Raw genomic sequence first — 57,671 nt, forward strand, 5'->3', positions numbered from 1 at the left:
ATGATTAAAAACAACGAGTTAATCCATCCTTTTGACGTAACCAGTAATGAATCAGGTAAGACTTATCAACTGACGCCTAACTCGTCCAAGTCGGTTCAGCCCGTGGCCCTGCTGAGATTGAGTGTATTTACCCCTGTCGGCACAAAAGAAAACCGCGACCGAAACTTTGAAGTTGATGCCTCTGATGAGCTTTCGTGTATGGAAATTGCAAGATCGGAGGGTTATGACGACATCAAGATAACTGGTGTCAAACTATCTATGTCTACCGACTTTAAGTGCTGGCTCGGGATCATCATGGCTTTCAGTAAATATGGTTTTACTTCCGAGAAGATTAGCCTGACTTTTAACGAGTTTGCGAAGATGTGTGGTATCAGTTCAACAAACATCAACAAACGAACTCGTGCGCGCTTTAAAGAGTCATTAATGAACCTTGCATCGGTAGTGCTTGCCTTCTCAGACTCTCGTAGTGGTCGGTTCACAGTAACGCATCTGGTGCAGAAGGCTATGATTGATCCAAAAAGCGATACTGTTGAGCTGGTTGGGGATCCTTCTATGTGGGAACTGTATCGTTACGACCATAAGACATTGTTAAGCCTTCAGGTTCTATACATTTTGGCTAAAAAAGAAGCTGCGCAATCTCTCTATATTTATTTTGAAGCAATGCCAGCTGGTACGTTGTTCGTTAATATGAAACGGTTGAGGGAAAGGTTGCTTCTTACAACCCCTATTCGTACGCAAAACCAGATAATTCGTAAAGCAATGCGGGAACTTGAATCTATCGGATATCTCGATTATCAAGAAGTTAAGAAAGGTCGCGACATACAATTTCAGATCTTCAAAAGAAGCCCTAAGCTGGCCCTTGCCAAACAAGGTTGAAAGCTATCTGGTATGCACTGGTTATAACCTGCTGAAAAATAAGTTATTTATCAGTGCTATGCTTAGTGCTTCTTTTACTACTGGTCTTACATCTCGGCTTAATGTGCAAAAAAGTAACTTTTCAAACGAACTCCTGACTATTCATCTGTATGCCTTTCTGACTCAAGCGTACATGCTAGCCCATTCATTAAATGCCGTTGAGCAAGATGGTTTCGTGCGCACTCTATTCACGTGAATGCCTTTTGTGGATTACGCCTCTTACATTCATACAAATGCTTTTGATGTCGGTATCCCAAAAATTCATTCATTGAAATGCTTTTGTTTGCCACTGTATCCCGAGCATAGCTATGCAGTGGTATAAAAAGGCATTTTGGTGAATGGCATTAGGTCGAATGACACACAGTTCAGCTTTGTTAAGAGCGAGAATGGTCCAAGACATCTATGACATTGGGCATCAGAAGGACTATGTGCTTGATATGAGATCAAAAAAATATCAGAAGCATCACAACTCCAATGGCATTCAAAGAAATGCCTTTGTTTTGTTAGTACACCAAACAACCCAAAATTCATGCAGTTATATCAAAGACTCATTCGCAAAAGGACTCAGCCAGAAAGCATTTGCTTAAATAGCATTGGCCAAAAGCATTCGAATGAATGATGTTCGTATGGACAAGACAAAGTCCCACTCACGCCCAGAGGTGTAAAAGGCATTTAGATGAATGACGCACCGGCCCGAGGATTGTATGTAGTTTCTCCAACTGATAGTTGCCGAACCAGGGAGCACAGTGATATGCGGCCTTCTCAGAATCAAGAGATAGATAATAAGGGAACAAAAAAGATTAGATATGAAGCTTAGTTACCTGCCCGATATCTAGTTAGAGCTTTTCAAACCATCAAAAGTGACTTTTATGCTTGAGGAGTCTCATCAGCTTCAGGATTGAGCTTAACGTAATCTTACCCCCTCCCCTCTTTCAAACTTTTACTAAGCGTTCACTGGTACCTTTCAAAGATTATGCTTTAGGCCCTTTGCTTAAAAATTCACCAATCGCTAAACGTTAAAAAAAGGGGGTTTATGCGAACGGAAGGATCGGAATAAAAAAGTATTATTCATTCGCGTTTACGTGAACTCAAATCTACACGGAGTAATTATGGAACTTTCTTTAAATATTGGCCTTAGTGAAAAGAAATCTAACACGGCTGCACTTTTTAAAACAAAAAGCGCAAAAGTGATTTTGTTTGTTCTGCTGACCGTGCTTTTTTGCGGTCTGGCATATGCGGGTTCAGATGATGGGGCACTGGGAGATATTTGGTCATACATGAGTGAAAGTATGACTGGAGCTCCGGGCAAAATTCTGGCAGCCGCGATGTTGATCTCAAGCGTATATTTCTCTGTCCTTAAGCCTAACCCGGGCCTGGCACTGGTTTCATTATTCATGATGCTGGTAATGGCCAACGGCGAGAAAATTATCAGCACCTTTATGGATGCTGGCGTACCGCTGTAATTTATTGTTAATCATGCATGAGGGGGTTCATCCCCCTCTCTGGATTTTTAATGAGTAAGCAGAACGACGTTCCTCAGCATACCTATAGATTCCCTTTCAGGATCAACATGCCTCTACTGATTTTGTTTTGGGATGCCAAAAAATTAGGGCTTGCATTCATTCTGGTTGCATTTGGGAATATCTTCGAATGCTTCGGGTTTTCTGTTGTAGCAGCGGTTGTGTATTGGATTGCGTATAACAAAGCAGCTGAGTCAGGAATAAGAGGATTGCTAAAACACAAACTCTGGTGGCTCGGTTTTTTGCCAGGTAAAGCAGTTTTTAGTAGCCGTTATTTCAACGATCCATTTATCAGAGATTTGTATTCTTGATGGAGCTATGAATGAAAATGCTAAGTGGCATTAACATCCCTTTTTTCAAAAAATCTAAAAAGGATGAAAACGGTGATCTTGAACAGTCATACGTAAAGAAAGATGAAAGTGCTAAGGGACGTTTTTTGGACATTAAAAAACGATTTAGCCCACAAGCTGAAGCGTCAGGTGCTGGAATTACATACAGCGCCCTGATTAATCGTGATACAAAACTTATCCGCATTAATACTGTTTCAATAGCCGTCATTGGGTTATTGGTTGCAAAGATTCTTTTTTTCACTGACCCAGTGACGATTGTTACCCCTCCAAACATGAATGAAGAGATCACGGTTGTTGGTAACAAAGCATCGGAATCTTATAAAACACAATGGGCTCTCTTTTTTAGTACCCTTTTAGGGAATATTAATCCAACTAATATTTCCTTTGTGACGGCCTATGTCCTCGATGCCCTTTCACCTGAACTACAGGCTAAAACGAGTGAGTCTTTACAGGAGCAGATAAATATCATGCAGGCTCGTGGTGTTGAGCAGACCTTTAAGCCTAATGATATTTACTTTGATCCAAAAAATGACATGGTCTATGTCTGGGGTACCAAAACGACTCGACTTGTAAATGTTCCGGACAAAACTGAATCATCGAAATGGACTTATGAATGGGTTCTCGGGATGAAAAATGGTCGCCCAAGAATTGCATATGTAAATCAATATTCCGGAACACCGAATATTAAAAAAATTACGATAAACGGCAAAGAGCAACTGGCAACGCTGGATAATCCGCCACCGTCTACAGGTAACAAGTGATGATTAAAAAAAAGGGCTTAGGCTTCAACGCAATTACAGCATTGATCATGCTCACGACTTCGAACTGCGTAATCGCTGAAGAATACCAATTGCCAGCAACAATTAATAACCCGGTTGTAATGCCAGTTGGTGCTGACGGATTTCAGAATGGAGCTGCAAAAGCCATTATTCCGGGTCAAGCTGGTTCTGAACAGTCAGGTGCACAAACAAACCTTAGTGAAGCCGGTAATGCGCAGGGACAAAAACCTACAACTGATCTCCCTACCGTGCAACTTTCCCCAGCCAGCAATGCTTCGCCTGCGGTAAGCGCTATTACTGGAGCATTATCAAATAATCCTAGTCTCCCCGGATTTGACGCACAGACCCGATCTGGTGCAATTGATAGCTATGGGAGACCAACAGGTACCTCTTCCCAGCAGAATGCAACCAATGCGACCGCCACGTCAAAAGCCGATGAACTTTATGTCGAAGCTCGTAACCGATATAAAGAAGTTCAGCGTGTAAATGTGCCGCCTGGTGGGAATGTGGTACTGCCAGTTTCACGAGGACTTCAAAACAGAATATCGACCAGCTTCAAGAATGCTTCTGTCAGTACTTCTACCCCTGCTGAAGAGGCAAGCATATTTGTTAATGGTGGCGATGTCTTTATTTCAACTAATACCGATAAACCAATCGGGATTATGTTGTCTGAAGATCAGGTACCTGAATCGACCTATAACCTGACCCTGGTACCGCTTGATGTTCCCGGTGCGATGATTTCAGTTACTACATCTTTAAGCCCATCTATGCAAGCCAAACGTGAAACCTCATTGGATAAGCAAAACTATGAGGAAATGTTGGCCCGCTCCCAGTCAGAAGAACTGGCTCCAACGGATCCAAAACAAGACGATCATAAACAAAGAATCATTGATTTATTGACTCCTGTGGCTCTTGGTGAGGTCCCTTCAGGATTCAGTTTACAACAGGACCGACTTTCTCGTATTCCTGCGCCAGAGCAGTCACCATGTAACTTTAATATGTATGCAAAGCTCGGTCAGAGACTGGTTGGCTCACGTGAACTTATTGATGTAATTCTTGTGAAAAACGATAAACCATACGGTCAAATCGTTGCTGATCAGCAGTGTATGGCAGAAGGCGTTATTGCAAGTGCTTTATTTGATAAAGCATACCTGCAACCGGGAGAAGAAACAGAGCTTTACATAGTCCGGGATAAATTGTTCAAGGAACGCGAGGCCCGGGTTACAACCAGACCAAGTCTAATCAGAAAATAATATGGGAAAAGTTACTTTGCCTGCTCTGCTTGGGGCCACCGTGATTGGTTTTGTCGTATTTGCTTTAACCAGCTTTTACTACAGGTCAGAATATATACCAAAAAGGAGTGTATTAATCGTTCCGGACGCACCCATTAGTATCGAAGATGGCAGTAACGCTTTTCCCGTTCAGACAGTAATAATGAACGATCCAACTCTTATTGATAAATTTGTAGGAGAGGGCAATATTAATGAGGAGAATGCTTTTGACTATCACAAAAGTAACGTTTTGGAACCTAATTACAAACATGAAATATCTAGAACGAGCCAGATAGATAAAGCTGAAATGAATCATCCATCTGTTCGTGAAAACTGGGCCAGAGCAGGTGAACCCTATATCGTTCCTCAGATGTCTGACAGCGAACGAAATCTAAAAATTAAACGATTCCAGAAACCTACAAGTGGAGCTAATCATGGACATTAAAAAGGCCTGGGAAAATAAGACCGTCAGACTTTCTGTTATTGGCGCTCTGCTGGTAGTGATTGTTTATATTATTAGCCAGTCTATTTTTTCCACACCAGTTAAGAAAGAAAAGAAAACACAGAAAAAAGACATGCAGACCAATTTGTTGTTAGATGATTCGCAAATGAACAAATTGAGTAATGAAGAAAGCCAGAAAGTATATAAAGAAATGGTTAAGCAAAACCGACTTGACCAAAATGCGGCGAAAGAGGACCGCGAAAAAGCAGAAAAAGCCCAACAGGAAACTAAAGCCCAAGTTGCAAGTTTAACTTCTCAACTTCAGCAGCTGTCTCAGCAAATTAATGATATGCAGACAAATCGAAACGGCAATCGTAACTTGGATGCTGGTAGTTCGCGTAAAACGATTAATGAGCAGGCACCGGCAGCTCCTTATCAGCTTAATGCTAATGCGCCGATTAATGGCGTAAACCCTAATTACGCTTCTATCACACCTACGCGTAATAGCCCAATGAGAACAATCACACAAAGTTCCATTAAGACTAATGGTACCGATGGTGTCATTCAGGTTATGCCCGTGTCTGAAAACAGAATCAAGGAAGGCAGAGAGGTCATTGCAGGAGATAAAGCGCCAACTCGGACTGTACGAGGTGATGGTACTGCGCCAGTTGATAGCAAAGCGCGGCATGCTGCCCGAAAAGATGAAATGTTTCTTCCGGCAACATCTATTATCACTGGTGTTCTGATTACCGGGCTTGAAGCGCCTACAAGCCTTTCTTCCAAATCAGAACCAATGCCAGTAACGATGCGTATTAAAAAAGATGTCATCATGCCCAATAATTTCACCATGGATTTGCGTGACTGTAACCTTCTGGGTTCAGCTGTTGGTGATCTGGCGTCACAGCGTGCTTACATACGTGCCACTTCTATCTCTTGTGTTAATTCAAAAGGGAAAGCTTTTGACGTAAAACTGGAAGCATATGCTGTAAGTGAAAATGACGGAAAAAATGGGATCCGAGGCACGCTTATCAGCCGAAATGGTAACGCAATTGCAGGAGCTGCATTTGCCGGTGGACTTTCTTCACTTGCCGGTAGCTTAAGTCCCAGTAAGGTATCTTCACTTAACATCGACCCTAATTCACAGGCTCAGTATCAGTCCCCTAATTTTGGTGCACTTGGGGCATTAGCCGGGGCTGGTGCAGCTCAAGGTGGTCTTAATCGACTCGTCGATTACTACACCGCAATTGCAGAACAACAGTGGCCAATCGTAGAAATTAGCCCTGGCCGAGCTATTACATTTGTCGTTCAGACCGGAACTACAATTCCAACGAATCTGACCAGTCGCTGAGGTTTAAATGGATAGTTTAGAAAAAAAAGAATCGCCTGAATCAGCTGGACCTGAAATCACTAAAAAAATGGTGCGAGAAAGGACAACAAAAAAAATTACCTTCGAAATTGATATTGAAAAAATATTGAAGTATTTATTTTTCTTCGCCTTTGCCGTATTGGTCATTATTTATGGTTATAAAGGCTTTATGAATGTTTACGATTACTTCAATAAACAATCCCAGCCTTCGTACAAGATTGCAGTGCTTGACATGCCTGAATTACGTAAGGAATTTTTCAAGCATCACGGAGGCCGTACTGCTGACAATGATAGATCTCAATTCGAAGAATATTTCAGAACATTAATGAAGATCTACCGTGACCGTGGCTATTTAATTATTGATGCAACGCTTGCCGTTACTGTACCGGATAGTGTTGAAATCGTCACTTATATGGAACTTGAAGATAGCTCTGAAGCGGTACAATCAAGTTCTTATAATGCAAAGAAGTAGAGGGCACCCAATAGTGAAAAAGTTACTTTTCCCTTTAATGGCGGCTTTCGCCATTATGGCGAATACGGTCACTTATGCTTCAGAGCAGGTCCTAACTAATAGTGATGCTGCTGCGTTAATGGCAAAGGCAAAGGAAGGTGGCGTTTCACCCAGTCAGATCTCGGGTGTGTTATCAAAAATGAAAGGATATAAACCTAAGGATGCCATATACATTCCTTCTGGTGGGCTATACCTCTTTCAGGACGAACGTTCGCAGCTAATGGCAGTAACGACCGATGGCCGATACTCCCTTACTGGGGGAAGCCTTGTTGATGTAATTAAACGTAAACCTGTTCTGACTGTAGAAGAAATCAGGAATTCCTATTTTATTAGTCTTGATGAGGCCCCCTTCCCTCTGGAAACTGTAGCGTCCATTCCTCTGGGAAATTCAAAGCTTAAAAGACAAGCAGCCATTTTCATAACACTTGATTGTGACGGTTGCATGGAACTTGTTAAGAAATTCTATGCAGATCGGGACAAGTATCGGATAGATATTGTTTTAGTTCCCTCACCCGGTGAGCCAAAAGAAGAGCTTAGAAGGCTCTGGTGTAGTAAAGAAAAAGGAAAAATAAACAACCTCGATATTCTTCGTTGGCTAATGGGAAGCAAATCCGACATTGAAAAAAGATTGCTCTCTCAAAAAGAAGCAGAAGAATGTCCGGCGGAACCTTTGGTAGCGTCATTGATGCTCGCAGGAATTTATAAATTGCAGGGTGTACCTTCAGTTGTCAGACAGGATGGTTTGGCTGGTAATGGCATTCCAAAAGATTTCGACTACTGGTTGAACCAAAGCGTTGAACCTCTCTTAAAAAATCCATTTGAGACAAATTAAGGCTAGTTTATGAACATCAAAAGATTGGTACTCAGTGCTCTGGTTGTAGGTACATCCTCATATCTTACGGGGTGCTCCATCGGTAGTTCCGAATCCGAATGTCCAGGCATTGAAAAGGGCGTTATCTGTAAAGGTCCTCGCGAAGTTATGGAGTTAACTAATAATCGAGATGATCTGTCTGCACTGGCGGGGGAAGAGTCGGAATCGGGAAAGGAGAAATCGGCTGTCAATGACAGCCGTTATCCAACTGAAATTAGCCCTCCAGGGGAAGTCAAATATCCACAGTCTACTACCCTTAAAAATCAGCCTGTGGCTTATTCAAAAACCGAAATTAAGCCAGTTGGTCAGTTACCTGTCATGTACGATAAAACTTTAAAAATGGGTGCCCCTACTTCATCCATTGGACCACGGCCTATTTCTGGTGTACCGGTTAATTCAAACGTAAGGATGACTAGCAGTTATAGCACTGCCTCTTCAACTGGTAACCCTTTCGTTCATCCGGCTGCGGAAGTCGTTAAACAAACAAGCTATCCGGTTTCTGCTGGAAATGCCCCACGCTACGTTGCACCTAATTCTGATATCAGCCCTGGTAAGGATATGTACTCTCTTTACAATGGCCAGCCCGTTAACCCGACTCTCAACCCTGGGCAGATCCAGCAATACCGTTCGCAAGGTTATAAACAAGCTGTAGTGGCTCCTGAACCACTTGCTGTTCTGCAACAGGGGAAAGTAATGAGAATTACTTTTGCACCTTATACCGATGATAACGATGCGCTTAATCTTCCCGGCTACGTTTATGTCAACGTAAAACCGCAAACATGGATTGCTGGCAAGAATTCGACCTCAAACCCAGCTCGCATAGTTCCTTTAGAAGTACAGGATGCGGCCCGGGAAAATATGCAGCAGCAACAAAAAGCAACTAAAGCTGTCTCTTCGAACGGCATTGTTAGACAACTGTAAGGTCAAATATGGAAGCTATCAATAATTACAATAGCGGTTTAAATCGCCATCAATTAGGTGGGTTTATCCCTGTTTACGATCAATTAGCAGGGACTCACTATTTTTTGATTGATGGCAACAGATTAGGGTTTATGTTTATCTGTAATCCATCCCCTGGAGTTTTTGATAATCAGCAAGATGTTCTTGCTGAAATGTTCAAAATGGATTTCCCTACAGATACTGTCTGTCAAATATCTCTGACTGCATTGCCAGACCTGACTTTACAGCTTAGTGCTTGGTCAGCTGTGCGAGGTGGGCGTATGACTGGGAACGATAAGCTTAAAGCAGATCTGCTTAATGGTTATCAGTTGGACTACTACGACAGAAGTATGCATAAGCCTTTAAAACCTGATCATGATAACCTTATGTTGAGGGATTTTCAGGTATGGATCTCGCTATCGATTCCTTTACAGTCTGCCCTTCCTACCGAGCTGGAACATTCGCGTATCGATTCACTTTACTCTGAACTTGTAAGTAAGTTAATTACGATTGGATTGCATCCGTTTAAGGTCGATGCAGAAAACTGGCTCTATTGTATAGATAAGGTCGTAAACCCCGGAAAGAACTCCCGGTGGGCTGAAGGTTTCATAGACGTTAACACTATGAAAAGGCTTAATGAACAAGTTAACGTTCCCGGCCGTAAGTATACAGTCACAGAAAATCATTTCTCATCAGTCACACAAAGTGACGACGAATCTGAGCATCGTTACTTCAAACAACTTTCCGTTGTAAAGTTTCCTGAATACGTCAATTTCGGTTGTATGTATGAGTTAGTAGTTAACTGGATGCATGGACGTAAGACAATTTTCAGCCCATTTATGATCACTCAGACTGTTCAGTTTGCCGATCCGCTCAAGTTGTCAAAAGAAAACGTCCGCTACAAAGCAATCACTAATAAACAGGCAAGTATACCTTCAGTTGTCACATTCTGCCCTCGCCTGCGGGATATGGATAATGACTACATGGCCGTAACTCGCGAGCTTGAGGATGGCGCAAAGCTTTTAAGAGGGTATCTTACTTTCACTGTTATGGGTAGTAATGCCAATTCTGTGCAGACAGCAGCTAACGATCTCAAATCCTTTTACCTCGAAAGCCGGGTCAAAGTAGCAGATGATTCCTTTATCGTTTTCCCGTCATTTATGTCATGTCTGCCAATGTGCAATGACCCAAAGACAATTTTCGACCTTGACCGTTCCGAAGTAGTGAGCAACACCGGAGCGGCTCATATGACACCGATCTTTGGGCCCTGGAAAGGTAATACAGATAGACCAGTACTGAGTTTAGTTTCTCGTGAAGGTCAACTCATGGGACTTGATATTTTCAAGACTTCTGCAAGCTATAACATGGTTATTGGTGCAACGTCAGGTGCAGGGAAGTCATTCTGGACAGCATATCTAATCAATAACTATCTTGGAGCTGGACCGCGATCTAATAACCTCGTTCATTATCGCTCAACATTTAAGCATTTTTTAGAAAACGAATACCCAGATGATGATCCTGACGGTGCTCAAGTATTTGTTGTGGACGTGGGCCGTTCTTACCAGGGGATTGCGGAACAATATACAAACAGTCAATTTATTGATTTCGGTAAAACCCCTGACTTCACCCTAAATCCCTTTGCCTTCCTAACTGACATCACTGTTAACGACGATGTATTTAACGAAGCACCTGAATTTACCGGTGAATCAACTTCAAACGATGCAGAAAAAGACAAAGTTGCTCAGACCATAATGGTTTTGAATCAGCTAAAAATTATGGCTTCAGAGAAAGGCCTTATCGATGATTATCAACAATCAGTGATGCTTCAGCTTATTGCAGAAGAGTACCAAGAATCCAGAAAATCAGGTCGGACCGGTTCAATAACCGGCTTTGCTCTGCGTTGCAAGAAGCATGAAGACAAACGTATAAAGGATATTGGGGAGCAACTCGGAGCATGGTGCGAAGGTGGAATTTATGGGCACCGGTTTACCGATACGTTGCCTCCAATCAACTTCGACAGCAGATTTATTGTTTTGGAACTGGAGGAGCTAAAAGGCACCCCCCACCTTCAGACAGTTGTATTAATGTCTATCATTCAGGCTGCTCAGCATGCAATGTTCATCAAAAAAGATGGGCGTCGTCGCTTGTTCATCCTTGATGAAGCATGGGAGTACATTCGTCCTGATAATTCATCAGGTGCCGGAAATCAATCAAACCAATTCTTCTCTTCCTTCCTCGAAGCGGCATGGCGTAGGTTCAGGAAAACAAACTGCGCTGGCATCTGTATCACACAGTCGTTTGAAGATTATTTTACTTCTTCTGTTGGCCGGGCCCTGACTGCTAACTCGCCTTGGAAGATAATCATGAAACAAGAAAAAGAAAGCATTGAAGCAATGAAGGCTAATAAATATTTTTCTACTTCAGATGCAGAATATGAACGTATGAAAAATATTCGTACAGTCAAAAAGGTGTTTTCAGAGATGTTAGTCAGGTTCGAAAACTTCCAAGAGATCTGTCGGTTATACGTAGACCGGAAAATGGAGCTTTGTTTTACTACGGATAGTGCTGACAGGAGTAAATTATGGGAAATTCAAAGCCGCGAGAATTGTAGCTATGGCGAGGCAATAGAAATTCTCTATGCTCAAGAAGTAGCAGCGGGTTTGGCCGCGTAGAGTAAATATCTTCAAGCAAAAATAATTAAACCAGATGTCTCATAAGAATCTGGTTTTTTATTGTATGCCTTAAGTAAACAAATGAGGTTGTGACTTAATGAGTTCATCACTGTGCTGCAAATTTTGGTTTTATAATTAATGTGGTGTAAAAACAGTGACATAAATACAAATCGCAGTTAGGTTGTGTACGCATTAAGTAAACAAAATTTATAACTTCAATACTGACATTATAAGATGAAAATCACGTAAATTACATTTTTGTTTACCAAAGGTAATCAAAGTAGCGCGGCATTATTAGTGAAAACAGATCACTGGTGTCATTTTGCATACAAAACTTAATATCCTTTAATCATTCTTCTAAAAGTTTATTATTAACGGTTTGGTTTCTGAAAATTTATCCAATTTGCTCACCGAAGACTTTTAACTTATTTAACCCCCTTTATCGCCAAACTGTGATTTTCTAATGTTAGTCTACAGTTCTAGGGCCCTTGCTCCCATGATGCGAATCCTGCCACCTAATAAAGATTAACGCCTCATTCCTGTATGCCGGTCTTACGACGCCAGTGCACGGACTATTTTTGGTCATCACAAGGACAGGCGGGAGATTTAATCAGGGCGTGGTGTTGCTGAGCAGCAGCTGCGGCACTGTAAGCCGAAGGCGGAATTAACTCCTTTATCACCATCTGGGGACGTCATTATGGGTAGCCCTTTTAACTTACTCAGGACCATTAAGCTAAAATTCCGGATAGCGATTGACGTAAGATTTAGGCTAAGCAGGTAAAGTGATCCCCGCTCCCGGGGTGACAACTTTATACAAAAGGCCGAGCGGAAGATTGTCCTTAGGGAATATTTCTTTAACACAGCACGGGCACTTACTCACGCTGCCGGATTTAACCCCCTTAATCGCCAAACTGGGGTTCTGTCCTCATGCTGGCCTTCAGTTCTGGGCGGGGTTGCTATCACTTGCTCCCTAATGCGAGATGTACCTGCTGATACAGATTAACGTCATATTCCTGCGTGCCGGTCTGCCGACACCAGTGCACGGGCTTTTTTCGGTCATCACATTACCGGGCAGGAGATTTTATCAGGACGTGGTGTGACTGAGCAGCAGCTGGGGCACTGTCATCCGCTTGCAGATTTAACCCCCTTAATCGCCAAACTGGCGTTCAGTCCTGATAGTGTCCTTCCGTCCTGGGCAGGGTTGCTAACACTGGCTCCCTTAATACGAAATGCGCCTGCTGATAAAGATTAAAGTCACATCACTGCATACCGGTTTGCCGACTCCGGTGCATGGCCTTTTCCGATAATCACAAGGACGGACGGGTGATTATATCTGTGCATAGTATGTCTGAGCAGCATCAGAAGGCACTGTCAGCCACTGGCAGATTTAACCCCCTTAATCGCCAAACTGGCGTTCAGTCCTGATAGTGTCCTTCCGTCCTGGGCAGGGTTGCTAACACTTGCTCCCTTAATACGAAATGCGCCTGCTGATAAAGATTAAAGTCACATCACTGCATACCGGTCTGCCGACTCCGGTGCATGGCCTTTTCCGATAATCACAAGGACGGACGGGTGATTATATCTGTGCATAGTATGTCTGAGCAGCATCAGAAGGCACTGTCAGCCGCTGGCAGATTTAACCCCCTTAATCGCCAAACTGGGATCAGTCCTGATAGTGTCCTTCCGTCCTGGAGAGGGTTGCTAACACTTGTTCCCATGATACGAAATGCGCCAGCTGATACAGATTAACGTCTCATTGCCCATGCCGGTCTGCCGACACCGGTGCATGGCCTTTTCCGATATTCGCAAGCACAGATGCTTGATTTTTTCAGGGTGTAATATACCTGAGCAGCATCTGAAGGCACTTTCAGTCGCTGTCAGATTTAACACCCTTAATCGCCAATCTGGGATTTTATGATGTTAACCTCCAGTTCAAGACCCTTGCTCCCATGATGCGAACCTTGCCACCTGATAAAGATTTACGCCTCATTCCTGTATGCAGGTCTTACGACTCTAGTGCACGGACAATTTTCGGTCATAACAAGACCTGGCGGAAGATTTAATCAGGCGTGGTGTGACTGAGCAGAAGCTGGGGCAATGTCAGCCGCTGGCAGAAAAAACCCTTATTCGCCATCTCAAACCGTCATTATGGGTAGTCCTTTTAACTTTCTCAGGACCATTAAGCTTAAACTCCGTTTAGAGAATGACGTAAGATTTAGGCTAAGCAGGTTAAGTGATCCCTCTCCCGGGTTGAACACTATATTCATCGTACGAGCGGAAGATTGTCCTTCGGGAAATATTTCTTAAACACCGCTCGGGATCTTATTGCCACTGGCGGATTTAACCCCCTTAATCGCCATACTGGGGTTCTGTCCTGATGCTGGCCTTCAGTTCTGGGCTTGGGTTGCTATCGCTTGCTCCCATAATGCGAAATGTGCCTCCTGATACAGATTAACGTCATATTCCTGCGTGCCGGTCTGCCGACACCAGTGCACGGGCTTTTTTCGGTCATCACATTTCCGGGCAGGAGATTCTATCAGGGCGTGGTGTGACTGAGCAGCAACTGGGGCACTGTCAGCAGCTTGCAGATTTAACACCCTTAATCGCCAAACTGGGATTCTGTTCTGATGTTGACCTTCCGTTCTGGGCGGGCTTTGGTTTACTAACACTTACTTCCATAATACGAAATGTGCTTGATGATGCAGATTAAATTCACATTACTGCATACCGGTCTGCCGACACCGGTGCATGGGCGATTTCCGACGATCTCAAGAACATATGGGAGATTATATCAGGGAGAGTAGTATGCCTGAGCAGCATCTGAAGGCACTGTCAGCCGCTGTGAGATTTAACCCCCTTAATCGCCAAACTGGGGTTCTGTCCTCATGCTGGCCTTCAGTTCCGGGCTGGGTTGCTATCACTTGCTCACATAATGCGAAATGTACCTGCTGATACAGATTAACGTCATATTCCTATATGCCAGTCTGCCGACATCAGTGCTTGGGCTATTTTCGGTCAAAACAAGACCTGGCGAGAGATTTAATCAAGCGTGGTGTGACTGAGCAGCAGCTGGGGGCACTGTCATCCGCTTGCAAATTTAACCCCCTTAATCGCCAAACTTGGGTTCAGTCCTGATGTTGGCATTCCGTTCTGGGCGGCGTTGCTATCACTTGCTCCCATTATGCGAAAAGTGCCTGCTGATACAGATTAACGTCATATTCATGCATGCCGGTCTGCCGACACCAGTGCACGGGTTTTTTTCGGTCATTACAATACCGGGCAGGGGATTAAATCAGGGCGTGGTGTGACTGAGCAGCAGCTGGGACACTGTCAGCCGCTGGCAGATTTAACCCCCTTAATCTCCACACTGGGGTTGCCTCCTTAAGTTGGGTTTCATTTCGGGGTGAGGTTGCTAACTCTGCTCCCATAATTCGTAGTGTGCCTCCTCAAGAGATTAACACCTCATATCTTTAGACTGGACTGACGACAACGGTTCACAGTTAGGAAACGTATATCAGCACACCGGTGAGATAGATTTTAGGGTCTAAGCAAGAAATAGGGTAGGCGTGAAGATTCATTAATGGAGCTCTTAACTTCAAAGCGTAGAGAAGGAGACAAGAATCGTGGTTTAAACAGGTTGTGCATTAGGTATGGACTAGAGAGTCTGAGCTCACATCTGCAAGTTAAGCTCACAAAAAATCATAAAAAAGTAAACAAACATTAGCTTAAGATTGAAACTAAGGATAGAATTGTACGCATAACAAGGAAATGGACGCATTATACGTAAAGTTTACATATATGCGTAAAAGTCGGTTTTCAGTGCAAAAAGGTCATAACCATGAATTTACTTGAAAAGATCGCCCTCGTTGGTCAGCGCATGAAAAGCGAGCAGATTTCTCTAAAGGAATCTCTGATGGCTTCATCAAGAGTATCTGTTTCTGATGATAGTGTTGATGGTGTTGATAGACTGATCTATAACCACTGTTTGAATAAAAAAAATCTCTCTGATTTTTTTGGGAAGTCACGAGTAACGTTCAATAAAATACTTTCGGACTTAGAAGAAAAAGAACTTGTTGGTGCACCTATTTATCAAAACAAAAATCATCTTTACACCCGCTGGGATGTTCAAAAAATAATGGATGCCCTGGGTTATCCCAAGTACCGCGATCATTACTTTAGCAGAGCTATTGTTACTCAGAATCATAAAGGCGGTACAGGGAAAAGCACTACATCTGTAGCTTTAGCAGTAGCAGCTGCTTTAGATCTACAACTCAATGCACGTGTATTAATGATCGAATGGGACCCACAAGGTTCGATTGGAAGCAGCATGATTCAAAGTGTCTCAGAAGATGATGTCTTCCTTACAGCAATTGATGCAATCCTTGGAATTTATGAAGAAAATTCTGAGTATAAAAAATATTTAGATTCAGGATTCTCTGAAGAAGAAATCATCACTAATATGCCTTTTTCAACGCATCTGCCAAACTTGGACGTAATAACGGCTTTTCCGACAGATGCTCGTTTTAAAGATAAATACTGGCAATGTTCTAGAGAAGAACGTACGTCTTTGTTACTACGTTTCAAGGAAGTTATCTTACCGGTACTGAAGCAGAACTATGATTTGATTATTATAGACACTCCACCTGAAGATTCACCTTTGATCTGGGCTGCTGACGAAGCGGCCGATGGGATTCTTGTCGCAGTGTCACCACGTGAATATGATTACGCCTCTACTACAGACTTCATGCTTACAATAAGTGAAAGGTTTAAACAATCACCAAGTAAGGGCGACAATTTAAAATGGTTCAAAGTTCTTGCTGTCAATGTAGATGACAAAAGTCCATATGAAAGAATAGTTTTGGATAAATTAATCAGAACTGTTCAGGACCTTTTGATGTCCGCTAACATAAAAAATTCTGAAGCATTTAAGGCAGCTGCTTCCAAAGGGCGTACAGTGCTTGATATCAAAAAATCAGAGGAACTTTGTTCCGCAAAGCAGCTTGATGTCGCAGAAGAATCTGTATTACAGGTATATCAGCAATTTATAAATGAAATAAAAAGTTTTTCAGCTAAGCAAGGAGTTAACGCATGAGCGATGAGCAACATATCGGGAATGATAAATCTCGATATTTAAACGCACCAAAGCGGACAGAAGTCGGTCACCGTTCAGGTCTTGCGGGTTTGAAAACAGCACCTCGCATAAAAAAGTTATTCACTCTTCATAAGGGCCGGAGACTTGAAGCGGAACATGTGATTGTTCCAGCCCAGAGAGTGGAGAAGGAGACCTTAGTCCATCCAGCGAACCCACGAAATCAAGAAGCCCTTACAGATTATTCTGTTAGAGATATTCTTAAGCAGATTGAAGAAAGAGGGGTCGATACCGAAGGGATCGCTGTAAAAAGAGATGGGGTTTATTTATTAATAGAAGGAAGTCGCAGACGTTTCTGCTGTATAAAGGCAGAAAAGGATCTCCCCCTGTGGGTTCTTCCGGATGAACTAACCGAAGATGATATAAATTCAATTATATCCGCAGCACAAACATCTCGAAAATTTTCATATAGAGAAGTTGGGTTTCAATTTATCAAAAAAATGGAAGAAAAAGGATTTTCTACTAATGAAGAACTCGCAGCATATCTTGGGATTAGTCATGTATCGGTAGCCAAAAGAATCCAGGCGGCCCGTATTGACGAAACATTGATCTCTTTATTCCCGGATTATGAAGGAATCCCGAACTCCTATTATAGTCGCTTGTCTCGTTTACAGAAATATGTGCAAAAAAATCTATTTCCTTTAGATGAAGTAATAGATAATGTTAAAGAGGAAACAAAAGATTTAGACATTGGAGATCTCCAGGTTGCTCAAAAAGTTGTAATGGAAAAAATCACACAATCTGTGGAAAGTGTTTGTGAAAAAACTTATTCCACAAAATGGGAAACAAGTGATCTTATTACTTTTGATAACAAAGATAAGTATGCAAGAATCAGTAAAAACAATACTGGTAGAAAAATTCGCTTTGAATTCAATAGGATAAATGCGGGTTTTATTAAGGAACTAGAGGAGTTCATAAAAGAAAAATTAAAAGTATCAGAATAAATATTGAACTGCATCTTTATGATGCAGTTCATATGATTTATATTTTTAATTTCTTGTTATATTAATATGGGGTGTGCGCAGGTTCAGACATATAAGGTCTTAGTTCTATATGAACAGAAGCGCCATTCCCATCATTTACTACGTTTAAAGGTGCTTTTCCCGGCAATGACATAGTTGCAACGTCAGGTCCAGAAACAGCAAAATTATTTTCTGCTGAAGGCATTACTGTAAAAATCTTTATAGCAACATTTTCATGTCTAAATAATGAAATCCCAAAAGTAGAACCAGCTTCGGTATTGCTCACGTCCACAACCACAGGGGTTTTTCCTAGATATTCATTAGTTAGTATGTTTTTTACTAATGCCCCTTCCGGGACAGTATAGATACGGTATGGATATGCTAAAGCCGTGTGACAAAAACATATTAAAATAACAATTAATGTTTGTTTCATAGATTATCCTCATTCAAAAATAAAAGATATAACTCTTGAAAATCGTGGTTAGTAATTAGGTCCGCTTTTCCGGGAAAATCGTAACTAACAGAAAATAAAAGCGAAAGCGAATCTTTTCCTTTTGCTTTGGGAGAGATTCTGCTAAAAGCACGGTTAATAAACATAAGTTGATCTTCATTGTTGAAGCAAAGTCCAAGCATTCCAACCGTAGGAACTACGAATGTGCTTACGCTGCCTGGGGGCAAAAGTTGCTTACTACGGGCATTGTAAGCACAACGACTACCACCTAGCGTTAGGCCTGAAAGCTCAATAAAACTTCTGGTTCCATTCTTGGCGACAAGCCAAACATCAGTTCCTGAACTTTCGACACGTAAAGTAACTTTTCCGTCAGTAAAGGCCTCACTTTTATTGTATAGAATAGGGTCAAAACCAACTGTCGGGAGTTCTTCGATTTTACTTTCTACTGACTGACAACCAGTCAGTAATGCAAACAATAAAAGTGTGATAACTTTAATCATCCCGCTTCCTTAGATTGTTTTTGGCGCTCGTTATAAAAGATAATGATTCACCGGGGTAGAGAATTGTTTCTTTCGTCCAATAACCATAACCACCGAGGATATTTTTTCTTTTCTCAATATAAACGGGTTCAGAAAATACTAAATGTTGATATTTAGGAAGAGATAAGATTTCATATTTTCCTTGTCCAACTAAGAGGTAATTCTTCTCTTTAGGATTGATGGTTACTGGATTACCAACACTTTGAGGTATGTTAAGTTTTTTTATATTTAGGTCAGAATAGTCAGGAACGGACACTTGATCATTAGACGTATTTCCGGGAAGAGTAAACCCTTTACCCTGATCCGGTCCAAAGATGGCAATTATATCTTTGTTGTTTCTTGTGATCGAAACGATAGCCTGAAGGGGCGTATTAGCAAGGTCATTTATAAACGATATAGTTAGACTTGATTTTGGCTCGACCCAAACAATGCTTTTTCCGGATGTGCCTTCGCTTAATGCAATTTTTTCATTTAGTAAGATTTTATTTTTGGCAATGATATTATACTCAAGTTTTGGTATCACAATAAAAAGTGATTCTTTATTTGAAACATTCATGATTTCTAAGAAATTGGTTTTGGTCATGCTGGTCTTTAGAACAGGCCTATATTTACCATTTATAAACCACCTTCCGTTTATAAGCTCCGCTTTAGCAGATATAAGTGAATCACTTTTCTGTGCGGCAGAAGAAAAAGCATCTTTTCTATGCTCTTTCTCTTGATGTGGTGCAGCTGCTGCGTGAAGATGCAAAAGTAATGTTGAAATTGAGATAATCTTCCAATTTATCTTCATCTTGTTACCTCAATGTTGTTTTCAATCGAATCGAGTTCTAAAGGATAGGTTTTAAGTGAATAAAACTTGTTTGTTGTTTGTATTAGCTGATGACACAATAAAACTGGATTGTTCTTCATGATTATTTCTACTAATGTAAGTGCTGGTGAGTCAGTTTGCGGTATACCCGGAGCAACTATTACCTGGTCTTCTAATTTTGACATATAGAGTGATCCAGTATTTATATGCAAACAATTACCGATCAGTACTGGAAGATTGTTTTGAGTACGACCATGGGCTTTTCGAATGCTGTTTACAGGATTCCTACCTAGGACCATAAGGTTGACGTCATTTATCATCATTGGTATTACGGCATGGTCCATACCGAATAGAAACTGGCTCTGAAAAATATTCACATTGGCATAGTTGAATGCTTGAAGCGCATTATAAGTATCAGTGAATGATGTGCGGATAGGGGCGTAATCAGAAGGGCAAACCCCAATTTTTATATCGCCTTTTAGTAAAATCTGCATCATCGTACCAAGCTGGGTATTAAGAAGTTTTTTTACCTCTTCCTCTAAATAGTAACGATTCACAGCTTTATGCCACTTTCCGCCCATTACACACCATCTCTCATTGAGGTATGTGCTGGGGTAAAATGTTCTCCGGTCTTTGTTTAATGGTAACAATTTTTTTAACATTTCTTCTCCGGCTCCGGCAGCTGAGAAATGCCTCACAAAACGTCCATCGAAAAAGCCACTGTTTATCGCCTTCATCAATTCTATGGGTTCCGGCCCATAGTCAAACAAATTTCCAGTAGAGAAAATTACTATCTCTTCTTCTGGCTTTGTAACTGATTGGATCAAGTTGCACAGCGCAGAGTAATGTCCATGAGGATCTGCCAGAAAGAAAATCCTTCCGGAGAAGTTTGTAAGGTCTATAGTTTGGACGTGCTCAGCTGCCATAAATTCCTCTACGTATGTTTACATCGATGATACGGTATTTCGAACTATGATTTTTTTACAAAAAGGCGTCATTTTGGATTCTAAGCCTAAGGACCTTTGTTACTTACAGGTAAAGGCCCCAGTCCTGGCTCTCAAACAGTTCATACTTAGGATGCAAAGTAACTTTCTGATTATAATTGGCTCCTTTATAAACATGGTTAATACATGAATACAGGAAATTTAACGGTAAGGTATTTAAAATGGAAGGATGCTGAAATAACATAGACTTACGTATTTTTTTAATAGTGTTAATGTTGATAATAGGTCACCATTAATGTATAAAGTTAATATCTAATATGGTCCTATTAATAAAAGAGAGTTTTTATGGCTGAACTATTAAAATCTGAAAGTCCTGTTTCACCATCAGTGCAGGATATCACTGAAGCTTTAAAAATCGTTGTCGATGATGGAAGTAAAGCTGCAAAACTGGTTTGTCTTAATGAAAGAAACGAATTAGTTCCCTTGCTTACACAAAATAGTTTTGTTCCAGATTTCCGTGTTCGCCATGAGGGTCTCAATCCTTTTAACTATCTTATTGATGGGCTGGAAAGGTTTTCGCATCACAGCGAATCTAGTAACTCACTGGAATCGACTGATGTATCTCACCAATACGATGAAATTAGCCGGTTAAATGTTCACCATGCACTTCATGCTTCTGGTTTAGTTCCTCAGGATGTTCACCTCTTTGTTACTTTACCACTTAGCCAGTTCTATACTGCTTTAGGGGAAACGGGTAATGACTCCAACTTATTGATAGTGTTTTATGTTCAGATAATGCCCGATGACTTTGTCATGCAGCTCCACCGATTTTGAGAACGACAGCGACTTCCGTCCCAGCCGTGCCAGGTGCTGCCTCAGATTCAGGTTATGCCGCTCAATTCGCTGCGTATATCGCTTGCTGATTACGTGCAGCTTTCCCTTCAGGCGGGATTCATACAGCGGCCAGCCATCCGTCATCCATATCACCACGTCAAAGGGTGACAGCAGGCTCATAAGACGCCCCAGCGTCGCCATCGTGCGTTCACCGAATACGTGCGCAACAACCGTCTTCCGGAGCCTGTCATACGCGTAAAACAGCCAGCGCTGGCGCGATTTAGCCCCGACGTATCCCCACTGTTCGTCCATTTCCGCGCAGACGATGACGTCACTGCCCGGCTGTATGCGCGAGGTTACCGACTGCGGCCTGAGTTTTTTAAATGGCGGAAAATCGTGTTGAGGCCAACGCCCATAATGCGGGCGGTTGCCCGGCATCCAACGCCATTCATGGCCATATCAATGATTTTCTGGTGCGTACCGGGTTGAGAAGCGGTGTAAGTGAACTGCAGTTGCCATGTTTTACGGCAGTGAGAGCAGAGATAGCGCTGATGTCCGGCAGTGCTTTTGCCGTTACGCACCACCCCGTCAGTAGCTGAACAGGAGGGACAGCTGATAGAAACAGAAGCCACTGGAGCACCTCAAAAACACCATCATACACTAAATCAGTAAGTTGGCAGCATCACCGGGGAAACGAATATTGAAAATATTCAGAGAAAAAAAGATAATCTGATGAAACCAGTAGAGCGTTATCTTGACGGTAAACGCTATTCTTTTAACGTTTTGTCTGTGACTGTTTTCCCTGAATCTTTACCAGCTGTGACCCGGGCAGATGAAATTGAGGATATTGCTTCATTTGAATCAAGTTTGGTAATTGATCTTGGTGGTACTACTCTTGATGTTGCAAGTATTACTGGGCAATTAGAACAGATTTCGAAAGTAAAAGGTTTTGACCGTATTGGTTGTTCTATTGTTTACGATGAGATCAGCAGGTATCTTGAATCTGAGAAACTGAATACGAGTAATGCTTACATTCATCATCTTGTTGATAATCGTCATGATAAATCAGCTTTGAAGGTTGCAGAGGACAAGCGTGACGGTGTTTTTGATGCGGTAAACTCTGCGGTACAGAAGTTGCAAAGTAAAGTAATCAGAGCGGTTACACAAGTCGAAGAGAGGCCTCATAATGTTTTCCTTGTTGGGGGAGGTTCATATCTCATCGAAACAGCTATTCGTAAACATTTTGAAACGGCTAAAGTTATCATGGTAGACAATCCGCAGTTCGCATTATCTTTGGCAATTGCTGATACTATTTATTCAGAATAATGAGCTAGAACATGGCTAAATACCCTATCTCAAATAAGGCAGATAACGACCGGATTCAGATCCGGTCTTTCTGGATATCCGAAAGAAAAGCACCCTATGTTTATAGTTTCTTGAAAAAAACAGAACTTTGTCATAGGGGTGACCAACTGGATTTAATTAGGTCGGCTATTAGTACCGGGTTGGTATTAAATAATTTATTTCCTGACTTGGCAAATTTTATAAATGGTTTAAACGAAAGATTAACACTTGCAGATCTTAATAGGTTTCTGAATGATGGAAATACTATAGATACTGAACCTAAGCCTCCTATTAATGTATTGCTAGAGAATGTCTTAGATCAAAAGTTTAAGGAGTATTTAACACCTCTACAATTAGATAATTCAAAGCAGGATTCTGTTTCTGTAAAAGAAACCTTCCTTGTACAAAAGGAACATGCCTGCTTTGGTGTGAAGATTGAAAATGAGGGAAGCGATACCTCTATACCATCTGAAAGCCCACTTTCTTCAGGTGCATCCAAAATTTCAAAAGAAAAGTCCATTTCCTCTGTGGTGCCAGTGCTAGAAAAAGTATCGGATGAAAATCAAACCGCCTCCATAAGCATAAAATCTAAAGCTAAGGCAAACAAGCGACTAGCGACTTTGGCAAGATAGGGCTTTGTTGAATAAATCAGATTTCGGGTAAGTCTCCCCCGTAGCGGGTTGTGTTTTCAGGCAATACGCACGCTTTCAGGCATACCTGCTTTCGTCATTTTGTTCAGCGCTCGTACCAGGGCCATAGCCTCCGCAACCTGACCATCGTAGTCACGCAGCGTCAGTGAACCCCCGAACAGCTGTTTTACCCGGTACATCGCCGTTTCCGCTATCGAGCGACGATTGTAATCTGTTGTCCATTTCCACCGCGCATTACTCCCGGTCATTCGCTGATTAGCCACTGCACGGTTACGGTCTGCATATTCACCGGGCCAGTAACCCGCACCTTTTCGGGGAGGGATAAGCGCGCTGATTTTCTTACGCCGCAGTTCATCGTGACATAGCCGGGTATCGTAAGCGCCATCGGCGGCGGCTGACCTGATTTTCCGGTGGGTTTGCCGGATTAACCCGGGGAAGGCCTCTGAGTCCGTAACGTTGTTCAGCGACAGGTCTGCACAGATGATTTCATGTGTGTTGCTGTCAACTGCCAGATGCAACTTTCGCCATATACGACGGCGTTCCTGGCCATGCTTTTTGACTTTCCACTCGCCTTCACCGAAGACCTTCAGCCCGGTGGAATCAATTACCAGGTGTGCGATTTCACCCCGGGTGGGCGTTTTGAAACTGACATTAACCGACTTTGCCCGCCTGCTGACACAGCTGTAATCCGGGCAGCGTAGCGGAACGTTCATCAGAGAAAAAATGGAATCAATAAAGCCCTGCGCAGCGCGCAGGGTCAGCCTGAATACGCGTTTAATGACCAGCACAGTCGTGATGGCAAGGTCAGAATAGCGCTGAGGTCTGCCTCGTGAAGAAGGTGTTGCTGACTCATACCAGGCCTGAATAGCTTCATCATCCAGCCAGAAAGTTATGGAGCCACGGTTGATGAGGGCTTTATTGTAGGTGGGCCAGTTGGTGATTTTGAACTTTTGCTTTGCCACGGAACGGTCTGCGTTGTCGGGAAGATGCGTGATCTGATCCTTCAACTCAGCAAAAGTTCGATTTATTCAACAAAGCCGCAAGATAGGTGAGAGACAGTACAATCGACTTCTGAGTTCAACTTGTCTTACCAGGAAAGCCAGCATACTTGCTGGCCTTTTTTTTGTTATAATAAACTCAGGCTTCAGCTGAATCTGTAAAATTACTGTTAATGAAACGGTATTTTAGGTTAATTTGGATGCTGTTACAGGAAGTGCGGATTTTTCCTAAATTTGTAAAAAACCTAAGAATTATCTTAATAAATCTGGTACTTAATTATTATTTTACGTAAAAAGTCTTTGTGGTTTAATGGTTATGTAAGGATTTTTTGATACCCTTATACCCGATGGACCTAAGGTCACTGACAACGATGTTCATGTAGAATCTTCGTTTCTGTAATCCCTTTTGTCCTTGTCCCAAATGATTGATTATTATAATAAAGGCTGATCGAATGCTATCTCGCAACTCACTAATACATGGTTTACGCCGAGACCAGTTAATCGGAGTTCTGACTATTTCAGAGTTTCCGGTAGTTATGGTAGAAAGCCACTTCATTCAGTCTGAGGTTATGGGAATAAAACCCGTAATTTTTAATATTGATGAGCTTCTTGTTTCTATATCCCCAATTTCCTCTCTTAAGTTCGATTGGGAGTGGGCCCCAGTTGATACAATACTCATTGAAGTTATCATTCCACCTGTAGAGTCAGACCTTGTAAGTGCAGAAAATGACTTCCTCCGTGATTCTGGTATTGGCCATATCCAGTGCGAGCCTGGCGGAGCATCAATACGACGTACAGTTACCTTCGTTGGTGGAATAACCGCTGATAACTTACTGTATCAGTTGAGGCTTATGTGCGTAAGCGCGTTAAAACTTTTAGGAGAGGAACTGGGGGATGAAGTCTAAGATTAGATATGTTTTATCTGGTTTTGTTGTGTTATGTGCATTTGCTGGAGTTTATAAAATCCTAAACAATGTTCCGGTTAAACCTGACCTTTTGGACTTCACTGGAAACACATTTAAAAAGACATCACTCTTCCTGCCATGTGATAAAAGCTCGCCTTCTTTAAACATTAAAATTGCTGATAACGAGAAAATCGTGATCAACGGCATCGCTTCAAAAGTAACTTTTGTTGAAAAGGCTGACCCCGTCAAAAGCCCTGGTTTTTGTGATGATCTTGATCTAAACAATTCTCGCCTTGTACATACGGCATCTTACAGCCTGGTGATTTCTGAAACCAAAACAGGATTTACACTATCAAATTTCAAGCATCTTGCCGATGATGAATCATTAGGCGGTATGTGGTTTTATCAAAAGTGACTTTTTATATGGCAACTTCAGACTTCGCTCTTAAAAACCATAATGTTAAAGCATTTGGTCAGGATGCAGCCCTTGTCATTGAGATGAACAATGAAGATGTTAGCTCATCAAAACCTTCACCTTTTTCAAATGAGATTGATAATTATTATCTTACATTGCACGTCGCTCCAAGGAACGCAAAAAAAGATTATGACTGGGGCTCAAACCGTTCTGTACTTCTAAAATTGTCGACGAATGAAGTTATGCAGATGGCATCTGTATTTCTTAGAATCATGCATACTTTAAAGATTGATAAGAGGAAAACCTCACATCATGGCCACGTCGTATACAAAAATATAAGCGTTACCCCAAACGAGAGGGGCGGTTTGTTGTTATCCGCAGGGATAGTTCCAGTCGATAAAGATGGCTTAAAACCCTTCATGCACATGGTCCCCGTCTCACAAATGGATTGCGTTAAAATTGGCCTCTACATACTTGGATATCTTGCTCAAAAAACGCCCTGGGTAAGCTCCGAGTCTATAATTACCGCGCTTCGCTTATCTGAAGCCAAGAATTCAAAATAGCGCATTAACATACGGAATATACGGAAAAATACAGGTTTTTTTAAATGTTATACGAACGGATATTTCTGTTTTTCATCGTAAAGTGAGTTTAATTTTGCTCAGAAAAACAGGTATTCGTCATGAGAAAATCAGGTTTAGGTTTAGCCCTGTTGTTTTCTTTAATTGCTCCGATTAAAGCGGTCTATGCTGAAGCGATTATGATTTCAGGAAAGCTACAGGCTGATTTGCCAGCCGTATCCTTTGACCCGGGGCCGGGCGACTTTGTTGCATACGTTAATTCTAACACTATCACTGCCTCAGGTGCAGGCACAGCCTGTAATGTAACGGTTGATGATCGAGCGACTTCCTCTGTTGATAACCTCGTTTGTTTTTTCGAGTGGTTACCCAATACCTTGGGATTAACTTCTAACGGCTTCACTCTTTCAGGCGTTCCCAACACCACCGGTGATTTAAAACTACCTTACAAGATTTCTTACTTCTCTGGTTCTGAACGGAAAAAAGTTGAAATAGTAAAAGGTGAATATTCAATCAAAAGTGTGGCACCGGTAAAACCAACTATCACCGGTCTTAAATCATCCCTGAACGGATTAGTCTATGACGGCTTTTCTTTCAAATCGTATTTAAAGGATGAAGCGATCAAAGATATCGCTGTTTCTGTTGAACCCCGCAATTATATTCAATACATCTCAATAGGTTCAGGCTCCGCCTGTGAAGTACCTATTGGCGGAACTTCCTGTACCATTGAAGTTGGAAGCATTAAGGCCAGTGATACAGATGAACTTTTGGGTTCACGTGATATCACAATTACAGCAAACTCTAAGAATAATTATTTCGCACCTCCTGAATCCAAAAAGCTTGTTGTTAACTGGGATTATCGGCCTCCTGTAGTAGACCATACACTTTGGAATTTTACCGATGAGGCTAAAACAATCAAAGTAGGTGGCCAGGACATCTATACCGGAGCCAAAACCGTTGCTGTGGCCGTTAAGGTACCCCAGCAAGAAACAGAAGGTGAATGGTGGCTCCCAACAGCTATGTCGCTCACTATGACTCCGGATGGCGTGTTTAAGCCGACGACTAAAGTGACTTTAGATGATGGCACTGAGATTGATTTCAAACAGTCCTGGGCAACCCCTTTACGTAGAACTTTACAGCCGGTAAGTGGACCTCAAAAAGTCGGTGATGAGTACCTCTATATCTTTGACTTAACGGATCTTATAAACGGGTCCTACGCAGCGACTTTTACAGTAGAAAATACGAGCAAAAACTCTTCTACGTACACTGAGCCTGAAAGCAAACTGATGCTGTCTGATAACCCAACGCTTATGGTTCTCAAAGATGGGCAGGTATTAACTAAACGAGCACCCGTATACTTCCTGAACGAGATTATCGTTGCAGCTTTCCAGGGGCAGGCTGGGGTTGCTGACATAAAATCAGTAACAATAGACAACAAAGTAGTTTCGTTAACACCTACAAATTATAAAGGTATTTACTACCTGCCGGTTGGAGACGATTTAGCAGTTAATTCGGATCACGAGATTACTGTGGTGGCTGAAAACCTTTATGGAAAAAACGTAAATTTCAGTACCGTGTTCACTTATCAACCTACTGGATTCACTCTTAAGAATCTGGAAAAAAACGTAACTCTTTACTCGCGCGTACGTCAGTATACGGACCTGCTTAGTCAAACAGCTGGTGATAAATGCACTCTGTTTACCACAGAGGAAAATGCGAATGCTTACCTCGCCTGGTATGGGGAAAAATCAGATGTTACAGCATGCTACCCTCAGTGGAACAATGTCCCTGATGGGTTGGAGTTCTATTTTAAAGGACGTACCCCGGGTCTAACTGGATTCTTTAATAAAACAGGTGAGAATCTGCTCGACTATCAAGTCTATATGATTAACGGGAAGGGCTCTAAAGCGGTTTCCGCAAGGAATCGCCGTACTCTGACCACACAATTACCATACAACCCGATCATCTCTTACAAAAAGAATAAAGTCATAGCAGGCATCAATCCGAACACTGCTCTGGCTTATACGACCGGGGGGGAGGCCGCTCGAATATTAGCGAAGGTGGTACCAGCTGACGTTACGATGATCGTCTCTCAAAACGGCTCTGAGGCTGTCAAAACGTCATTTAAAAATCGTTCCTCAAACAACGATGCAACGACCTTTGTACAAAGGGTCAAGGTTGCTGCTGCACCATTGTGGACAAAGAACGTCTTTGACATAGCTGTAGAATACTCAAAGGATCCAGAATTAAGAACTACAGACACCCTCAACGTATATACGGTGCCTGATTTCAATATTCGAGCATCGATGGAAGTGGATGACAAAAAAACAGCCACATCTCTTGAAGTGCCCTTAAAGGTAACAGTGGGGCGTTATAACAACTCCACACGTAAAAGTGCATTTGACCGTAAAACAATGGGAGAATGGGACGTCACGATATACTCTCAAAAAAGTGTATACGGCAAAGATCCAGAAACAGGCCGTTATAAAACTACATACGAAAGAACTGCGCTGACTGAAGCATTGCCGGTCAATGATGCGGGCATTGTCGAAACCAAGATTAAAATTGAAAATATGGATCTGGGTAATATGCGTCTGGTTGGTGTGGCTAAGGTCAGATCGCCATTCTCTGATTTTGAAATGAAACGTGAGACCAGTGCTGTAGGCATTCGAATCTATAAAGGTGAGGAACTGGAGGGTAACCTGTCGAAAAGCCTTATTATCGGAAGGATCCCACTTAGTACTCTGGTAAGCTTCAAATCTGCCAGTACGGCTAACTCTGATGCACTCGCCCCCACCGAATGGCAGCAGTCCTCTGATAATGGTCAAACCTGGACCATGCTTTCCGACATGACCGGAAAGAGAAGTGTAAGTATCAAAAAGACAGAAGTAGGAAAGTGGCTTTATAGGGCAAAAATGACTAATAAATTCACATCCAAGATTTCCTACACAGATGCCTTAACGGTAGTTACCTACAAGCAGCCTAAGCTCAGTATAGATGTTACAGACATTCTTCAGGGCTCAGATATACCTGTAACCCTGCTTGATAACGATGAACCTATACCAGCAGGCACCGCTGAGGTTCTCTGGTCAGAGGATAAAGTCAACTGGGTGCAGGGAGATACAACTTACACTGTGGCTTCAGCTGATACCCTACCGTCTACGATTTATGCCCGGATGCGTTACCTTGATTCCGATGAACTGGCAGAGGAGTCTTCATGGAAGGAAACGTCTGCTCGGTTGGCAGCCGCAAAACCCAAGCGCCTTTCTGTCTCGGTAACGGGGGTTTCAAAGGTAGAGGTTGGTCAAAAAGTTACTTTGGAAGGTAAGTTCACGAACCCTAACAGTAAGTACCAGAATGGTAATAACGTAGTTGAAGAATGGAAAACACCGGATGGCCAGACATTTAAGGGCTCTTCACTGTCTGTTACCCTTACTGAGCAAATGTTGGATAAACAGGGATATGCTGCTTTTGAATACAGTGCATGGTTAGCGGACAATAAGGAGAATACGGTTTCTACCCGTAGAGTTTCTGTCAAATCGTGGGTTTATAAATTTCCCGAGATGAAAATAAGCTCCAAACTTAAATACGACATGGCACCGACCACCCTACGCGTTGCGTTGAGCGGTATTAAGGATGGAGACTATCCTGGTGTTACTTATTCCCGTGAATGGATCTACGACAAAGAGAATCTGGTAATCACTAAAGATGAAGGTGACACCAAAGAATTTACAATTGAAAATCCTGGCAAATATACATTGATGGTTGTTTTCAAAGATAACCGAAACAATGAACAGCGTATCGAAAATACCTTTGTTGTCGATGAACAAACGCCAATGAACGTTGAGATGACACCCAAGTTCTCTAACAAATATATGAGAGCTCCACTCGATGTAACCTTAAGGTCAAACATCAAGCTATCTCATTCGGCGGACTCGATAGATACGGTCACATACAAGGTGAACGGTGAAGTAATACCCAGCGGCAAAAATTATTGGGCTCAACTGATCTCGGGTTTAAAAGAAAAGAAATACGAGATTACAATTGATGTTGTTAGTAAACTTGGACAGAGAGGTTCAGCATCTGTTGAGTTTGATGTCGTTAAAAACGCAGTGCCTAATTGTACATTGAGCTACACGGAAACCAACCTAAGCTGGAGCTTTACCAATAAATGTGATGATACTGATGGAAAAATGGTTAGATATGAATGGTTCATCAACGGCGAATTAAGGAACGTTTTCGGTAGTACGGCTACACTTTCTAAAAACCTTAACCGTGGTAAGCAGGACATAAAAGTAATTGCTTATGATGATAGTGGAGACTTTGCAACACAGCACGTGACAGTTTTCGGACCGGCTGAAGAGGCAAGTAAGTCTGAAAACACTGTATCAATACCAAGCAGTGAGTAGTTAATTTTTAAATATAAAGCCGGGACATTATGTCCCGGCTTTTTTATACCCAATAATTGGACCTTTGAAAAATTAATGTCGGAAAGTAACTTTGCTCCAAAGGCATCTTTCATGGCCGCTAACAAAGCTGCGTATACATGCTGAGGAATTAACATTCTTATAGGTGAATATTAGGTTGGTTTGCAGACTTCCGAGCGTTGAAAAACATGGATAATAATTACTTGGATAGAGGTGCATCTGCCTAGTAAAAATATTCTTCAGTGCCAGTGAGAAAAATATGAGCGACTACATACCTAAAAAGAGAGGGCTGCTTATACTGGATTGGTATGTCCCCCTTAATATTTTATTGCTGATTCTCGTTATGTGTGTCTTTTTCACCCGTTATACATTTGGATACGGTTTATTGAATGGGTGCCTGCCTGCTGATTTTTATATGATTGATCATTCGGATAAAAGTATTAAAACTGGTGAACTCATAGCATTTAACATGCCGAAATCGGTACGTTTTATCCCAGAAAATGAACGAGTCATAAAAATTGTTGCCGGTGTGGGCGGTGACAAACTTAAAGTAACAATGGATGGGGTTTATAACGGGGACAAATTTTTTGAAGCTAATGCACGTCGTATTTCGAAGAAATACAATATTCCGTCCATTTTGATTGAAAAAGAATTGATAATTCCTGAAGGCGAAGTTTTCCTAATTGGGCAAACCGATCACTCATGGGATTCCCGTTTTTGGGGAACAGTAAAGCTGAATTCAGTAATTGGGAAAACATATGCGATCTTTTAATGTAAATAAAAAATATTTACCAATACTTCCTGGACTTGCGTTATGTGCAGTTTTAAGTAATACAAATGCAAGCACTGAGTATCAACATGATGCTGACCTAATCGCTCAGCAAGCAAAAGGGCTTGGGGCACAGGCTAAAGGTGCACAGCAGCCAGATGGGGCTCTTAGCCTTGATGCTACGCTAAAATCACCAGATGTGCAGAAGTACATAGCGCAAGCTGAAGCACTCCAAAAAAACCAGGACCTGAGCAAGCAAATAAACCGTGGTTACGTCCCCGGTATGAATGCGGATAGTGTTCAAGCAGTTATAGACCATACCCAGGCTATCAGGGCCCAAAGTAATAACTCTGAAGCTGTCAACGATATAATTAGAAGACGTGATGAAATTCAAGAAAACGCCAGCCTTAATGAAGCGGCTCTGAAAGCTGTGGAAAATAAGCCGGAAGTCATGCGAGGACAATCTAAAAATATCGAAAAATTGTTTGGTTCCTCGGGCATCACAGCTGCTGACTTCGAAAGAAAAATGGATAGCACACGTGAAGAAGCACTATCAACTGAAAATGGAATAACGATCTTTGCTTCATTTAGCTTGCCGGATTATGTACTGGAAGACCTTCTACGTACGGCCTCAGAGCATAAAGCTCGTGTAGTTTTCAATGGTCTAAAGAAAGGAACTACTCGGCTACCAGAGACACAGGCAGCAATAAACCAAATGATTGTCAAAGGAAAATTTGAATCTCCTTTGATTACAATTGATCCTGATAGCTTCAGTCAGTATCAAGTAACTCAAGTACCGACAATTATTTCTAGGGAGCAAGCTCGTTTTGCAAAAATGGTAGGCTCCTTCAACGTTGAGTTTTTTCAGCGAGAACTTGCTAAAAAACCCGATCAGGATATTTTCCCGGTTGCTGGTACCACTTATCCCGTTGAAGAAAAGAGCATCATTAAAGAACTGGAAGAACGTGCACAAAAATATGACTGGGAAGGTGCAAAAAAAAGGGCCGTTTCTGACACATGGAAAAATCAATGGATGGTCGACCTCCCTCCTGCCCAGGAACACAAAGAATTTTTAATTGACCCTACAGTGAGGGTCACTCAGGACGTAAAAGATAAGCAGGGCCGTGTAATAGCTTCCGCCGGTGAGTTGATTAATCCACTTTCGAGATTTCCTCAAAACCTGACGATGATAATTTTCGATCCACTCAATCCGGGCCAGCTGGTATGGGCTGAGCAGCAGTATCGACAACGTCTGGGTAGTGGAAAAGTAATGCCAATGTTTACCCGTATCCAAAAAGATAATGGATGGGATCACCTAAATGATTTACGTGAAAAATTTAACGGTAAGGTGTTTAAAGTTAACGAACAGATCATCTCACGCTTTCAGATTAAAAACACACCTGCGCTTATAACTACTGACCAAGATAAATTCCGGATCACCCTGTTTAGCGAGGCAGAAGTCCGTGGTATCGGAGCCCCAAATCTTTCAGAGGAAAAATAAGATGAAACTCGGATTTATTATAGGCGCTCTCTTTGCAACATGGCTGACGCTAAATTATCCGGACCAGATGAGAAGTTATTTTACCAAAGCCGTCGACTATATCGAAAGTGTTGCAACATTTATTACATCCAAGTGAGCATGATGGTGAAAAAATTCAAAAAGTTACTTTTAGAGTTCATTGTAGCAGTTATGCTTTCGCTTTCTATACCGGGTATGGCTATGGCAGCAGATGCTGGAGTCCCTGGGGCTATGTGTCAGTCAGCTGGAGTGTGGCAGGGCTTGATTAAGAATATCTGTTGGAGCTGCATTTTTCCCATGAGGATAATGGGCATAGGGGCAGCTCCAGAAGGCGCTGCTCCTTCACGTCCGGGTTGCTACTGCACAGATCAGAACGGCGTACCGGAAATAGGTTGGCAATTGAGCTTCTTTCAGCCGGTGAAGATTGTAGAAGTTGTAAAGAGCCCCTGGTGCAGCCCCTTTCTTGAAGGCACGATGCTTCAAAAATCGCAGTTTGATATTGGTAAAAGCAACACAAATCAGCCAATGACAGCAACTGAAGCCGGATTTTACGATGTTCATCTTTGGGAGTTCCCAATCATGACAATGCTCAAATTACTGATTATTGGCGAGTGCACTGCTGAACCCTATATAGATGCCAGCCTGACCTATATAAGCGAAGTGGACCCTATGTGGGAAAGTGATCTGCTTACACTCGTCCTGAATCCAGAGGCAGTAGTTTTTGCAAACCCAATTGCCTCAATGGTGTGCGCTGCTGACTGTGTAGCAGTAACAGCAGGAAAGGATAATCTCGCTGCATACTTTTGTGCCGGATGCGATGGCAACCTTTATCCATTAACCGGCCACATTTACGCAAATGATGACGCTGTAAGGACGAGTTCACTGATAACCCAGCGTCTTCTGACTAAACTACATCGCCAGGGAATGCTGATGCGAACGATGGGAGCAGACGCAATGTGTGAGAAAACGTGGGAATACTTTACACCTCGTTCCCAGTATCGGCTTTCAATGCTTTTCCCAACTCCTGAGGCGAAAGGGCCGGATTGCTGTCATCGTCTTGGTGATTCGGTACATGACTGGTCAACCCTTAAAGGTGGGCGCAAAAAAATAGGCAATGATAATTATGTCTATATGTTGTGGCGTTACAATGACTGTTGCGTCAGATATATACCAGGCGCTTGATTTCTAAGGGTAAAAATAATGAAACTTAGAAAAACGATAGCTTCAACTATTATTGCATCAATGATTGCCAATACTATGAGTTGGGCTTTTTATATCTCTCTCATAAATATGGTAATGACTCCTCGTATTTATGCGGCAGACGCTATATTTGACCAGCTCGAAAGTAACTTTAATCTTGCTAATCCTAACGCAAATCGCAATGCGACAACCAGTGCTCAGGACATTGTTGAGAAGTACAAGAATGCGGATTCAGGCGAGAATGTCAGTGGGAAGATCACCGAGAAATACGTGGGTAAAGCCGAATCCGCTAATCTTAATCTCGGAAAGTATGGGGCAGGGAACTCAAATGAAAGTGTCATGAAAAATGCCGCATCCGATGGAAAGTCCATTGGTAGCGCCGTACAACTGCCGAGTATGTCTGGAGGGACAATCAATTCAAACTATACCAAGGAAGGGGCAAAGCTGCTCTCTCGGGATGCTAATGGCAACATTGGTATAAGCAGTAATCCCAATACTACTCCTGGAACCAAAACAAATACCGGAGAGATTTTCAGCTCAGAGCAAAAGCACAGCGATATTAAGTTCAATGCCGCAGATCGTTATGGGGATGAGGATGGCTTTGTAAACGATATAAAGAATCGGAAAAGCCAGTTATTTGATGCTCAAAGTTATGATGGCGTTGCCTACCGCACCCTCGTAAATGCTAACAAGGACAACCCGGCATCATCTATAAAGCCTAACGATCCCATGTTTACTGCGGGGAGAAATGAGATAACAAATGCTGTTGCTGGTACTGGAAACTGGCTTCAGAACTGTAATGTTGAGACCTCTAAAAAAACAGTAACCACACACTATCCTGATTACAAAGAGTTCTACTGTAACTCGCCTAAGCAAGATAACTTCAGCAGCTGCACGATAACCCGTGATTTTTCAGTCCCTGTTTACATTTCAGGCGGAAACGGAGACATGTCGATGTGCGGCGATAATTGTGTGCGTATATGGTTTGGTCGCCGTGATGACAACTACTGGAGTGACGGGGTATATGATAACGAACTGACATTAAAATTCCATCCGGATGCAAAATTGGCCTCAGCAAAGATTGTTAACGCGGAGTGGGATGACCACATGCGGGTAACACTTGATGGCACGCAGATTTTTGCTCACATAGATGGTGCATATCGAGAAAGTGACTATCCGGCTCCTAAGGGATCTTGGGAGTTAAAAAAATCGTGGAAACTCGACAAGGTTTACGATGTGACTGATAAGGTCAGAAAATCGGTGTATGAGGAGCCTGATCGAGAAGTGACAATGGCATCCAGAGTATGGGTTGGTGGGAAGGGTGAAGGGTATTTTGAGGTTGAGCTGACTTTTGAAAATATGAAGCTCGAAGATAAGCACGTCCAGGAACCAGCTGGTTGTTACGATGCTGTACAAGCTCCGAATACATTCTGCCGTTTCGATCGGTTTAAAGATATGGATGTTGGCACAAAACGGCTTCCGGAAAGCGTGCTTTCATTGGCAAAGCCTCTGTATGAAGGTGATAAAGGATTTCTTACCTGGAAGACAAACCTTGAAGGCTACTTTTGTGATCCATTGGCCAAAGACAAAATTTGCTCTTATGACGCTAGTGGAAAAATTATGAAAGACGCTAATGGAAAGGACCTCTGTTACAACTATGAAGAAATAAAGAGTATGCCTGATGCATGTAGTGCTTATAAAAATGATGCAGCATGTGTACTCGATAAACAAACATGTGCAGAGGGTTGGTTCGATGAGGGCACTAACAGTTGCTACATGTATGAACAGAAATACACCTGTGACAGAGGGAAGGATGTAGTTCGGGAGGTTGAATCTTCTACAAATGCCTGTGTTGGCATGATCCCATGTTCAGGTGGAACATGCGAAACTGGGCCAAAGGAAGAGAACAACGATTTTGGAAAAGTTGCGGCTTATTCAAACATGGTTCAGTACATGCAGGGCGAAGCCAAATGCGAAGACCCTAACGATGCCAATTCATGTTCCGTCTTTGAAGGAAAACCTGAATGGTGTGGTCGTTCAGTAGGCTTTGTAAATGGCCTGGCAAAGACGGACTGCTGCGAAGCACCACAGGGAACCGCAGGAGCACTTGAAGGTATCATGCTTGCCGGATCTATGATCAGAAACACAAACTGGACCAGAGTTAATGCTCAGCTAATAAAATGGACCGGCGGTGATACAGGTACATGGGCTTCTATGTCTAATGCGGTCGGAGAGTGGACTGCATCAGCTGGTAAAACAGTAGGGCAAATGTGGAACAACGTCACGAGCTCCTTAACGAGCGTATATGAAAACGTCGCTGGTAATCTAAGCAGGGCAGTTGGGTCTTCCGCAACTTCTGGAGGGGCAGGAGGTGCTGGCCAGTTGGCACAGGAAACAATGTCCAGCTTCGGTATAGGTCAGCTTAAGCAGATGGCAATGAAGAAAGCCTACGAATTGCTACCAGATACAGTTCGTGACTTTGTCTTTAAGAACGTTGCTACTACCGGAGGAGAGGTTGTCTTCTCGGCTGCGGTTCAAAACTTTATGCTTGCATTAAACGTGATCGGTTGGATTTATACAGCCTATCAGGTCACTAAAATGCTTTTAGAAATGTTGGTAGCATGCGACCAGAAAGAGATGGAAGCTTCTATTCATAAGAATCAAAAATCCTGTTTTACATTAGATACGGAACGATGCGTCAAATATCTGAATGTTGGTTTCACAAAGAAATGCGTTAAAAAAGCAACAGACATGTGCTGTTATAATTCCATGTTGTCACGCGTTATTATGCAACAAGCTTATCCGCAATTAGGAATAGACCCTGTCGCCTCTAATTGCGTGGGGCTATCAATAAAGCAAATACAGCAACTGGATTTCGATAAAATTGATCTGACGGAGTGGATTAATGATGCAGTTCAGGTAGGAGAAGTTCCTGATCAATATTCAAAATTCTCCGAAGAATCAATTGTGGAAAACTTACCATTCCAGAATGAGAACTATCAACTTCCATCAGAACGTACCAAGGAAGCAATGGGCGGTGAAGAAAATATGATAAAGGCCAGACAAGAAAATGCTCAGGCTATAAAAGAGGAAAATGTAGATTGTAGCTATTTACCTCGACCGGCCATATGTGAGGTAGGTTCAACTACGCTGGATCCGGTTACGGGCAAGCAGTTGCCGAAATATTGAAGAAGGGGCCGTTAGGCCCCTTTTTTAATTACTTGGCTTTCAATGTTTTTTCTGGGAAGCCTTTTTTACCGTATTCACCGGTAAAGAGGTAATAATCTTTTCCGTTGATGGAGGCTGCAACACCCCCTGGAGTTGTTGTATTTGGGCTATCAGAACGGAAAATGATACCCGAAAAATCAGCGCTTGTTTCGTTTCCTTTAAATGGGATGAACACATAACGAATTACAGCGTAATCACCAGCGGGAAGGTTTAGCTCAGGAATTTCGGTTCCTGTTGCGGGGCGAATCGCCTGAAAGCTGTACATTGAATCTGTAGGGAAAACATCAGCATCAGGCTTAGAGGGCAGATCACAGGTACTCCATTTATTGACGACTGCCATATCAATTTTACATGTGGCCAGAGCTGCTTTCTGTTTTTCAGGGTTGTATCCAAATGAGGCCTGAGTTGCTTTTGTATGCTCAAAAACATACTTAGCTCCCTCACGTACCAAACTTTCATCATTGTAAGGCAATTTTTTTGGATTGGGGACGAACACTAGGTATTGATTGACCTGGATGTATTCGGCGTCAGAAGAACTGTACAAAGAGCTGAGGCTCATGATCCCAAAACCTTTTAGACCGCCTGTTACGTAGCCCATCGAACTATTGATGAGATACTTAGAAAGAAAGTTGTCGGCATCCCCTCCAGGAGTAACCTCTTGCTCCTTAAAATTAACGTCGAAACCAGCAAACGAATAGGCATTCTTGGCGACAGAATCATTTGCATTAGCATGCCAGTACTGGCCGTGACTGTACGCATTCAGAGCGGTGCCTGGCGTAGTGCCGGTGTCACCGGCACAACCCGATAGGGAAAAACCAATGACGACAGAAGAGACCAGAGATACTAAACGTAAAAGTTTCATTTAAAGCCCTTTTTGTAATGTCTTTTGGAGATGGAACCATTATTCCATAGTCACGCGTTTCACAAACAACCTGATTGCATAAAAAAGGAAAAAAAGTGATTTCCAGTAGAACCAGCAGTACACAAGAAAAGCGCTTTTATAAAAATGTATAATTATTAAAACGAAGTAATGAGGTTGAAATGGGTAAGCCAACAGAAGAGCAAAGACCTGTTATCGAGAATGCTAGCGCAAACAATATGGTGATAGCAGCGCCTGGATCAGGCAAATCGTTCACCATGATAGAAGCGGTTATATCGATTCTCAAAAAGTATCCATATGCAAGAATCGGGATGGTGACCTTTACTCGCGCTGCAACAAACGCACTTGCAGCAAAGTTACAAAAGCGATTGAGCAAGAAGGATCTTGACCGGGTGCTGGTGGATACTTTTCACGGACTCGTTAAGAAGCAACTGGACATGATTCGCTGGCCGGGAAAGATGTTGATAGGGCCAGCACAGAGATCTGTCATTCACCGGGCTTTGAAAGAATCCGGTGTAACGATGAAGTTTGCTGAAGCTGAATTCGTTATTGATGCTATCGGCAGAGAAATGGATACGGATGTGATTTCAGTTCGGCATAACAGACAACAGATCCATTTGTTTAATACCTATCAGGCGTTATGCCAGAAAGACCATGTGGCGGACCTCAATGCTCTTTCAAAATTTGTTGTCGGTCAAATGCATTCGGGAAAAATGCGCACGTTAGATTTGACACATTTGATAGTAGACGAAGTTCAGGATACTGACTCTATACAATTCTCATGGATAGCATTGCATACAAGAGCTGGAGTCTATACGAGTATAGTTGGAGACGATGATCAGGCCATCTACTCCTTCAGATCCTCAGGAGGAGTCAAAATATTTCAACAGTTTGAAAAACACTTCAGACCTAACATATTTTACTTAAACACATGCTTTAGGTGTGAACCTGAAATTTTAGAGGTGGCCGGAGCACTGATAGGAAAGAATGTTTACCGTTATGCCAAAGAGTTACGCTCGGCAAAAAAGGGAGGGGGAAAGGTCACTTTTCGTTCATATGTAGATATGGAGGAACAGATACAGGGTATTTTAAGCCTTATAAATCAGGATCCACATGGATGGGCAATTCTAAGCCGCAATAATGCTCACTTGGATGAGCTAGAAAGTTTGATCGAACAGCCAGTAATTCGTTACGGAGGTAAATCATTCTGGGATGAAAAAGAAACAAGCGATGTGTTAAGCCTTATGGCCTTTTTCCGACAATCAAATGATCCTCGCTTAATGAAGAGAGTATTGGCATTGTTTGGAGAACAGGAATCAGTTTTGGATGAAGTGGCATTGAGTATGAGAGGAAGAAAAGTTACTTTTGGCGACCTTGCCATCCCGGAGGACAGTTCTCTCGAAACAAAAACATTACATTCAAACTTCGTGCGCTTTACCCAGGAAAGTTCTGATAAAGTTGAGATAGCAAAACGTTTCGCCAACCTTACGAAATGGATGGAATCGTCGTCAATCAAGATGAGGAGTAATAAAGGTACAGCAACCTTAACAAAAATTGCTTTAGACACTTGTAAACAGTGGGCAGAAAAGACTGGTTGGATGAATATGATAAATCGTGCTGCTGCAATGTCATTAGGCCCTAGGAAGAAGGACGAGGAATACAGCCCAGAGAAAGTAGTCCTATCAACCTTGCATGGTTCAAAGGGTCTTGAGTGGAATAAAGTAATAATAATGAGTTGTAATGCGGATCAGATACCAAGTAAAAGATCAGTTGGGGAGGAGGCAATAGAAGAAGAAAGACGTTTGCTTTATGTTGGATTTACGCGTGCAGAAAAGCAACTTTTTGTAATGTGGTATGGTGATCCTTCTTTCTTTTTAAGAGAATGCAGTGAAGAAAAGATAAAAGAAGCAGCTAATATTCGAATTTCTCCACTTTATACAGAATAATTCGATATGGGCATTTACTTATGCTTAAAGCTATAGTATAAAAACAATGAGCTTAAATATCAGCTCCCAAATTTGAGTAACTTTGCTTAAAGTTACTTTCGCGTTAAGCGTTGATTTAGCCGTGAAAAGCGGCCAGCTTAAACAAGCTGTAAGACACCACCGGCAAAATGTCACCTTTGTCGCTGGTGCACTTCCCATGCCTGCAAAAGGCAATCTGAATTTACCAAACCGTAACTAATTTAGCTCCTCCTGGGGCTATTTTTGTTGCGTACTTCTAATGCCAGATAGTATAAATCAGGCGGTTCATAGCTTACGGGAGATGAATGACAGGCTTTGCCTTCGTGTTGAAACAAAAATTTGTTTCTTCCTTCTTACTATATATAGGTGACCCCAAATGTCTAAAAATAAAGCTCGCAGTAAAGCCCTTCATCAAACCTTTAGTGAAATTATTCCAGAGATGGATAAGGCGCTAAACAAACAGCTCTTAGAAGTTCTGATGAAATATACAGAACGTGATAATGAACTGATTGTTATTTTGAATGAGGACGGCCCAAATATCATTGAACTTAAGTCTCTTAAGCCTGTGTCTTTGTTGGCCGAAAAGCTTTCTGCTTATTCAAGCTATTATCATGTGGATGTTGTGGAGCTCGTGGTCAAGAAAATTGATTTCGAAGGAGCTTATAAGCTTCTTAAAGCTTCCCCAGATGTACCACTTTTTAAAAGCTTAACTGAACTGGATAAATATCTTGTTGAGGAGTTTGAAAAATACGGATTAAATTCATTTCTTGACGTGGATAATCTGGATTACTCACTTGAAAAAGCCAGTGAACTCAAAAATGAGCAGTTAATAAATTGGGTTTCGGACATCATTTGCAAACGTGAAAAATTAACTTTACGTAAGCGTTTTGATGTCGCAGTAAAGGCCCACTACGAAAATGTAGAAAAAATGTATGATACCATTCGTCCGTTAATGAAAAAACTGGGTTTCCCAGAAGATCTCATGACGCACACCTTTAGTGAGTTAAGCGTTTTTGAAACTAAAGGATGGGACCATGCAATAAAATCGAAAATTGAGACTCTCGCTAAGCGTGAAACTCAATATTTAGATGATGCGGCTAAAGCAGAGAATCGACGTCTTGTAACAGAGAAGTTGGAGAACTCTTTAGCGATTGCACCAACTAAACCAACAAGAAATTGGTTACATATTGCCGGAATTGCCTGTTTGGTAGTCTGCACGTTCATGTATGTAACTAATAAATTTATTTAATCCTGTTAAGGGGGAACCCTAACGGGGCTTCTCTTTGAGCAAATCGAGGAGCGGAAAATGTCATATCTTGAATATATCAATGAAGTAAAAGTGTCCGGGATAGTTATCAGTGCTGTGGAGAAAAAAATGACTGACCAGAGTATAGGTTTGTTAATAAAGCTCAAAAATAGGATGAAGACAGAAGTTGATGGTGAAATCACTGAGAGAGAATTTTCAGTTCAAATCAAGGTGTCGCCTGAAATGTATTCAACCTGTTTCACTGGTATAAATCAGGGTGATGAGTTGATGGTCTCCGGTTATATTGTTGTCGATACTATTATGATTGAAGGGAGAGAACATCCTCTTGACTACATGAGAGTGGTAGCAACAAGTAAGTTGGCTCACATACCTAAACCTCTAAAAGGTTTTGGACAAAGTAGCTTTAATCAGATCTGACATTAAACCCACCCTAAAGGGGAGAAATCCCTTCATGGGATTTCTCCTTTTGGAGTCCCCATGAAACAAAAATTTAGGGCTACTGCAATAAGTAGTAATCAACTTAGTTTTTTTTCTATATTCGATATAGATGAAGATGAAATAACGCAAATAGTTGATTCACCCAAAGAGCATTTAAATGATGCATACACGTCCGGATTAAACTTTAAATCAGATGAAAGTAACATTTCTGAGATAAATTATGATTCTGAAAGGCGTGAAAATCACCTTTATGAAAAATCCAAATTACTTAAAAATCAGATTTTGCATACAATTAATTTTGCAGCAGAAACAGATTATCTATATTCGGTTGAAGAATATAACCCAGATTTGGGTGGTCTGGTAATAGAATGGACCCCTGAGGATGTGTATGTTGTTTTTCTATCCGCTATGGAAGAGTCTTTGGAAATCATTAAAGAACTAGTGTTGAGGAGAAAGTTATTCTTCAAAGATGACAATGGTAATATCACAGTGAATCCACTTTTAGAAGCTGAAACACGGTGGTATATGTCAAAATCATTTGAATACACTTGTTTATCTCATGGACTTGATGCATGTGAATTTAGAGCGGAATTAAAATCATGGCTCTATTATCATTCGCATCGTTCGATTAGTGAAAACACGAAATTAGCTGAATGCAGGAATGATGATGAAATCATTTTGCATGATTGCAATGACGATATGGGCTGGGACATCTTCTTTGATCAGGATTATTTAATGTCAGAAAAAAAACTGGCTGTTAAATGGACTGACAGGGAAATTATGGATGTTTACATAAAAGCTTTTAAATCCACATTAGAGTTGTTTGACGAGCTTGTTTCATGTGATCTGTTAACTAAACGAAACGCTTTTGGCAAGTTAGAAATAAATCCAATATTCGAAAATCATTTTGAATGGATCATGTCTGAAGCTTTTGAAATAGTGGGAAATCATCTTGGTTATAATGTGCCTCAAATCAGGAAACTGATGGCAACTATTTGCCAAATGAATCTCAAATAAAATGCCACTGGCAAACATCTGCCAGAGGGCGGTGTTTGCATTTTACCGGAGTTAAAAATGTCTAATGCCGCTATGAAGTTAAATGAAACATCTTCTGATGCTTATGAAAAATTAGAAGCTCTTCTTTCCCCGGATGTTATAAAGTTAAAACATTATGTGGATAAAGGTGAGTATCTTTTAGTTCTAGCAAAGGACCTTTTTGGTATTCCAGAAATGGATCCAAAGATGGCTGTGCCTGTTTTCAAAACTAAAACCTCGTATCGAGCTCCGCTGAACAAAGACTACATACCAAATCCCCGAATACTTGAACAAGTGGTTAAACTGCTTATCAGTCCGGATATAGATTTAAGTGTGTGTCTTAAAGGTGAGTCCGGTTCTGGCAAGACTGAAATGGTAATGTACATTAGCCACATGATGAATTGGCCGCTGACAATTAAGCAGATCAACAGCAATATTCGAGTTGATGAGCTTGAAGGTGAGCGCAGTCTTAATGGTGGTAATACAGGTTTTGTACACAGCGATTTGGTAACGGGATTTCGTAATGGTCACCTCATTCTTCTGGATGAAGTGGACAAAATCGATCCTGATACGGCAGCAAAACTTCACATGCCCATTGAACGTAAGCCCTGGTCACTCAGTGCTAATGGTGGTGAGGTTATAACTGCTAATGGCTACACGCGATTTATTGGTACTGCAAACACAAACATGAGTGGAGGCGCTCGCCGGTTCGTTTCTTCTCAACGTCAAGATGCAGCTTTTATAAAGCGGTTCTTGATAGTTGAAATGGAGAAGCCCGACAAAGTTGCTTTAACCAATGTGCTTACTAAACGATATAGCTCTTTGCCTTTTCAGGTCATTGAGAAGTTCGTAAGAGTAGCGATTGCAGTAAATGACTCTGGTACAGAAGACAGTGTGATGGATATTCGTCAATTAGTAGCTTGGGTTGGCACGTCGATGACGTTAAAAACCTTTAGTCTTCTTGACACTTTCAAAATAGCTTTTGCTTCTGCTTTACCTTTACATGTGGTCGATCTTGTTCTTCAAGCTATAGATCTTTCTCTTGGCGAAGACAAGGATAAATCGCTGGAGTATTTCACAGCAAAAAAGTCGAGTTAGATGGGATTTGTTATGAAACCTCTGATATTTGTATCTCAGAGTTATCCCATCTTGAATTTAGTGCGTTTTTAAGTACGGATGGTGCTGCTACCATTGCTATAGCAAAAAACGGAACTAATTTTACTGGACTTATGCAACTGAATAACGACTATTCTTTATTGTTTTATCATGATGGTAAAATAAATATGGAAGGTCTAATTAAAGAAATGGAATTAAAAGGTTATATGTGTCAGGGAGCAATGGGCAATGATGATGTTGCCGCTGAGTTTCCCGGTATTCTTTTAATTGCACCAGAGAAGCTTTAATATCAACCCTATCGGGAAATCTTTCCCGTTGGGGAGGGTTTCCCCTTTTTTTTGGAGAAACCCATGACTTTAAATACTTCAATGCTTAACAAAGTATCTGCAAAACAAATCTCTGAGAATTTTGCAAAATCATATCCAGATTTACTGGAAGGTGCAGTTATAACAAAAATTGAAATAAGTGGCTGTCAAGGATCGCGTCGAACCGATAAAATCGATTTGTCTTATGATGGAGATGATATTACGGATCAAAAAAGCGTATCTAAAAGCGAAGTACGTTGGATTGACATAAAAGCCCTTAGCTTCAAAAGTACGATTACCAGCAGAATATCAACCCTTTGCTCACGCTTGTGCATCCGCTATAGCAATATGTGGATTTTACCAGTTTCCAGTATGGAAGAGTTTCTGGAAGGGGCCCAAGAGATTGAACGAGAGTTTCAGGCAGGTATTCAAAACGTTGTAGACAATTATGAGATGCATATTGAGGCTGAAAAAAATAGAAGCCCAAGAATGTCTTCTTTGATTGATCAGTTGAAATTAACTAAAGATGATTTCATAAAATCCTTTAGATTTAATATTGCTCACTTTATTCCTTTTACGCCTATTAGCGTCGAAGGTGATGAAACCCAGGACTACTATCAGGAACAATTGATAACAGATCTGGCAGAAGAAGCAATGAGGGTTTATGAAAAAATTAGTAAAAATAATAATTTGCGCTCAAGTACTATTGACCGACTGAAGCAAATGCAAAATAAGATCATTAGCTTCATGTTTATACATAAAGAGGCGGCAGTACTTGCAGAAGCTATAAAACACATAATGAATAATTTACCTAAAGGTGCCATTTCTGAACCTCGCGACGTTGCGGTGTTACAGCAGTGGTTTTATTTCATGAGTGATGCTTCAATGTTAAAGCGTATTATTTCAGGAGAGCAAAAGGTTACTGACTGGTTGGAATCTATTACCAGATCATTTAATCAAAGCTCACAAACAGAACCGAACGCGCTACAGAACACAGGTATTGAAGCTATTTTAGATTCAACAAATGTGTTTCAGGTTGAACCTGTCGTAGAGAACGATATAAAAAACAGCACGTTTTCAAACACTGATTCTGTAGCTGAACCTGAGAAATCAGTTTCGCAACAGGAAGACAATGCTGAAAATGGTTTTGATATCGAGCTCAAAGGCTGGTAACTGTTTGCTTTATTAAAAACCCCAGATGGGTACTTCACCATCTGGGTGAGTACCCCTTTTTATAAAGAGGTATTCTATGAAATTAGATCTTAAATCATCGCCGCGCCATATTAAGCGTTTACAGAATATAGCAAAAGTCATTAGCGGCTTAGGCGATGTAAGAGTTGTAATAGACGACAATACCAAAGGACCGTATTTTGATCCTGTCAATAAAGTTTGTGTTTTACCAAACGGCGATTATAGCGATGATGACTTTGTCAGTCTGATTGAAGGTTTTACCTGTCATGAAGCTGGTCATGGTCGCTATACCGTCAGTGAGGTTTACAGTGACGCCTTTAATAGTGTTCTCATGTCATCTGAAGGGTTTACACGCTTCGATGACGGAATGAATGCAGAGTTTGAGAGCCTCGCTGAGAAACGTAAAGCTTATAGCAGGGCAAAACGTCTTACCGGGCTTATAAATCTGTTCGATGATGTACAGATGGAAGAGAAGGTTGGTAACGATTATCCGGATGCAAAGCGGCGGCTTGCAGCCACTTACGCACTGATGGTTAAAGCCGGAAGGATGACTCCTGATATATCTTCTCGTCCGGAAAATCCTGTCCTATTTATTGAGTGGTATCTGCTTAACTCATTGCGAGTAAAAGTCCTTCAGCAGGTAGGTCACAAAGAAACCCTCGATCCGTTTTTTGACTATGCCCAAAAGATACTTTCTCCAGTAATTTCTGATGTTGAGGAAATTTTTCATGATGCTCTTGGTTGTGAAAATACTCAGGGCTGTGAATCCCTTGCTCGTAAGACCCTGGCTCTTTTAGAGAGACTGCGGGATGAGGCAAAGGAACAACAGCAGCAGACAGAGCAGGAGGAGCAGGAGGCATATGATGAATCCGAGACCGATACCGATACCGAATCAGAAGATAAATCGCTTACGTCGACTGATAGTCGTGAGGATGATTCTGAGGACGATAGTGAAGGTCAGGCAGATACTTCCGATAACGCTGATCTTGCTCAAGAGGGATGTTCTGAGCCTTCAGAACTTGCTGAAGATAACGAGGGAAATAATGAACCCACCGGTGGCAATCCCACGGGTGATAACATTATTGAAGACGATACTGATGCGATTAACCCTTCCGAGAGTGAATCAGATGAAGCCAGTTCGACTAACGTTGAAGATGAAAGTAACTTTTCATCGGCTCAATGGGAGATACTGGCAGATTTGTTGGATGCCTTTCTTAGCAGTGATGAGGATAGCGAAGATTATCACGATGCTTTGGCTAAAGAGATTGAAGGTATTGCATCAAAAGTATCCGATGACGTGAAAGCCGAATTCGGTGCTTCTGAATGGGATATCCCTGATCTCCTTATCGATTTGAATGTTTACAATGAGGCTTTGTCTCTGAGTCATTCAATCGGTAGCGACTTGTCTGTTTTACAGCAGGTTAAAATGCGTGGCCGAAACAAAACTCATGAGCGTGGAATTACCTTCGATGGAAATCGATTAATTCTGTCACAAATGGGAGTTCGTGATGTCTTCAGAGCTCAAAGCGAATCTAAAAATAGAGGGCATGTTGGCCTCGTATTAGTTCGTGATATTTCAGCGTCAATGGCTAATGATGAAAGATATATTCATGCCATTAAGTCAGATCTTGCTTTATCGATGGCCGCTGAAAGTTTGTCAAAAATGCATGTCTCCAATATAGTTTTTCCCTTCAAGGAAAGTGAATTTGAGATTATCAAAACGTTTGATCAAAGCGTTGAGGAATCTCTATCGAAATTCACTCTTGGATGTAAGGGTTATTATACCCCTACGGGATCTGCTTTAATGGCAGCTGTTGATCTGTTACTTGACAGCCAATTCGATAGGAAAATAATTTTTCTTATAACTGATGGTTATCCGAATAAATCGGAATTTACTATCGTCGAAGTTATGGAAAAGGCTAAATGTAATGGAATAGAAATCGTTGGTGTTGGTATTAAGACTGATGAAATAATTGGTTTTGAAACGGACACTTTCGTAACAGTTGATGATACTTCTTTATTGTCTATTGAAGTCAGTAAGCTAGTTCATCAAATACTTTCTTAATAAACTCTACCCAATCGGGGCAAAAAGGCCCCGGTGGGTCTTTTTGCTCCATGAAGGAATAAGGAGCAAAATATGACTCAGATAAAAACTTACCGTGTAGAACATGAAAAAGTCGGTGCGATGCATAAAGTCCGTATTTTCGGACGTGTTGGTGAAGTTATAAGCAATGATAGCCCTCAGGAAAGAATCTTCCGCGAAGTCACTATAGCGGAGGGTAATAGCCAGCAGGCTGCGTTACTTGTAGATAACTACATACAGCGTCTTGAGAATAATGGCTTCACGACTGAAGCATAAATGTTGAGGGCCCCCGGGCCCTCTTTCTTAAATTCTGCGTTGTGGGTTTCTCCCTGTCTTCTGCACCGCAGAAGGCATTGAGAAACTCACAATGCCAGATAAGAGAGATCATCATGACTTATGCATCCCCGGCTCTTCGTCGTAAACCACAGGAAGTATCTGAACACTTTATTAAACTCGTTCATGCTCGAATTGCTGAAGTGTCTGGCTGGAAGTATATATTCGAAAGAATACCTGCTTTCAAAGACGCTTGTGCAAAAGCCCCGAGCCAGGTTCCTTGCCCGTTTACTGGCGCAGGGAAATCGAAGTTTCGTTTCCGACAAAAAGACCTTTATACCGGATGTGCGATCCATAATGACTTTCCGGTAAATGAGTTTTGCGACGGAATTGATGTTCTGGCGAAATATTATGAATTAAGTAAAACGCAGACTTGCAAAAAGATTCTCTCAGATTTTTTCGGGATGGATCTGCATGCTCCGTTAACTGACGCCGACATTGAAAATGAACGACGCTATAAATCAGCAGTTCGTGCCACAGAAACTCTTGACCGAGAGGAAGTGGCAAAGCGAATGCGAAAACTTGATGTGATGTATCACTATACCGGTGAAATAAAGCCTAATACTCCTGTTGCTTTGTACCTCCGTAATCGTGGGATCTCCCGCTTACTGAGTCACTTACCAAAGGATTTAGGCTTTAATAACCGGATCTACTATTGGGATAAAGATAAGCAGAAATCGATTATCTATCCGGGAATGATTGCAATCTATCGTGACACCCGAGGTCGGCCTCTGACTATCCATAGAACATACGTAGACAAAAACGGTGATAAGGCACCTGTAGAAAATCCAAAGCTGATGATGAAGCCTCCTGCCGATATGACAGGTGGCTCAATTCAGTTGTTTGACCCTCACTATGATTCAGGTAGTTCGACCTGGACACTGGGAGTGGCTGAAGGGATCGAGAATGCGCTTTCTGTTGTAGAAGCGACTTCAACACCATGCTGGGCAGCCAGCTCCGCATGGTGCCTTGAAAACGTTACTGTTCCTGATTTTTTACTGCCTCCGCCGGATGTAAAATATATAAACTTTTATATCTGGGCGGATAAGGATATTGCTAACTCACAAGGCACTCGTGCCGGTATCGAAGCTGCTCAGCGACTTCAAAGCCGCATGGTTGAGTTTTTGGCTAAACGATATCCCGCATCAAAGCTGACAATTGAAGTCTTCGAACCAGCACAAGATATTCCTGATGGGAAAAAGGGTATCGACTGGAACGATGTTCTCCAGTTAACAGGGCAGGATGGATTCCCGATTCACTGGGCTCCTGAATGTCTTAATCAGCTGTAACAACGATAACTCCCCCGCATTTTGCGGGGGGGGTTATCTTATCAATATTATTTTTTAAATTGTATTGATAAGATAACCGCTTTCCTTCGTGATAATTACCTGCCTTTAAGGTCTTTTCACGGCTGAGATGCTTGCTCAGTTAAATAAATGTGCGGTACTACTGGCTATGGTCGGTTGTATGACATGGTTATTCCATAAACTATTAAAACCCATAACGGGAGTATTACCGTTATGGTGATGCTCGTCGTTTTACATCGGAGAGCATTTTAATGAATTTTCAAACTAACGAAGTTTTTAATAAATTTGCTGCTGTTATAAAATCGCGCATCGTCAATGAACCATCGTCATGCTATTTGCTGCATGATAATGAGATAGATATAACGATTTTGAAACATGGCATATTAGAAAATGACAGAAACCTGTTGTACGTAGTTCGTCCTTCAGGAACGTGTTTGTTGCGTTGTGACAAATATTTCTATCCGAAATATTATCTTCGTTGCCGTGGAGATTATAAGTCATTCATATATGTCCATCTTGATCTACATAGTGGTGAAGCTAAAGAAATCACATGGGAGCAAGCAGACGATATGCTGTCTAGTCCAGGAAAACCCCCATTAAAAGGAAATCTTGGACGATTTGAGTATATAAAAGTTGTGGTTGAGGACCTTCGTATTCGAGGTTACGCTGATTATCTTCCTGCGTATAATCTTGATGACCTTCGCCGTTTTGCCTTACAGGACGACCGCCCATCCCTTGTCAGATACATTGACAATGTAATGGCAACGGTCTGATTGGTTGCTAATTGATTTACATATTTTCCCTGATGGCCAACCTGCATCAGGGAGGCCTCAATAACGACTGGAGGCTGTATGAAGTTAGCTACGGACCTGGTAAAAGCTATTTTGATTAGAAATGGTGTTGAACCAGTAAATATAAGCGAATCATCTAAATTATCTTTGAAACAACCACTGACAGAACTTAAATTCAGTTTATATTTGCGAACTGAGCATTTATCTCACTTCCTACCCGGTTATGTTTATTCTATAAAAGAATGTCCACTGTCATATGACATCGGGATCGAAATTCAGAAAATCTTCGAAAGTTTACATTTGTTAAACGAAGAATTTGAATCCCTCGGTTTTGTTTCTGTATGGATAGAAATGCATCAAAGCATTTTTGAACAAAGTCGGTTTAAGAAAAGTAACTTTACTTTTCGGGAGGAAGAGGTCGAGCTTGCTAAAGGGCTTGTTTGTTCTCACAATTCACAAATAAGTAATGCGGCTTATTTCTGGCTTCAGCACTTTGAGGAGTTTATGATTTATGTTCGTAATAAGCTTATCGACCTCTTTCGAGAGGCCTATGACCTGATCCTTGGAATGCAGCAAGTATTTTTCATTCGGGAAAAGGAAGAGCTGTTGAAAACTATAAGTTATGGGGATGACCTGTATGAGGTGAAATTAATGGCGGCTGAGCTTTACTCTATCGAACAGAACTTAAAGTGTTCTGAATCGATAAGTACAAAATCTCAAGCTTCGGCATATATTAACCGCATCCGTGAGTTTGTGCGTTCGGGGTGGAGGCAGGGCTATATAGTCTGCCATCATAAGCGAAGTAATCAAATCTCATCATTGTCATTACCGATGTACTTGAAAGATACGTCAGGCCGAAGTGCTCGAAAGCGAGTAAAACGTCTTATATCTTCTACAGTTTGTGGTAGAAATAAAGATTTAGGTCTTACAGATTTTTAATTAAATTATACCCATGTGGGGATCACACCCCATATGGGAGTGATCCCTTTTTTATTGAGAGAGGATCACATGAAAATTATCGAAAAAATCATTAATGCCTTTTTGGTTGTTCAACATAAAAAAATACAGGTTAAAAACATTACATTTTTAGACAATGGGCAGGGCATGTTCTCTGGTATGTCTTTTGATGCTGATGTTTCACTGGAGTTTATGTATGAATCAGCAAAAGCATATAGTTCTTGTTTCTGTGATATTCCCTTTCCAGGTTTTGAAGATGCAAATCTGGAGGAAATTACGAAATTTCAATTAGATGCTTTGAAGCAAAGAAAGAATCATTCTTTCATTGTTAACCATTTGAGGTTTCCTATAGTTTTAAGGGAAGGGTGCAAAATCGAAAGAGGAGAAGTCTATTCAATTTCGAATTGCACTTATAATAAAGAAAGATTGCAGTATCTTTTTTCTCAGGATATTTACGGTAAGTTGTATAATTCCTTAGAGAAAGAATTAAGCTCGTTTTTCTCATTTATCAATGTTGAGGTGCACGAGTTGTTAAAAGATGCTGTATGCTTTGCATTAAAAATCCTGAATAAGATATCTTTGGATACACCTGAAAGACTTATTAAAGCTTTTAATTATCGTGACTGGTATTGTAGTTACGATGTTGAGCTTTTTAGGAAAGGCTTACCTGGTCATATTCTGGAAGAGCTCATTGCTCCAGATATCTTACTTTCAGACCTTAACGGTTGTAGAAAAATACTTAGAAATGCAAAACGATTTCTAAATGGACATACAAAAACCAATTGTGTTTATATTAAATATGAATGGTGGTTGGGGCCTGTGGATACCTCACACTCAGCTAAGTTGATGTCTGACAAAGAAATTAACAACCGAAGTGACTTGAAGAATTTTTCAAAGGTCTTTTTCAAAGAGTGTTTAAGTTCTGGTAAGTCGGAATATGAAAACCATCTTAGTGAAAAAGAACATGCGCTTCGCTACAATTATTAATTAAAATTATTTTCTCCCATAGGGATTTCTCCCTTTGGGAGAAATCCCTCTATTAAGAGGGTATTTAAATGAATGCGATACAAAAGTTAGTTGAATCTATTCTTGTTAAAATGGGTTTTGTTGGCGCTGTAGTGGAAAATATATATTTGGATTCAAAACCATTTCGGCATATTCGATTTGTGGCTGATATTCCAGTAATATCTTTTCTACCTCATTTGGTGAAATATCTTAAGGGCGCAGACCATCTTTACTGTGGTAACGATGATTTGCATCCTCTTTTCATTTATTTTTCCGAAGCGGCTACATTAAAAGCAGGCCCTGTAAATCTCGCGAACTTTCGTTTTGAAGTTTCTATAGCTTCAACTCATTTACGACTGGTCTCAGAGCAGCCTGATTTGCTTATCAAAGGATTTAACCGGGATAATCTAGAATACGTTTATTACCGCTCAGATTTGGCCTCTAAGGATCTTATACTAGGCCTTGTTGAACACGGTTCTCCTTTCATAAAACATCTACATGGACTTATACAAAAGCGAATTTTAAACGAGTTCTCTCTGATTTTTTCTGTTCTTGAAAAGATTTTAGAAAGCGCGAAGCCACAAATTCTTGCTTGCTTCCATAGTGTTGATTATGAAATGAACGTAAAAATAATAGCCGAAGCTATACCTGAAACTGTATCTAATCAGATAGTCACATCTGATTATATAGTTAATTCTATATCAGATGCGGACAAGTTTATAAATCATGTTCGTCGCTATTTAGCAGGCAGGGTAATGAAGAGGCGGATATACGCTGAATTAGATGTTTGTGAAGAAACATCAAATATTTCACTAGTGAACTTAGGATGCTTTACGTCTCCTCTGCTCGTTACGGAATATCAAATGTTTAAGCCACACTCTTCAGGGTTATATCGAAAAGCTATAAACAACTCCTTAAAACAGTTCAAACCAGAAATGCATGTACCTTCTGAAGAACTCTTTTATAATTAATCTAACCCATCCGGGAACTTGCTTCCCGGTGGGAAGCACTTCCTTTTTAGTCATGAGGTAGTGTAAATGTTTAAAGAATCTGACCACGTGGAATTTGTTAGTGCCTTTCTTTATCAAAATTTAGGCCTTAATGTTCCCGCTGACGATATAACCGTTCAATTATCTGATACTTCGTTCGACAAAGTAACCTTTGATTACGATGTAGATATCGATAATTTAAATTGTATGTTGGATCTCTACATATCTGAACTAATAAAGCACAACGCATCTTACTCCGATTCTATTCTTTTGAAACAAAAAATAATTTATTTTCTTGGAGTATTTAAGAATTTCGGATTTTTTACGTTTGATATTCGCGGATATAGTAATACTTTAAGCCCAGTTAAAGTTATTGATATTGTTTCAATGATTATTAATGACTGTGAAGAGTTATCTAAAGCTAATTCTTCTACTGATGCTATAAGAAATCTTTATCTCGATAAAATGAAGGTGGATGGGAAAGTGTTAGTTGCGAAATTTGCACTTAAACAGTTTTTTCATTCCGACTTTGGTGACTTTATCTCATTTGTCGAGAAAAGAATTACAGATTGTCTTAATGAAACTTTAAGGATTATCAAAGCTGTTGAACATGGCTTTGTACGTGTTGGGCAGCATAAGATTAATCGCCGTATTAATGATGACTTAAAGTTATGCATTGATTTCAATACTGATGATTATCCGGCAAATATGCCAGATATATATATTAAGTTTAACGATACATTTGATGGGAACGGGGCGTTATATTGTGACAATGATGCCCTCATATCCCTCTATACCGATGTTGCTTCAATTATCAATGTGCCGGTGATGATGGAAGTAAGATTGATCAATAAAAGAGGGCGTGTTGTCTGTGATTCTTCGCATTCAACTTACGTATCTCTCGAAAGTAATGACCGATACAGAGTAACTGATCGCACATTACTAATAACTGAAGCTTTTGACGATTTTCGTAACGCGTCTCAATGATCCTTTTGCTTCAGTCCAAAAAAGTAACTTTGGTTGGCTGAAGACACTTGTCTATGACAATGTAAAATCTGTCGCTGGCATCTTCTTTTAGCTTAACCAAACTTTTATCTAACCCAGTGGGGAAGTCGCTTCCCTTCTGGGGCACTTCCTCTCAAATTTGAGGTAGTGTATATGACACATTCATCTGATGATAAAAACTATGTCCGAGCAGTTCTGAGCTATCTTGGCATAGATTTTGATGAGGCGGATATAGTATTAAGTGTTTGCCATTGTCAAAGTGACGAGCTTTCTTTTACCTGTAATATCAAAGCTATTGAACTCAAGAATGCTGTTGATTTATATGTCGATAGTATCTCTGAGAATGAAATAGAAGCTTTAAACAGAGAATCTTTAAAATCTCGACTCTGTTACTTTCTTGAGGTGTTTGACGCAGTCTCTGGTCAGTACCTTGAGATTTCAGGAAAACACTTTGCAACTAGCCGTTTTGAATATGATGATGTTTGTAGTGAAGTTCTTAGCATGTCTAATGATGTTTCTCAGTCGAAAGGTTATGACCGGGATGAATATAACAGACTGATGCAGGTTGATGGTCAGGTTATGATTGCCCGTTTTGCTTTGCAACAGTTCTGGGATACTCATTTTATTGGACTAATAACATTTGTATCTGAGTCTATAACATCGAGCCTCTATAAAGCTTATGAAACTTTTAGTGATATAAGTTTGGCTTGCTATAAACTGAGTGAATATTCTTATTCACGCTCTATCAACAGTGAATTGACCCTTAATATTTCACTTAAAGAAAATGACTTCTGTGAGGACCTATCTGATTGCTATATGGAAGATGAGGCTTTACCTTCTGGTAGGGTAATTTCTCGACGCAACAATGACTCCATAATAAGTATTTATGAGAGCTATGCTGCGGCTTCTTATATTCCGATGATTGCATCTTTGGAAGTCGTTGATGAATACGGCGAAGTGGTTACTGACCTCTGCCATACCGTTTATGTTTCAGAGTTAACCGGTGGGCGGATTAAAATCCACGACCGTAATGACTTAGTATCTGAAGTTTTCGATAACCTAAGAAATTTAAATCTTGCAGTTGGAGATTCAGTTTCACAAGCTGCTTGATTCTTTCCCTGATTTTGATTTTTTCTCACATACTCTTATGGCACGGTTTCCGTGCCTTTTTTTTGCCTCGCTTACAAGCGTCTACTCCTCTTCTACCTATCCCACCTTACATCACCACTTAAAATCTATCTTTCTAATTCCATTATCCTTTTCGTAGCCTCTAATGCTCTGGTATGAACATACTCTTTAAACTCAAAAAAGTGCTATTAACGAAAAAAAATCCCTAAAGAGATTTGTATACTGTTCTCAACCAAGGAGAGCTCATGAATGAACTAAAATCCAAAAACGAGAACAGTACCAAAAGCAACTTTCCCCCGGTTGATAATCAGTTTTGCTTTTACCATGTTGATTTCAGCATAGAACGACTACTTTCAACGGCCGAGGATCTCCAGTTTGAGTACATCTTCCAGAAACCTGGAAGTGAAGTAAGAAAGGATTTGGTTGAGCGATTCGAACGTGGAGAGCGCTTTGTTACAGCTTCACACTGTGACAATTTCTGTGAAATCCTTGGTTGTCAAGGCCATCAGGAAAATGCATAAACCCATAAACCTACATTTCCACTTTTAAGGATGTTCACTAAAGAATGATTGGAGAAAGTATTTTTGACTGGGTAATTTACGGAATATCCATTTTGATATTTGCCTCAGCACTAATTGAAGGAAAGACAACTCGCTACCCAGCACTTTTTTTCTATGGGAGTTTAATTTTAATGTTAATCCTGATAGTTGCTGGAGGCCTTAACTGGTGGTTCTACAGGTCAAAATATGGCGCAGTAATCGTTATCTTCACAGTGGTCTCTTTACTGATGACTCGATTCCGCCTGGTCATATATAAATTAAGATTAAGAAAGTTAGTTTCAGAAATCAGATTTCGTATAAAAACGGGTTTTCGTATAATTCTTGTTTTGTCGGATAATGAGGATGAGCGTAATGTTCTGCTGTCTATGCTTAGCAACGTATTGCCAGAGCAAACGCTTATTCACACGCGTGATGCTCTCGGACCTCATTCAGAGCCTATCCTAAAAGCTCTTGAGCTACATCATCAACAGGGAACAGGTTACATACTCGTCTGTGAACAACAAATCTCAGCGCGTACGTGGTTGAGTATCGTAGAAAATGGGAAACCTGATACATCTATAGCTGTTAATTTTCATTCGATCCCAGAAATGGAGTGATTTTTCAATGAGTAGAACCGTTTCACAAAGTGTCACAGAAGATTGTCTTTTTGATACCCGCACACAAGTCAGATTACAACTAAGTCGAAGCGTTCATAAAACGCTGGCATCTGCTAAAGAAATTTTACAGGGAAGGGGGGTTGATTCGGTCTCTATTGAAGATCTTGTGCGAGCCTGTCTTGAAGAGAACCAGCCAATTGATCTAGCCTCACTTTACCTTGAAAATCTCTTAAAACAGAAAGGTACCAGCATTTGCGATTTTTAGTGTTTTCAAACCTATTAGATAAAATGCCGGTTGTGTTTATATAACATCAATAATTTCATGCAACAGGTAAAACATGAGTACTCAAAAGCAACTTTCCAGAACTACCGGCACTGAACGTATGTTTAAGGAAGAGCTGGCGTTATCCTTAATTTGTTGGGTTTTCACCAGTCCTTTTACCAACTGGACCGATAAAGTCTTCAGTGGTATTGAAGTTCCGTCTGAAGGACCGTCATCATTACGGGGTGAGACAGAAAAATTCTTTCGTTTTGTCGTTAATGAAGAAGGCTACGACGCAGGAAGGGCTGCTATTGGTCTTGACCTATGTTGTTTTTCACTTCCGTTGTGTTTGTTCCCGGACGCTGCCCTGTCTGAGGAAGAGGTTATGAGTAAGTTAACCGGAGAAGTTATCCATGGAATTCTTCTTTCCTTACCTGAGTTTATTGATATGCCAGAAGTGCTCGCTTACCAGGTCAGGGATGAAATTCTTGCTTTTAACACTCGCTGTGGAGACGGGATCTTTCATGGTTGGAACACGGCTTCAGAATTGTGGAAGTTTGAAATCTTTCCCCGCACCACCATCATGATGCAGCATACTTCGGCAATACATTAAAATTAGGCGGGGCAGAATGCATAAAAAACTTTTTCTTCTCGAATGGAAACCCTGTCAGAGCCGCGTATGGGCCGGTTGGATGGCCCTGTGGTTGACTATCAGTTTTCTGATGTTATCTGCCTTGCTTATGACAGATCATCTCCTGAACAAAGTCATCCTGCCGCCAACATGGTTGTTGATCTGGTTTTCGCCAATGCTGGGGTTTTTGATAAAAGTTCGCGTCGTCGAAACTCAACATTTCCTGGAGCATGACCTCTGTGTTGCAGGTTTCTCTTTTTACCGCTGGAAGAGGTTAGTTTCTCCCGGGCTTTGGTCAGTTGACTGTATAAATGGTCGTTTTCGCCTCAATCGGATCACCCAGGTGGGTAAGACTATCCACTATCCATGGCGTCTCCATTATCATCCTTTGTTCATGAGCCCTATCGAACATAAATCGCATGCTGTGAAAGCTGTTTCAAAATGACTTCTTTAGAGGTTTACATGACATTTA

At 41.3% G+C, this 57,671-nt stretch carries 53 protein-coding genes; 46 read left to right on the plus strand and 7 right to left on the minus strand.

Going from position 1 to position 57,671, the window contains the following annotated elements; all coding sequences use genetic code 11:
• The 14 genes from ACQG1Y_RS23630 to ACQG1Y_RS23695 form a co-directional block, all read left to right on the plus strand.
• On the plus strand, positions 1 to 876 hold an 876-nt coding region (locus ACQG1Y_RS23630), incomplete at its 5' end, for a RepB family plasmid replication initiator protein (protein WP_000594611.1).
• Positions 877 to 2,024: 1,148 nt separating this feature from the next.
• Positions 2,025 to 2,378, plus strand: coding sequence for a hypothetical protein (locus ACQG1Y_RS23635; RefSeq protein ID WP_000423602.1), 354 nt, complete (start codon positions 2,025 to 2,027; stop codon positions 2,376 to 2,378).
• A 17-nt stretch (positions 2,379 to 2,395) separates the two neighbouring features.
• Positions 2,396 to 2,746, plus strand: a complete 351-nt coding sequence (locus ACQG1Y_RS23640; RefSeq protein ID WP_001447770.1) for a type IV conjugative transfer system protein TraL — start codon at positions 2,396 to 2,398, stop codon at positions 2,744 to 2,746.
• Positions 2,747 to 2,757: 11 nt separating this feature from the next.
• Positions 2,758 to 3,546, plus strand: a complete 789-nt coding sequence (locus ACQG1Y_RS23645; RefSeq protein ID WP_000783153.1) for a TraE/TraK family type IV conjugative transfer system protein — start codon at positions 2,758 to 2,760, stop codon at positions 3,544 to 3,546.
• Entirely contained in the window at positions 3,546 to 4,817 is a 1,272-nt protein-coding gene (locus ACQG1Y_RS23650; protein WP_000592092.1) for a TraK domain-containing protein, read from the plus strand. The genes ACQG1Y_RS23645 and ACQG1Y_RS23650 overlap by 1 nt, the downstream gene beginning before the upstream one ends.
• Position 4,818: 1 nt before the next feature.
• Positions 4,819 to 5,280 (plus strand): plasmid transfer protein HtdO, encoded by a 462-nt coding sequence (gene htdO / locus ACQG1Y_RS23655; protein ID WP_000521242.1) that lies wholly within the window; start codon positions 4,819 to 4,821, stop codon positions 5,278 to 5,280.
• Entirely contained in the window at positions 5,270 to 6,625 is a 1,356-nt protein-coding gene (trhB, locus tag ACQG1Y_RS23660; protein WP_000351841.1) for an IncHI-type conjugal transfer protein TrhB, read from the plus strand. Before htdO ends, trhB begins: the two co-directional genes overlap by 11 nt.
• Positions 6,626 to 6,632: 7 nt before the next feature.
• On the plus strand, positions 6,633 to 7,115 hold the full coding sequence (locus ACQG1Y_RS23665) for a hypothetical protein (RefSeq protein WP_000377632.1): 483 nt from the start codon (positions 6,633 to 6,635) through the stop codon (positions 7,113 to 7,115).
• Positions 7,116 to 7,233: 118 nt separating this feature from the next.
• Entirely contained in the window at positions 7,234 to 7,986 is a 753-nt protein-coding gene (gene htdT, locus ACQG1Y_RS23670) for a protein-disulfide isomerase HtdT (RefSeq protein ID WP_182911723.1), read from the plus strand.
• A 9-nt stretch (positions 7,987 to 7,995) separates the two neighbouring features.
• Positions 7,996 to 8,946: an IncHI-type conjugal transfer lipoprotein TrhV gene (gene trhV / locus ACQG1Y_RS23675; RefSeq protein ID WP_001022588.1), complete on the plus strand. Its 951-nt coding sequence runs from the start codon at positions 7,996 to 7,998 to the stop codon at positions 8,944 to 8,946.
• A gap of 8 nt (positions 8,947 to 8,954) precedes the next feature.
• A complete protein-coding gene (locus tag ACQG1Y_RS23680; protein ID WP_000387412.1) occupies positions 8,955 to 11,636 on the plus strand; it encodes a TraC family protein in 2,682 nt (893 codons plus the stop codon).
• A gap of 2,548 nt (positions 11,637 to 14,184) precedes the next feature.
• Entirely contained in the window at positions 14,185 to 14,346 is a 162-nt protein-coding gene (locus tag ACQG1Y_RS23685; RefSeq protein WP_001371949.1) for a hypothetical protein, read from the plus strand.
• Between the two features lie 1,128 nt (positions 14,347 to 15,474).
• Positions 15,475 to 16,728 (plus strand): ParA family protein, encoded by a 1,254-nt coding sequence (locus tag ACQG1Y_RS23690; protein ID WP_001050364.1) that lies wholly within the window; start codon positions 15,475 to 15,477, stop codon positions 16,726 to 16,728.
• Positions 16,725 to 17,729: a ParB family protein gene (locus ACQG1Y_RS23695; protein ID WP_001278838.1), complete on the plus strand. Its 1,005-nt coding sequence runs from the start codon at positions 16,725 to 16,727 to the stop codon at positions 17,727 to 17,729. The genes ACQG1Y_RS23690 and ACQG1Y_RS23695 overlap by 4 nt, the downstream gene beginning before the upstream one ends.
• Positions 17,730 to 17,790: 61 nt before the next feature.
• Here the strand turns inward: ACQG1Y_RS23695 and ACQG1Y_RS23700 are convergent, their stop codons facing one another.
• From ACQG1Y_RS23700 to ACQG1Y_RS23715, 4 genes are read right to left on the minus strand one after another with little or no spacing between them, the layout of a single operon-like run.
• Complete coding sequence (locus ACQG1Y_RS23700) at positions 17,791 to 18,180, minus strand: hypothetical protein (protein ID WP_000815011.1); 390 nt, start codon at positions 18,178 to 18,180, stop codon at positions 17,791 to 17,793.
• Positions 18,177 to 18,698 carry a hypothetical protein gene (locus ACQG1Y_RS23705; RefSeq protein WP_000598517.1) on the minus strand — a complete coding sequence of 174 codons (522 nt, stop codon included), beginning with the start codon at positions 18,696 to 18,698 and terminating at the stop codon, positions 18,177 to 18,179. The genes ACQG1Y_RS23700 and ACQG1Y_RS23705 overlap by 4 nt, the downstream gene beginning before the upstream one ends.
• Positions 18,691 to 19,527 carry a hypothetical protein gene (locus ACQG1Y_RS23710; protein ID WP_000700976.1) on the minus strand — a complete coding sequence of 279 codons (837 nt, stop codon included), beginning with the start codon at positions 19,525 to 19,527 and terminating at the stop codon, positions 18,691 to 18,693. The genes ACQG1Y_RS23705 and ACQG1Y_RS23710 overlap by 8 nt, the downstream gene beginning before the upstream one ends.
• Entirely contained in the window at positions 19,524 to 20,471 is a 948-nt protein-coding gene (locus ACQG1Y_RS23715; RefSeq protein WP_000718595.1) for a metallophosphoesterase, read from the minus strand. The genes ACQG1Y_RS23710 and ACQG1Y_RS23715 overlap by 4 nt, the downstream gene beginning before the upstream one ends.
• Positions 20,472 to 20,834: 363 nt before the next feature.
• Here ACQG1Y_RS23715 and parM (ACQG1Y_RS23720) point away from each other — a divergent pair, with 363 nt between their 5' ends.
• On the plus strand, positions 20,835 to 21,323 hold the full coding sequence (parM, locus tag ACQG1Y_RS23720; RefSeq protein WP_238788065.1) for a plasmid segregation protein ParM domain-containing protein: 489 nt from the start codon (positions 20,835 to 20,837) through the stop codon (positions 21,321 to 21,323).
• On the opposite strand, the gene ACQG1Y_RS23725 is transcribed toward parM (ACQG1Y_RS23720), so the two are convergent.
• Positions 21,258 to 21,955 (minus strand): IS1-like element IS1B family transposase gene (locus tag ACQG1Y_RS23725; protein ID WP_095033700.1). Its coding sequence is split into 2 segments (ribosomal slippage): positions 21,258 to 21,706 and positions 21,706 to 21,955, totalling 699 coding nucleotides; the frame shifts between segments, so codons are not numbered across the junction. The genes parM (ACQG1Y_RS23720) and ACQG1Y_RS23725 overlap by 66 nt on opposite strands.
• A gap of 67 nt (positions 21,956 to 22,022) precedes the next feature.
• Between ACQG1Y_RS23725 and parM (ACQG1Y_RS23730) the strand changes: the two genes are divergently transcribed.
• Positions 22,023 to 22,649: a plasmid segregation protein ParM domain-containing protein gene (gene parM / locus ACQG1Y_RS23730; RefSeq protein ID WP_074156499.1), complete on the plus strand. Its 627-nt coding sequence runs from the start codon at positions 22,023 to 22,025 to the stop codon at positions 22,647 to 22,649.
• Positions 22,650 to 22,660: 11 nt separating this feature from the next.
• Entirely contained in the window at positions 22,661 to 23,299 is a 639-nt protein-coding gene (locus ACQG1Y_RS23735) for a hypothetical protein (RefSeq protein ID WP_012695436.1), read from the plus strand.
• A 56-nt stretch (positions 23,300 to 23,355) separates the two neighbouring features.
• On the opposite strand, the gene ACQG1Y_RS23740 is transcribed toward ACQG1Y_RS23735, so the two are convergent.
• Complete coding sequence (locus ACQG1Y_RS23740; RefSeq protein WP_072201439.1) at positions 23,356 to 24,324, minus strand: IS5-like element IS903B family transposase; 969 nt, start codon at positions 24,322 to 24,324, stop codon at positions 23,356 to 23,358.
• Between the two features lie 443 nt (positions 24,325 to 24,767).
• On the opposite strand from ACQG1Y_RS23740, the gene hdtA reads away from it, so the two are divergent.
• From hdtA to trhN, 8 genes are all read left to right on the plus strand, one after another.
• Positions 24,768 to 25,220, plus strand: coding sequence for a H transfer determinant A (gene hdtA, locus ACQG1Y_RS23745; protein WP_000952689.1), 453 nt, complete (start codon positions 24,768 to 24,770; stop codon positions 25,218 to 25,220).
• Positions 25,210 to 25,635 carry a hypothetical protein gene (locus ACQG1Y_RS23750; protein WP_000836981.1) on the plus strand — a complete coding sequence of 142 codons (426 nt, stop codon included), beginning with the start codon at positions 25,210 to 25,212 and terminating at the stop codon, positions 25,633 to 25,635. The genes hdtA and ACQG1Y_RS23750 overlap by 11 nt, the downstream gene beginning before the upstream one ends.
• An 8-nt stretch (positions 25,636 to 25,643) precedes the next feature.
• Entirely contained in the window at positions 25,644 to 26,198 is a 555-nt protein-coding gene (locus tag ACQG1Y_RS23755; protein ID WP_000235773.1) for a plasmid transfer protein, read from the plus strand.
• Between the two features lie 119 nt (positions 26,199 to 26,317).
• Positions 26,318 to 30,622, plus strand: coding sequence for an IncHI-type conjugal transfer protein RSP (rsp, locus tag ACQG1Y_RS23760; protein WP_001232109.1), 4,305 nt, complete (start codon positions 26,318 to 26,320; stop codon positions 30,620 to 30,622).
• Between the two features lie 277 nt (positions 30,623 to 30,899).
• The gene (trhF, locus tag ACQG1Y_RS23765) at positions 30,900 to 31,412 is read left to right on the plus strand and encodes an IncHI-type conjugal transfer protein TrhF (protein ID WP_001286760.1); all 513 of its coding nucleotides are present in this window, start codon (positions 30,900 to 30,902) and stop codon (positions 31,410 to 31,412) included.
• Positions 31,399 to 32,910 carry a TrbC family F-type conjugative pilus assembly protein gene (locus ACQG1Y_RS23770; protein WP_001256132.1) on the plus strand — a complete coding sequence of 504 codons (1,512 nt, stop codon included), beginning with the start codon at positions 31,399 to 31,401 and terminating at the stop codon, positions 32,908 to 32,910. Before trhF ends, ACQG1Y_RS23770 begins: the two co-directional genes overlap by 14 nt.
• A 144-nt stretch (positions 32,911 to 33,054) precedes the next feature.
• A complete protein-coding gene (gene trhU / locus ACQG1Y_RS23775) occupies positions 33,055 to 34,110 on the plus strand; it encodes an IncHI-type conjugal transfer protein TrhU (protein WP_181231580.1) in 1,056 nt (351 codons plus the stop codon).
• 18 nt (positions 34,111 to 34,128) lie between these two features.
• Complete coding sequence (trhN, locus tag ACQG1Y_RS23780) at positions 34,129 to 37,317, plus strand: IncHI-type conjugal transfer protein TrhN (protein WP_000776701.1); 3,189 nt, start codon at positions 34,129 to 34,131, stop codon at positions 37,315 to 37,317.
• Positions 37,318 to 37,345: 28 nt separating this feature from the next.
• Here trhN and ACQG1Y_RS23785 read toward each other — a convergent pair whose 3' ends face one another.
• Positions 37,346 to 38,218 (minus strand): hypothetical protein, encoded by an 873-nt coding sequence (locus ACQG1Y_RS23785; RefSeq protein WP_000771834.1) that lies wholly within the window; start codon positions 38,216 to 38,218, stop codon positions 37,346 to 37,348.
• A 179-nt stretch (positions 38,219 to 38,397) separates the two neighbouring features.
• Between ACQG1Y_RS23785 and trhI the strand changes: the two genes are divergently transcribed.
• The 21 genes from trhI to ACQG1Y_RS23890 all read left to right on the plus strand — a co-directional run bounded on the left by trhI (position 38,398) and on the right by ACQG1Y_RS23890 (position 57,644).
• Positions 38,398 to 40,182: an IncHI-type conjugal transfer helicase TrhI gene (gene trhI, locus ACQG1Y_RS23790; protein WP_000517885.1), complete on the plus strand. Its 1,785-nt coding sequence runs from the start codon at positions 38,398 to 38,400 to the stop codon at positions 40,180 to 40,182.
• 394 nt (positions 40,183 to 40,576) lie between these two features.
• The gene (locus ACQG1Y_RS23795) at positions 40,577 to 41,449 is read left to right on the plus strand and encodes a hypothetical protein (RefSeq protein WP_000041927.1); all 873 of its coding nucleotides are present in this window, start codon (positions 40,577 to 40,579) and stop codon (positions 41,447 to 41,449) included.
• 57 nt (positions 41,450 to 41,506) lie between these two features.
• On the plus strand, positions 41,507 to 41,884 hold the full coding sequence (locus tag ACQG1Y_RS23800) for a hypothetical protein (protein WP_000120822.1): 378 nt from the start codon (positions 41,507 to 41,509) through the stop codon (positions 41,882 to 41,884).
• Between the two features lie 60 nt (positions 41,885 to 41,944).
• Entirely contained in the window at positions 41,945 to 42,922 is a 978-nt protein-coding gene (locus tag ACQG1Y_RS23805) for a hypothetical protein (protein WP_000810361.1), read from the plus strand.
• A 57-nt stretch (positions 42,923 to 42,979) separates the two neighbouring features.
• Complete coding sequence (locus ACQG1Y_RS23810; protein WP_000063335.1) at positions 42,980 to 44,038, plus strand: ATP-binding protein; 1,059 nt, start codon at positions 42,980 to 42,982, stop codon at positions 44,036 to 44,038.
• Positions 44,039 to 44,169: 131 nt separating this feature from the next.
• A complete protein-coding gene (locus ACQG1Y_RS23815) occupies positions 44,170 to 44,343 on the plus strand; it encodes a hypothetical protein (protein WP_426737247.1) in 174 nt (57 codons plus the stop codon).
• Positions 44,344 to 44,406: 63 nt separating this feature from the next.
• The gene (locus ACQG1Y_RS23820; RefSeq protein WP_000174396.1) at positions 44,407 to 45,534 is read left to right on the plus strand and encodes a DUF3150 domain-containing protein; all 1,128 of its coding nucleotides are present in this window, start codon (positions 44,407 to 44,409) and stop codon (positions 45,532 to 45,534) included.
• A gap of 76 nt (positions 45,535 to 45,610) precedes the next feature.
• A complete protein-coding gene (locus ACQG1Y_RS23825) occupies positions 45,611 to 47,617 on the plus strand; it encodes a VWA domain-containing protein (protein ID WP_000762700.1) in 2,007 nt (668 codons plus the stop codon).
• 72 nt (positions 47,618 to 47,689) lie between these two features.
• Complete coding sequence (locus ACQG1Y_RS23830; protein ID WP_000192120.1) at positions 47,690 to 47,911, plus strand: hypothetical protein; 222 nt, start codon at positions 47,690 to 47,692, stop codon at positions 47,909 to 47,911.
• Between the two features lie 113 nt (positions 47,912 to 48,024).
• Complete coding sequence (locus ACQG1Y_RS23835; RefSeq protein ID WP_000220379.1) at positions 48,025 to 49,257, plus strand: DUF7146 domain-containing protein; 1,233 nt, start codon at positions 48,025 to 48,027, stop codon at positions 49,255 to 49,257.
• Positions 49,258 to 49,526: 269 nt separating this feature from the next.
• A complete protein-coding gene (locus ACQG1Y_RS23840; protein ID WP_001011130.1) occupies positions 49,527 to 50,048 on the plus strand; it encodes a hypothetical protein in 522 nt (173 codons plus the stop codon).
• 78 nt (positions 50,049 to 50,126) lie between these two features.
• A complete protein-coding gene (locus ACQG1Y_RS23845; protein WP_000762003.1) occupies positions 50,127 to 51,005 on the plus strand; it encodes a hypothetical protein in 879 nt (292 codons plus the stop codon).
• A 69-nt stretch (positions 51,006 to 51,074) separates the two neighbouring features.
• Positions 51,075 to 52,010, plus strand: coding sequence for a hypothetical protein (locus ACQG1Y_RS23850; protein ID WP_000691119.1), 936 nt, complete (start codon positions 51,075 to 51,077; stop codon positions 52,008 to 52,010).
• Positions 52,011 to 52,078: 68 nt separating this feature from the next.
• Positions 52,079 to 52,999 (plus strand): hypothetical protein, encoded by a 921-nt coding sequence (locus ACQG1Y_RS23855; protein WP_000991697.1) that lies wholly within the window; start codon positions 52,079 to 52,081, stop codon positions 52,997 to 52,999.
• Positions 53,000 to 53,065: 66 nt separating this feature from the next.
• Positions 53,066 to 54,004 carry a hypothetical protein gene (locus ACQG1Y_RS23860; RefSeq protein WP_000472041.1) on the plus strand — a complete coding sequence of 313 codons (939 nt, stop codon included), beginning with the start codon at positions 53,066 to 53,068 and terminating at the stop codon, positions 54,002 to 54,004.
• Positions 54,005 to 54,175: 171 nt separating this feature from the next.
• The gene (locus ACQG1Y_RS23865) at positions 54,176 to 55,132 is read left to right on the plus strand and encodes a hypothetical protein (protein WP_000149830.1); all 957 of its coding nucleotides are present in this window, start codon (positions 54,176 to 54,178) and stop codon (positions 55,130 to 55,132) included.
• 263 nt (positions 55,133 to 55,395) lie between these two features.
• The gene (locus ACQG1Y_RS23870; RefSeq protein ID WP_001004200.1) at positions 55,396 to 55,671 is read left to right on the plus strand and encodes a hypothetical protein; all 276 of its coding nucleotides are present in this window, start codon (positions 55,396 to 55,398) and stop codon (positions 55,669 to 55,671) included.
• A 44-nt stretch (positions 55,672 to 55,715) separates the two neighbouring features.
• A complete protein-coding gene (locus ACQG1Y_RS23875; RefSeq protein WP_000578891.1) occupies positions 55,716 to 56,306 on the plus strand; it encodes a hypothetical protein in 591 nt (196 codons plus the stop codon).
• A gap of 7 nt (positions 56,307 to 56,313) precedes the next feature.
• A complete protein-coding gene (locus ACQG1Y_RS23880; RefSeq protein ID WP_001371933.1) occupies positions 56,314 to 56,571 on the plus strand; it encodes a hypothetical protein in 258 nt (85 codons plus the stop codon).
• A gap of 73 nt (positions 56,572 to 56,644) precedes the next feature.
• On the plus strand, positions 56,645 to 57,181 hold the full coding sequence (locus ACQG1Y_RS23885) for a hypothetical protein (protein WP_000107167.1): 537 nt from the start codon (positions 56,645 to 56,647) through the stop codon (positions 57,179 to 57,181).
• Between the two features lie 16 nt (positions 57,182 to 57,197).
• The gene (locus ACQG1Y_RS23890) at positions 57,198 to 57,644 is read left to right on the plus strand and encodes a hypothetical protein (RefSeq protein ID WP_000549069.1); all 447 of its coding nucleotides are present in this window, start codon (positions 57,198 to 57,200) and stop codon (positions 57,642 to 57,644) included.
• The last annotated feature ends 27 nt before the right edge of the window (positions 57,645 to 57,671 follow it).

This window comes from Enterobacter cloacae complex sp. 397G4 (assembly GCF_050031515.1).
GTDB classification, from domain to species: Bacteria; Pseudomonadota; Gammaproteobacteria; order Enterobacterales; family Enterobacteriaceae; genus Enterobacter; species Enterobacter hormaechei_C.

What these genes read in the sequence shown, in the direction of transcription:
- rsp (WP_001232109.1), top strand. Translation starts at nt 26,318, where the DNA reads ATGAGAAAATCAGGTTTAGGTTTAGCCCTGTTGTTTTCTTTAATTGCT.
- ACQG1Y_RS23770 (WP_001256132.1), top strand. Translation starts at nt 31,399, where the DNA reads ATGCGATCTTTTAATGTAAATAAAAAATATTTACCAATACTTCCTGGA.
- ACQG1Y_RS23835 (WP_000220379.1), top strand. Translation starts at nt 48,025, where the DNA reads ATGACTTATGCATCCCCGGCTCTTCGTCGTAAACCACAGGAAGTATCT.
- ACQG1Y_RS23645 (WP_000783153.1), top strand. Translation starts at nt 2,758, where the DNA reads ATGAAAATGCTAAGTGGCATTAACATCCCTTTTTTCAAAAAATCTAAA.
- trhI (WP_000517885.1), top strand. Translation starts at nt 38,398, where the DNA reads ATGGGTAAGCCAACAGAAGAGCAAAGACCTGTTATCGAGAATGCTAGC.
- ACQG1Y_RS23865 (WP_000149830.1), top strand. Translation starts at nt 54,176, where the DNA reads ATGACACATTCATCTGATGATAAAAACTATGTCCGAGCAGTTCTGAGC.
- trhB (WP_000351841.1), top strand. Translation starts at nt 5,270, where the DNA reads ATGGACATTAAAAAGGCCTGGGAAAATAAGACCGTCAGACTTTCTGTT.
- ACQG1Y_RS23860 (WP_000472041.1), top strand. Translation starts at nt 53,066, where the DNA reads ATGTTTAAAGAATCTGACCACGTGGAATTTGTTAGTGCCTTTCTTTAT.
- ACQG1Y_RS23800 (WP_000120822.1), top strand. Translation starts at nt 41,507, where the DNA reads ATGTCATATCTTGAATATATCAATGAAGTAAAAGTGTCCGGGATAGTT.
- ACQG1Y_RS23875 (WP_000578891.1), top strand. Translation starts at nt 55,716, where the DNA reads ATGATTGGAGAAAGTATTTTTGACTGGGTAATTTACGGAATATCCATT.
- ACQG1Y_RS23820 (WP_000174396.1), top strand. Translation starts at nt 44,407, where the DNA reads ATGACTTTAAATACTTCAATGCTTAACAAAGTATCTGCAAAACAAATC.
- ACQG1Y_RS23735 (WP_012695436.1), top strand. Translation starts at nt 22,661, where the DNA reads ATGGCTAAATACCCTATCTCAAATAAGGCAGATAACGACCGGATTCAG.
- ACQG1Y_RS23840 (WP_001011130.1), top strand. Translation starts at nt 49,527, where the DNA reads ATGAATTTTCAAACTAACGAAGTTTTTAATAAATTTGCTGCTGTTATA.
- ACQG1Y_RS23880 (WP_001371933.1), top strand. Translation starts at nt 56,314, where the DNA reads ATGAGTAGAACCGTTTCACAAAGTGTCACAGAAGATTGTCTTTTTGAT.
- ACQG1Y_RS23695 (WP_001278838.1), top strand. Translation starts at nt 16,725, where the DNA reads ATGAGCGATGAGCAACATATCGGGAATGATAAATCTCGATATTTAAAC.
- ACQG1Y_RS23715 (WP_000718595.1), bottom strand. Translation starts at nt 20,471, where the DNA reads ATGGCAGCTGAGCACGTCCAAACTATAGACCTTACAAACTTCTCCGGA.
- htdO (WP_000521242.1), top strand. Translation starts at nt 4,819, where the DNA reads ATGGGAAAAGTTACTTTGCCTGCTCTGCTTGGGGCCACCGTGATTGGT.
- ACQG1Y_RS23845 (WP_000762003.1), top strand. Translation starts at nt 50,127, where the DNA reads ATGAAGTTAGCTACGGACCTGGTAAAAGCTATTTTGATTAGAAATGGT.
- trhV (WP_001022588.1), top strand. Translation starts at nt 7,996, where the DNA reads ATGAACATCAAAAGATTGGTACTCAGTGCTCTGGTTGTAGGTACATCC.
- trhN (WP_000776701.1), top strand. Translation starts at nt 34,129, where the DNA reads ATGAAACTTAGAAAAACGATAGCTTCAACTATTATTGCATCAATGATT.
- ACQG1Y_RS23755 (WP_000235773.1), top strand. Translation starts at nt 25,644, where the DNA reads ATGGCAACTTCAGACTTCGCTCTTAAAAACCATAATGTTAAAGCATTT.
- trhF (WP_001286760.1), top strand. Translation starts at nt 30,900, where the DNA reads ATGAGCGACTACATACCTAAAAAGAGAGGGCTGCTTATACTGGATTGG.
- ACQG1Y_RS23635 (WP_000423602.1), top strand. Translation starts at nt 2,025, where the DNA reads ATGGAACTTTCTTTAAATATTGGCCTTAGTGAAAAGAAATCTAACACG.
- ACQG1Y_RS23650 (WP_000592092.1), top strand. Translation starts at nt 3,546, where the DNA reads ATGATTAAAAAAAAGGGCTTAGGCTTCAACGCAATTACAGCATTGATC.
- ACQG1Y_RS23855 (WP_000991697.1), top strand. Translation starts at nt 52,079, where the DNA reads ATGAATGCGATACAAAAGTTAGTTGAATCTATTCTTGTTAAAATGGGT.
- parM (WP_238788065.1), top strand. Translation starts at nt 20,835, where the DNA reads ATGGCTGAACTATTAAAATCTGAAAGTCCTGTTTCACCATCAGTGCAG.
- ACQG1Y_RS23810 (WP_000063335.1), top strand. Translation starts at nt 42,980, where the DNA reads ATGTCTAATGCCGCTATGAAGTTAAATGAAACATCTTCTGATGCTTAT.
- ACQG1Y_RS23705 (WP_000598517.1), bottom strand. Translation starts at nt 18,698, where the DNA reads ATGATTAAAGTTATCACACTTTTATTGTTTGCATTACTGACTGGTTGT.
- ACQG1Y_RS23830 (WP_000192120.1), top strand. Translation starts at nt 47,690, where the DNA reads ATGACTCAGATAAAAACTTACCGTGTAGAACATGAAAAAGTCGGTGCG.
- ACQG1Y_RS23710 (WP_000700976.1), bottom strand. Translation starts at nt 19,527, where the DNA reads ATGAAGATAAATTGGAAGATTATCTCAATTTCAACATTACTTTTGCAT.
- ACQG1Y_RS23805 (WP_000810361.1), top strand. Translation starts at nt 41,945, where the DNA reads ATGAAACAAAAATTTAGGGCTACTGCAATAAGTAGTAATCAACTTAGT.
- ACQG1Y_RS23850 (WP_000691119.1), top strand. Translation starts at nt 51,075, where the DNA reads ATGAAAATTATCGAAAAAATCATTAATGCCTTTTTGGTTGTTCAACAT.
- ACQG1Y_RS23680 (WP_000387412.1), top strand. Translation starts at nt 8,955, where the DNA reads ATGGAAGCTATCAATAATTACAATAGCGGTTTAAATCGCCATCAATTA.
- hdtA (WP_000952689.1), top strand. Translation starts at nt 24,768, where the DNA reads ATGCTATCTCGCAACTCACTAATACATGGTTTACGCCGAGACCAGTTA.
- ACQG1Y_RS23870 (WP_001004200.1), top strand. Translation starts at nt 55,396, where the DNA reads ATGAATGAACTAAAATCCAAAAACGAGAACAGTACCAAAAGCAACTTT.
- ACQG1Y_RS23750 (WP_000836981.1), top strand. Translation starts at nt 25,210, where the DNA reads ATGAAGTCTAAGATTAGATATGTTTTATCTGGTTTTGTTGTGTTATGT.
- ACQG1Y_RS23640 (WP_001447770.1), top strand. Translation starts at nt 2,396, where the DNA reads ATGAGGGGGTTCATCCCCCTCTCTGGATTTTTAATGAGTAAGCAGAAC.
- ACQG1Y_RS23700 (WP_000815011.1), bottom strand. Translation starts at nt 18,180, where the DNA reads ATGAAACAAACATTAATTGTTATTTTAATATGTTTTTGTCACACGGCT.
- ACQG1Y_RS23665 (WP_000377632.1), top strand. Translation starts at nt 6,633, where the DNA reads ATGGATAGTTTAGAAAAAAAAGAATCGCCTGAATCAGCTGGACCTGAA.
- htdT (WP_182911723.1), top strand. Translation starts at nt 7,234, where the DNA reads ATGGCAAAGGCAAAGGAAGGTGGCGTTTCACCCAGTCAGATCTCGGGT.
- ACQG1Y_RS23785 (WP_000771834.1), bottom strand. Translation starts at nt 38,218, where the DNA reads ATGAAACTTTTACGTTTAGTATCTCTGGTCTCTTCTGTCGTCATTGGT.
- ACQG1Y_RS23815 (WP_426737247.1), top strand. Translation starts at nt 44,170, where the DNA reads ATGCAACTGAATAACGACTATTCTTTATTGTTTTATCATGATGGTAAA.
- ACQG1Y_RS23890 (WP_000549069.1), top strand. Translation starts at nt 57,198, where the DNA reads ATGCATAAAAAACTTTTTCTTCTCGAATGGAAACCCTGTCAGAGCCGC.
- ACQG1Y_RS23885 (WP_000107167.1), top strand. Translation starts at nt 56,645, where the DNA reads ATGAGTACTCAAAAGCAACTTTCCAGAACTACCGGCACTGAACGTATG.
- ACQG1Y_RS23690 (WP_001050364.1), top strand. Translation starts at nt 15,475, where the DNA reads ATGAATTTACTTGAAAAGATCGCCCTCGTTGGTCAGCGCATGAAAAGC.
- ACQG1Y_RS23825 (WP_000762700.1), top strand. Translation starts at nt 45,611, where the DNA reads ATGAAATTAGATCTTAAATCATCGCCGCGCCATATTAAGCGTTTACAG.
- ACQG1Y_RS23795 (WP_000041927.1), top strand. Translation starts at nt 40,577, where the DNA reads ATGTCTAAAAATAAAGCTCGCAGTAAAGCCCTTCATCAAACCTTTAGT.